The sequence below is a fragment of the Bradyrhizobium australafricanum genome, from assembly GCF_020329495.1.
GTDB classification, from domain to species: domain Bacteria; phylum Pseudomonadota; class Alphaproteobacteria; order Rhizobiales; family Xanthobacteraceae; genus Bradyrhizobium; species Bradyrhizobium australafricanum.
In genome coordinates, this window is record NZ_JAGKJL010000047.1 from 1 (window position 1) to 56,062 (window position 56,062).

Genomic DNA, 56,062 nt, shown 5'->3' on the forward strand with positions numbered 1-56,062 from the left:
AATCAACTCCTCGACGCGCTCTCAGACTGCGGTCCATGGACTGTCGAGATCGTCGAGCGGCCTCAAGGCGTCAAAGGCTTCCAGCTTCTGCCGAGGCGGTGGGTGGTTGAACGCACATTCGCTTGGTTCGGCAGATGCCGCCGCCTCGCCAAGGACTTCGAGGCGACGGTGGCAACCGAAGCTGCCTGGCTGCTGATTGCACACATCAGGCTCCTGACCCGCAGACTCGCGGCTGCAGCTAAGGTTGGGTGATTTATGAGTCAGACTCTGAGGAGCGCGTAGCGCGTCTCGAAGGATGCACGGCCCCACTCGGGCCGTCGTGCTTCGAGACGGCCGCTTCGCGGCCTCCTCAGCATGACGGTGTTAGACACAGCGCGCTGATCAAGAAGCAACATCGCGTACGCCTCTATTCCCTCACGCATACTCCGGCAGCTTCGCAGCCGCCTCGGGCGCCTTGCCGCGGATCATGTCGGAGGCCTTGTCGGCGATCATCAGGGTCGAGGCGTTGAGATTGGCCGAGATCATCCGCGGCATGATCGAGGCGTCGATCACGCGCAGGCCCTCCATGCCATGGACCCGAAGCTGGTCGTCGACCACCGCCCACGGCGCGTCCGCCGGTCCCATCCGGCAGGTGCAGCCGGGATGGAAGGTGGTGGTGCCGCGCTCGGTCGCGGCCGCGAGCAGTTCGTCGTCGCTCGTGACCTTCGGGCCCGGAAAGTCCTCATAGGCGTAATACGGACTGAGCGGCTCGGAGGCGAGCAGCCGGCGCGCCAGCTTCATGCCGGCGACGACGACGCGGCGGTCGATCTCCTCGGCAAGGTAGTTGGTCTGGATGATCGGCGACGCGAACGGATCGGCGGAGCGGATCCGGACATAGCCGCGGCTCTCCGGCCGCTGCTGCCAGGACGCCACCGTCATGCCGGGCTCGTCCTCGAGCTGGCCCTGCACGCCTTCCTTGTAGCTCGCCGGCGTGAAGGTGAGCTGCAGATCGGAGCTCTCGGTGGTCTCGCCGGAATGCCAGAAGCAGTAGACCATGGTCGGCGACAGCGACAGTAGGCCGCGCCGCGTCGTCGCCCATTTGATCGCCTCGCCCCACAGGCTGAAGCCGCGGCGAAGCTCGTTGATGGTCCTGATGTTCTTGACCCGCGCCACCGAGCGCGGCGCGTAATGATCCTGCAAACCTTCGCCGACACCCGGCAGCGCGTGGCGCACCTCGATGCCGTGCGCCTGCAACAGCTCGGGCGCGCCGACGCCGGAGAGCTGCAACAGCTGCGGCGAGTTGTAGGCGCCGCCGGAGAGGATGACCTCCTTGGTGGCGCGGATCTCCAGGGGATCGCCGTGCTTGCCGCCGCGGTTGTAGCGCACACCGACCGCGCGCTTGCCCTCGAAGATGATGCCGGTGACATGCGCATGCGTGCGCACGTCGACATTGGGCCGCCGCCGCGCCGGATGCAGGAACGCGGTCGCGGCGCTGACCCGGCGTCCATTCAGGATGGTGCGCTGGCAGTACGACACGCCTTCCTGGATCTGGCCGTTGTAATCGGGATTGCGCGGAATGCCGAGGCTGACCGCGCCTGCCATGAAGGCCTCGCAGAGCGGATCCTGCCAGTCCATGGTGGTGACGGTCAGGTTGCCGTCGCGGCCGCGATAGGTGTCGTCGCCCTCGCCGATCCGCCTCTCCATGCGCCGGAAATAGGGCAGCACGTCGGGATAGCCCCAGCCGCGATTGCCGAGTTGCGCCCAAGTGTCGAAATCCTGTCGCTGGCCGCGATTATAGATGTGGCCGTTGATCGAGGACGAGCCGCCGAGCGTCTTGCCGCGCGGCGCATAGATGCTGCGCCCGCCGGTGTAGGGACCCACCTCCTGCTGATAGGCCCAGTTCACGCTCTTCATATGGAAGGTCTTGATGAAGCCGGCCGGCAGATGGATGTAGGGATGCCAGTCGCTCGGCCCCGCCTCGAGCACGCACACCCTGGTGCCCGCGTCTTCACTCAACCGGTTGGTCAGCACGCTCCCGGCGGAGCCTGCGCCGATGATCACATAATCGAACGTTTCCATCGTCTCGTTTCTGGCGCCGACTATCGTGTCAGCGCGGCTTTTCGTTGAGTTGATAGGTCAGATGCGCCTTCACCGTCGGCCATTCGCTGGCGATGATGCTGTAAACCACGGTGTCGCGCAACGTGCCGTTGGGCGCGATCTGATGGCTGCGCAGGATGCCGTCCTGCTTCGCACCCAGACGCTCGATGCCGCGCCGGCTCTGGTGATTGAAGAAATGCGTGCGGAACTCGACCGCGATGCAATCAAGCTTCTCGAAGGCATGGGTCAGCAGTAGCAGTTTGCACTGCGTATTGACCGCGCTGCGCTGCACACGCTTGGCGTACCAGGTCGAGCCGATCTCGACGCGACGGTTCGGCGTGTCGACGTTCATGTAGGTCGTCATGCCCGAGATCCGCCCCTCGGCGTCGAACACCGTGAACGGCAGCATCGATCCGGCCTTTTGTAGGCCGAGCCGGCGGTCGATCTCCTTGACCATGTTCTCCGGCTGCGGGATCGCGGTGTACCAGAGCTTTGACAGCTCGCCGTCCTTCACCGCTTCGACCAGCCCGTCGCGATGATCGTGTGACAACGGCTCCAGCCGCGCATGCGCGCCGCGAAGGGTGACCGGTTCAAGCCAGGGCATTCGAGATCTCTCCATCTTTGTCATTCCGGGGCGATGCGCAGCATCGAACCCGGAATCTCGAGATTCCCCGATGCGCAATTGCGCATCTGAGGTCTGGCGCTTCGCACCATCCCGGAATGACGATTGCGCTTCGCGAACCGCAATCGTCATCTATTCAGAAAGTTCAGCGGCAATCCCGGCCGCGGCCAGTCCATCGCGATCAGCTCGCCCTTGCCCGACAGCGTGATGTAGGCGGTCTTCAGCTCGGGGCCGCCGAAGGCGATGTTGGTGGTGACGCGGTCGCCGGTCGGCACCTGCTCGACCACGGTGCCGTCGGGCGCGATCACCGAGATGCAGCCCGAGACCAGCGTCGCGACGCAGACATTGCCGTTCGCTTCCACGGCGAGCGAGTCGAACATCTGGTAGCCGCCGAGGCCGGCGATCGGCTTGCCGCGCTCGCCGCGATAGATCACGTCGCGCGGCTTGACGGTGCCGGGCTCTGAAACTTCATACGCCCACAGCCGCGCGGTCGGCGTCTCCGCGATGTAGACGGTCTTCTCGTCCGGCGACAGGCCGATGCCGTTGGCCGGCAGGATGCCGTGCACCGCCTCGACGATCTCGTTCATGCCGGGCTTCAGATAGTAGAACGCGCCGACATCCATGTCGCGGGCACGGCGCTTGCCGAGGTCCGAGAACCACAGGCCGCCTTGCCTGTCGAACACCAGATCGTTCGGCCCGCGCAGTTCGTGCTCGCCGCATTTCGTCACCACGGTCTCGACCTTGCCGGATTGCAGATCGACGCGCTGGATCGAGCCGCCGAGATAATCCTCCGGCTGCGGCCCCGGCATGATCATGTTGCGGGTCGGAATCCAGGAGAAGCCACCATTGTTGCAGATGTACATCTTGCCGTCCGGGCCGAGCGCCGCGCCGTTCGGGCCGCCCGGCACCTTGGCGACGATCTCCTTGCGCCCGTCGGGATAGACCCGCGTCAGCCGCTGGCCGCGGATTTCGACCAGCACGACCGAACCGTCGGGCATGACGACCGGACCTTCGGGAAACTCCAGATCGGTGGCGAGAACTCGGATATTGGCCATGGCATCCTCCCGGCTCTTTGGCTGCAGGCGGATTCCGAACGGCCCCGCACGCGCAACGTTGTTGTTTCATCCTGTTATGGCAAACGGGGTTTGGCTTGCCAAGCAATGGCCCCGCAAGGCTGCCCGGCGTTGGGGTGGGATGGGCGCGCCGCAAATGCCCCTGTCGTCCCTGCCTAGTGCGCAATTGCGCACTAGGCAGGGACGACATCGAGTAGGTGGCACGGTCAGTGAGTCAAACTTCCGCGTTCTCGCGACACTGTCCGAGCTTCGCGCTTCGGATAAAGCGAAATATTTTCGCGCGCGAGGATTGACAGGTTTTGCTGAGTTGCCCGTCGGGTTGTTTTGTCGCACCCCTCTCCGTCGTCATTCCCCAGTGCGCAATTGCGCGCCTGAGGGCGCGCCTCCTGGCGCGAGCCTCGGAATGACGGAGAGAGAATGGGCGCGCGCTAGCTCAGCGTGCCCGCATGCACCCACCAGCCGGGGTGATCGGCGCGGAGTTGTTCGCCGGCCGCCTCGGCGTCGGCGTCGGTTCCGAACATGGCAAAGCAGGTCGCGCCCGAGCCCGACATGCGCACCAGACGAACGCCCCGGGTCTCACGCAGCGCGGACAGCACGTCACTGATGACGGGCTGGATGCGCGCCGCGGGGGCTTCGAGATCGTTGGTGCCGCGCTCCAGCGCCGCGATCCAATCGTCGATCGCGCGGCCGGCTTCCGGCCATGACGGCGCCTGCATCACGACGTCGGTGGCGCCGATCAGGAGCTCGCCATTGCGCAGGCCGAGCGCATTGAAGACGTCCCTGGTCGCAACCGGCACGCGCGGATTGACCAGCACGCACGGCATTTTCGGCAGGTCGAGCGGCAGCAGGCCTTCGCCGACGCCGGTCATGTCGCAGGCCCGCGAGGCGACGCACACCGGCACGTCGGCGCCGGTCTGCAGCGCGACCTCCATGATCCGGCTATCGTCGAGCGAGAGCTCATTGAGCCGCGCCAACAGCCGCAGCGCCGCCGCGGCGTCCGCCGAGCCGCCGCCGATGCCGGCCGCAACCGGCAGCACCTTCTCCAACGTGAAGTGGCCGACCTCGAGGTCCGCGACGCGCTCGCCGAGCAGCCGCGCGGCCTTCAGCACCAGATTGTCAGAGGTGTCGCCGCAGGCATCGGCCAGCGGCCCCGCCATCGAAAGCGACAGCTCGGGTCCCGGCTCGAGCATCAGGCGATCGGCGCAATCGGCAAACGCGACGACGCTCTCCAAGTCGTGAAACCCGTCGACGCGCCGCCCGACAACCTTCAGCGTCAGGTTGACCTTGGCACGCCCTTCTTCAATCAGCGCCGGCACGGCGATAAACCCCTAAAAAACAAACATCGTGATGCGATTAGCGTAAATCGCCGTACGATCCTATCCCTTTGTTTGGATGGAAATTCCGCCATGACTCGTCATGCCCGGGCATAGCCGTCTGAAGGACGGCGTCGCTTCCGCTCGCCCATGACCCGGGCATCTATCAACCAAGAACGAATTTCTCGAAGGGATGGATGGCCGGGTCAAGCCCGGCCATGACGGGCAAACGTCAATGCCCGGGACATCTTGCGCGAAGACGCGCTTCGCGCTTTTGCCCGGGCATCACGGTATTTTATGAAGATGCAGCGCGACGACCGCCGCTCAGCCGCCCTTGCCGTCGTCGTCCTTCTTCTTCTCGGCGGCGGCGGCGTTGGAGGTGTCATCCGGCAGGCCGTTGTCGATCTTGGCCTGGATCTTCGGCAGCTCTTCCGGCTCGGGCTTAAGGTCGCGGGCATGCGCCCACTGGAACTTGGCTTCCAGGGTGCGGCCGACGCGCCAGTAAGCGTCGCCGAGATGGTCGTTGATGGTCGGATCTTCCGGCTTCAGATCGATCGCGCGCTCGAGGTTCTTGACCGCCTCCTCGTAATTGCCGATCCGGTAATAGGCCCAGCCGAGCGAGTCCACGATGTAGCCGTCGTCGGGGCGCTGATCGACGGCACGCTTGATCATCTTCATGCCTTCGTCGAGGTTGATGCCCTGGTCGATCCAGGAATAACCGAGATAGTTCAGCACATGCGGCTGCTCGGGCTGCAGCTCGAGCGCCTTGCGCATGTCGGCCTCGGCCTTGTTCCACTGCTTGGAGCGCTCCTCGCAGATGCCGCGATAGTAATAGGTGACCCAGGCGTTCTTGTCGCCGCCGGCCGGCAGTGCGTCGATCGCCTGCGAATAGGTGGTGGCGCAGTCGGCGAACTTCTTGCGGCCGCGCTCGATATTGCCGAGCGCCAGGATCGCCTCGATGTCCTTCGGCTGATCCGATGTGACTTCCTTGAGGATCTTGATCGCCTCGTCGCTGCGGTCGGCGGCGTCGAGATTGGTCGCGAGCTGGATCTGCGCGTTGCGCTTCAGCGGCGAGGACGCCGGCATCCGCTCATAGACCTTGATCGCCATCTGCGGCTTCTTCACCGATTCATAGAGATCGGCGAGCGACAGCAGCGCCAGCGGATGGTTGGGCTGCAGATAGAGCGCGAGTTGCAGATAGACCAGCGCGAGGTCCTCGCCGCCGCGGCGGGTCAGCGTCGCGCCGATGCCGTACAGCGCCTCGGCCGCGCCGGCCTGCGGTGACTCGACCAGCGGCGGCAGCTTCTTGCCGGCCTTGGTCTCCTTGATGCCTTCCAGCACCAGCGGGTGACGCGGCAGCTTCTTGTCGAAGGCCTCGTACATCGCGGTCGCGGCGGCCGCGTCCTTGTTGCGCGAGGTCCAACGCGCATATTCGTCGACCGTGCGCAGCATCGAATCGTCGAGCTTGTAGACGCGCTCGAAGCGGGCGCCGGCATCCTTCTCCTTGCCGGACAGCTCGTAGATCATGCCGGCATGGAGGTCCTTGAAGATCGGGTACCACTCGGGGCCGGTCAGCTTGTCGATCGAGGCGACCGCGGCCTTGCTGTCGCCGGCGCCATAGGCGGCCCAGGCCGACAGCAGCGTCGCGACGAGATCGGTGATCGGGCCGCGCACCGACTGGTTGATGTTGGACTGCGCGGCGGCATATTTCTTCAGCTTGAGATCGCGCACGCCGACGACCAGGCGCGCGACGCGGTTGGCCTTGTCCTGGGTCAGGATGCGGTCGGCAAGCTTGACCGCCTCCTCGATGTCGCCGTCGGCGAGCGAGGAGATGAAGGCGCGGTCGAGCAGCTCGGAATTCTTCGGGTCGGTGCGCAGCGCCGAGCGGTAGAACGTCGCGGCCGAGGTCGCATCGCGCTCGACGCTGGCGTGGCGGGCGGCGAGATAGCTACCGGCGGTGGTCAGCGACTTCAGGTCGTTCTTGGACGGGAATTGCGCGGTATTGTCGGTCGGATGGTCCGGCGTTTGCGCTGCAAGCTGCGCAGGCACGGCAAGCGCCGCGGCAGCGAGAACGGCAGTCGTCAGGCGGTGGAATCGGGTGGACAGCATCACGGTCGCCTTGCTCCAGGGATTTACGCCAAGATGGATTTTATGGCCAAGATCTTGCGATCAGTCTCAAAATGCGAACCCAAGCGGCGGCATCACGGCGGGGGACAATGCCGCTTTTGGCGCTCATCCGCAAGGATCGCCCAAAGGCAACCCATGACGAATCAATTGGCAGATTAGGCCTTTAGGCCCGCCGATCCAGCCAACCCCCGCAAGACGCTTCCACTATGGCGGTATCGTGACCGGGCCGGGCATATTCGCGCGCGGACGCAAAAAGGCGCGAGATAAGGGCGCCACGGCACCCCTTTTCGCGCCTTCTGTTGTAACCGGGGGTGCAATCCGGCCGCTCCACGCGCGGAGAGGCCAAGCGGAGGTTGCGGCAACTCGCGCAGCCGCCTCACGCAAATGTGGTCGGCCGCCTTGAGCTCACCCTGGCCTTACATCGCCTCGTAGTTCGGACCGCCGCCGCCCTCCGGCGGAACCCAGGTGATGTTGCCGTTGGGGTCCTTCACGTCGCAGGTTTTGCAGTGGACGCAGTTCTGGGCGTTGATCTGAAAGCGCGGACCCGTCGATTCCTCGACCCATTCATAAACGCCGGCCGGGCAATAGCGGTTGGAAGGACCGGCGAACACGTCGTGTTCCGAGGTCTTCTGCAGATTGAGATCGGCGACCTTGAGATGGACCGGCTGGTCCTCCTCATGGTTGGTGTTGGACAGGAACACCGACGACAGCTTGTCGAACGAGATCTTGCCGTCCGGCTTCGGATAGGCGATCGGCTGGTGCTGCTTGGACGGATCGAGCGTCTTGCGGTCCGGCTTGGCGTGCGACTGGGTGCCGAACAACGAGAAGCCGAGCGTGTTGCACCACATGTCGAAGCCGGAGAGCGCCATGCCGAGCAGGTTGCCGAACTTCGACAGCAACGGCTTGGCATTGCGGACCTTGAACAGGTCCTTGCCGATCGCCGACGAGCGCCAGGCGTTCTCGTACTCGACGAGCTCGTCATTGGCGCGGCCGGCGCCGAGCGCGGCCGCGACATGCTCGGCGGCGAGCATGCCGGAGCCCATCGCATTGTGGACGCCCTTGATGCGCGGCACGTTGACGAAGCCCGCCGCGCAGCCGATCAGCGCGCCGCCCGGGAACGAGAGCCGCGGCACCGACTGGTAGCCGCCCTCGGTGATTGCGCGCGCTCCATAGGCGAGCCGCTTGCCGCCCTCGAACAGCTCGCGGACATCGGGATGGGTCTTGAAGCGCTGGAATTCGTCGAACGGCGACAGATAGGGGTCGTTGTAGTTCAAATGCACCACGAAGCCGACCGCGACGCGGTTGTCGTCGTAATGATAGAGGAACGAGCCGCCGCCGGTCTTGTCGTTCAGCGGCCATCCGAGCGTGTGCTGAACCCGACCCTTCTTGTGCTTCGCCGGGTCGATCTGCCAGACCTCCTTGAGGCCGATGCCGAACTTCGGCGGCTCGGAGCTGGCATCGAGATTGAACTTCGCGATCAGCTGCTTGGACAGCGAGCCGCGTGCACCTTCGGCGAACAGCGTGTACTTGCCGAGCAGCTCCATGCCGCGAGTGTAGGAATCCTTGTGGCTGCCGTCCCTGGCGATGCCCATGTCGCCGGTGGCGATGCCGCGCACCGCGCCCTTGTCGTCATAAAGCACTTCGGCCGCGGCAAAGCCCGGATAGATCTCGACGCCGAGCGCTTCCGCCTTCGGTGCCAGCCAGCGGCAGACATTGCCGAGCGAGCCGATGTAGCAGTGATGATTGTTCATCAGCGGCGGCATGATGAAGTTCGGCAGACGGAACCAGCCTTGCGACGTCGTCCAGTAGAAGCGGTCGTCCTTGACCTGCGTCTTCAGCGGGCAATCGGCGTCGTCGCGCCAGTCGGGCACGAGCTTGTCGAGCCCGGCCGGATCGATCACCGCACCCGAGAGGATGTGCGCGCCGACCTCGGAGCCCTTCTCCACCACGACGATCGAGAGCTCCGGATTGAGCTGCTTCAGCCGGATCGCGGCCGACAGGCCCGACGGGCCGGCGCCGACGATGACGACGTCGAATTCCATAGACTCGCGCGGAGGAAGGTCTTCAGCACTCATGATCTTTGATCTCAGCCCATTGAGAACGCTTCTAAGCTTTTCACGGGTCGTTGTTTCCGATTTTTGGCGGAAGGACAACCATGGAATTGCGCTTCCATGGGTTTGCACGGCCCGGGTACCGCAAGAGAATAATCTTTTCCGAAAACCGCCCTCCACTTTTCTGGTCGATGCTCTAGATTGCGCCGATGATGGTCCTGCCGCCCGAGCCCACCCCTACACTGCAGCAATTGCTGGCCTTTTACCTCGAGGCCGGGGTCGACTGTGCGCTTGGCGATGCGCCGATCAACCGGCTCGAGGAGCCGGAGCCAGTTCCCGCCCCTGCCGCACCGCGTCCATCAGTTGCGCTCAATCCGCTGCGTCCGCCGCCGATGCCGTCAGTTCCGCGCGGCGAAATCACCGTGGCGCCGGATGCCGCGATCGCTTCCGCGCGCGAGGCTGCGCGGACCGCGCCGACGCTTGAAGCCCTGCGCATGCTGATGGAGAATTTCGACGGCTGCGCGCTGAAGCACACCGCGACCAGGCTGGTGTTCGCCGACGGCAATCCGCAGGCGCGCGTGATGTTCGTCGGCGAGGCACCGGGCCGCGACGAGGACATCGAGGGCCTGCCGTTCGTCGGCCGGTCCGGCAAGCTGCTCGACCGCATGATCGCCGCGATTGGGCTCGACCGCAGCAAAGCCTATATCGCCAACGTGATCCCGTGGCGGCCGCCCGGCAACCGTACGCCGACGCCGCAGGAGACGCAGGTGTGCCTGCCCTTCATCCAGCGCCATATCGAACTCGTGAATCCCGACGTGCTGGTGACGCTCGGCAATCCCTCGACGCAGGCGCTGCTCGGAACGCGCGAGGGCATCATGCGCACGCGCGGCAAATGGATCGACTACGACACCGGCACCCGCACGATCCGCGCCGTCGCCACCTTCCATCCGGCCTATCTGCTGCGCTCGCCGTCTTACAAGCGGCTGTCGTGGCAGGATCTGCGCGCGATCGCGAAGGTGCTGCAGGCGGCGTAGCTTCGTAGCCCGGATGGAGCCAACGGGTCGCGCGGACGCGCGCCCGATGACAGGCTCCGCGCAATCCGGGTGGATCAGGTAGCGTGAAAGAGCGGCCCCGGATTTCGCTCCACTTCATCCGGGCTACGGCTCCACGTCAAATCACGTCCCCTTCGGCCGCACGATCGCCCAGCCGATCCGCAGCACCGGCTGCCGTCCGTTGACCAGCCGGTCGAACGAACGCGGCACTTCCGGCACGAGGCCGGGGAAGCGCTGCGCGATGTCGGGCGGCGGCGTGCCGGCGGTGTCCTGTGCGCGCCACACCACGACGCCGCCGGTCTCGTTGAATTTTGCGACCGACAGCCACGGCGTCCGCTGCGGCGTGGCGTCGAGCAAAAGATGCGGGCGGCGGCGGTTCATCGCGATCAGGCTGGCAAGTTCGGGATCGCCGGCCACCGCGCGCAGGCGCTGGTTGGTGCGGCGCTCATAGCTGTCATTGAAGAAGCGGCCCATCGCGGCTGCCGGCAACGAGGTAGACGCCTCCGTGGTGCTGGTCCAGGGCAGGAACAGCGCCGCCGCCAGCGCGAGCGCCGCAGGCGCCGCGACCGCCAGGGCCCAGACCGAACGCAGCAGCCGCTGCCGCCTGAGCGGGATCAGTTCGCCGGTCGCGACCACGACGGCGAGCCCGGACATCAACAGCGCCACGCCGGCGCCGCCGAAGGCGCGATCGAGATTGAACAGCCCGGAGACGAAGCTGCTGGCGATCGCCGGCGCGAACGCGAAGAAATACACGAATTGCCGCGCCAGCGGACTGACCGGCGGACGGTAGATGATCGGGGCATCCTCCGTATCGCGGGCGAACCAGCGCGAATTGAGGATCGCCAGCAGCGCGATCGCGGCGGTCGCCACGATCAGCCCGCCGAGCACCACGCCCCAGCGCAGCGCGTGCGCCTTGAGATCGGCGAGTGCCGGCAGGACCGGCAGCGCCAGCACGTCGGCGCGGAGCAGCCAGATCAGGTAGGGCAGCGCCAGCACGATGATGACGAGCAGCGCGTAGATCGGATCGACCGATTTGAGCATGCGCCGCCCGCGCTCGGTTGCGAGCGCAAAGCCGATCACGAGCAGGATCATGCCGATCGCCGCCGGCGTCGTCAGCAGCAGGAGGCCGCAATCGATCGACCAGGCGAACCAGGCGCTGCGCCGGTTCTGCCCGATCAGTTGCCAGGAATGCAGCAGCAGCAGCGCCCAGAGCGGGCGCGCCAGGATCAGCGGGCCGAACTCGACGCTTGGCGAGGAGAACACCACGACCGTCATCGACAGCAGCACTGCCAGCACGCCCTGCGGGCCGCCGACGATGGAGCGCGCCAAGGCGTAAAAGGCGATGAAGGTGACGATTTCGCAGACCTGCGCCAGGAGATAGACGCCGAACACGTGATTGCCGACGGCGCGGAAGGCGATGTCGGCGAGCCAGAACGCGAGCGGCGGCCCCATGTCGGTGCCGACCTGATATTCGCGACCGAAGGCGAGGATGGTGGCGAGGTTGCCGGGCGGACTGCCGTAGAAGACGGCCGGCAGGAACAGCCAGATCGCGGCCTGCGCAAGCACCACGATCCAGACCACGAGGCGCGGCCGGGCGCGGATCAGTTCGACAACCAGGGAGGTAAACCGCATGAAACGCCTGAAATGCCCCAGCCACCCGTATCAAGCGGCGCCATCTGATCCCGAGCGTTTTTGATAAACGGCGGCGGCGATGGAGGCAACCGGGCTGGATGTGTCCACGGTGCAAAGTCAAACATCGCTGTCATGCCCCGCGAAGGCGGGGCATCCAGTACGCCGCGGCGGCCAGGCTTGAGCACAACGGTCTCTGGAATACTGGATCGCCCGGTCCCGTCTTCGCCAAGGCTTCGACGAGGCCACGGCCCCCTGGCGCGCCAAAGCTTTAGCGGAGGCGGCGAGCCGGGCGATGACAGCCGAGAGTGCGGCGCCGCCGCGCTTTACGCCGCTTCGGATGCCGCGGCTTCGCTTTCGGCGTCCAACGTGAACAGGTCCGGCTCCGCCGGGACCGGGAAATGCTTCAACCGCGCCGCGACGACGGGGGCGAAGAAGCTGCGGTGATGGCTGCTGGGGCCGAGCCGGTCGAGCGCCTCGAGGTGCTCGGGGACGGCATAGCCCTTGTGCTGCTCGAAGCCGTAGCCGGGACAATCCAGCGCCAGCGCGCACATCAGGCGGTCGCGCGTCACCTTGGCGATGATCGAGGCCGCCGCGATCGAGGCCACGATGCCGTCGCCGCCGATCACGGCATCGCAGTCGCAGGACGTGGCAAGCTTGTCGCGGCCGTCGACGAAGACGTGCTTCGGCATTTCCGGCAGCGCATGCACCGCGCGCGCCAGCGCCCACAGCGAGGCGCGCAGGATGTTGTCGCGGTCGATCCGCGCCCGTGACGCCACCGCGACCGAGAACGCTGCTGTCGCGCAGATTTCCTCGAACAGTTCCTCGCGGCGCTCGACGGTCAGCCGCTTCGAATCATCGAGGCCCTTGGGTATCCGATTTGGGTCCAGCACCACGGCGGCGGCGACCACCGGACCCGCCAGCGGCCCGCGCCCGGCCTCGTCGCAGCCGGCAACCGGCCAGACACCGCGCTTGATCAGCGCGCGCTCGCGCCGAAAGCTCGGCCGCGTCACCACGATGACGCGCTTGTCCGGCTTGGCCGGCTCGGCCGGTTTCTTCTTCGACGCAGTCTTTGACGTGCTGTTGGACTTGTCCCGAATCATGCGGGGATCGTGATCAAGCCCGGCCCGCGGCGCAACCTGGAACCTGGCGCCCTTCCCCGTTATTCAATTCGCCGCCCTAATCGGGAATTGACACCCGGCGGTCGTCGCGAACCTCAAAGCCCGGCGCGCGCACCACTTCCCAAGCGTGGCCGTCGGGATCGCCGAAATAGCCGCAATATCCCCCATAGCTGGTGGGCTGCGCGGGCTTCAGCAGCCTGGCGCCTTTCGACAACGCGAACGCCATCACACGATCGACCTCGGCGTCGTCGTTGCAGTTCCAGGCGATCGCGACGCCGCGGAACGCTGACGGCCGTGGTTGATCCGGCAGCCCGGCATCGGCGGCGAGCAGATGCCACGGGAACAGGCCGAGCACGGTGCCGCCGGTCTCGAAGAAGGCGACCTCCTCGCCGGTCGCGCGCATCTTCCTGGTGAAGCCGAGCGATTCATAAAAGCCGATGCTGGCGCGCATGTCGCTGACGCCCAGCGTGAGGACGGTGAAGCGTGCGGTCGGGGTGTTACTCATTGTTGCACTCACTGTTTGACGTCTTCGTAGCCCGGATGGAGCGAAGCGCAATCCGGGAAGTCTTCGGCCACGGGTCGAACAGACCCGGATTTCGCTGCGCTCCATCCGGGCTACGGGTCCGCCTAGAATAGACTGAGTTGCTGCCCGTTACGCTTCGGCTTGGCGAAGTGATCGGTGGTCAGCTTGGTCCGCCGCTTGTTGAAGCCGAGCTTTTCGCAGGCGATCTCGAAGCGGCGGCCGATCATCCAGGCCATCGGGCCGGTGCCCTTCATCCTGGTACCCCATTGCGAGTCGTAGTCGCGGCCGCCGCGCATGTCGCGGATCAGCGTGAAGACGTGACGGTAGCGGTCGGGATAGTTCGCCATCAGCCATTCGCGGAACAGATCGCGCACCTCGAGCGGCAGGCGCAGCAGTACGTAGCTCGCCTCCCTGGCGCCGGCATGTGCGGCGGCATCGAGGATTCGCTCGATCTCGGAGTCGTTCAGCGCCGGGATCACGGGTGCGACCATCACCGTGGTCGGGATGCCGGCGTCGGCGAGCCGCTTGATCGCCTCGAGCCGCTTCGGCGGGGTCGAGGCGCGCGGCTCCATGGTGCGGGCGAGTTTCGGGTCGAGCGTCGTCACCGAGAGCGCGACCTTGGCGAGATTGCGCTTGGCCATCCGTGCCAGGATGTCGATGTCGCGGGTGACCAGCGCCGACTTGGTGACGATGCCGACCGGATGGCCGGCGCGCTCCAGCACCTCGAGAATGCCGCGCATGATCTTCCGGTCGCGTTCGATCGGCTGATAGGGATCGGTGTTGGTGCCGATCGCGATCATCCGGGCCTCGTAGTCCGGCGCCGCCAGTTCCTTCTCGAGCAGCGCGGGTGCGTCCGGCTTGGCGAACAGCTTCGATTCGAAGTCCAGCCCCGGCGACAGGCCGAGATAGGCGTGGGTCGGCCGCGCGAAGCAATAGACGCAGCCATGCTCACAGCCACGATAGGGATTGATCGAACGGTCGAAGCCGATGTCGGGCGAGTCGTTGCGGGTGATCACCTTGCGCGAGGTGTCGAGCGCCACGCTGGTCGCAAATGGCGGCAGGTCCTCGAGGCTCTGCCAGCCGTCGTCGAAGGCAACGCGCGCCTCGGCCTCGTAGCGGCCGCTGGCGTTGGACTGCGCGCCGCGGCCGCGCCGCCGCTCGCGCTCGATCGCGACCGCAAGCTCGGGAAAAGGGGAAGGTGCACCCGCCGGGTTATCGGAGGGCGCCGTTACCGGCGGGTGCTTGAGGGCATGAGAGGATGCTCGGCTCATGCTTTGAAGCTAACACAGCACTAGAACAAATCAAGAACAAGAACGGAGAAATTCCACAGAACCTTGCTACAAAATTCTGCAGGCGAACAGGCTGCTTTGAATATGACAAGGTGATAACACGGCCGGAGTTTCTCCACCGTTTGAGCCATCGAAGCCTCAAAATCATGCTGAGCGTGATCATTCCAACCGACGGCGTCGAGCGCACCGCGGTCGCAACATTGGCGGCGCTGGTGCCGGGCGCGGCCGCGGGCGTCATCCGCGAAGTGCTGCTGGTCGACCGCGGCAACAGCGATGTGATGGAGCGCGTCGCCGACGTCGCCGGCTGCCGCTTCCTGCGCTTCGAGGGCACGCGCGCCGCCGCGCTTGCGGCAGGCGCGCGGCAGGCGCGGTCGCCCTGGCTGATGTTCCTGCATCCGGGCGCGGTGCTCGATGCCGGCTGGATCGAGGAAACCACCCAGTTCATCCAGATGGTGGCGGCGAGCGGCAAGGACCGCGCCGGCATCTTCCGCTACGCCCGCGCACCCTACACCGATCCCGGCCTGCGCGACGGCCTCAAATTCGTTGCCCGGATGATCACCGGGCCCTCGGCTGAACAGGGCCTTTTGATCGCGCGCGAGCATTACGAGCGGATCGGCGGCTACCGGCCCGACGCCCGCCGCTCCGAGGCGCGCCTGCTGCGCCGGCTCGGCCGCTCCTCGCGCACCATGCTGCGCAGCCGGATCATGGTGGCCTGAACAAAGCGCTTGCGGATTATTTGATTCCGTCAAATAATATGCTTGATGAAATCAAATTCCCATACCCTCGAGAGCCAGGTCGCCGCGGTCCGCGGCTTCAGCCGGTTCTATACCCGCAAGCTCGGCATCATCGAGCCGAAGCTGCTGCACTCGACATTCACGCTGCAGGAAGCGCGGATCATCTACGAGCTCGCACATCGCGAAAATTGCACCGCGACCGACCTGGTGCGCGATCTCGACCTCGATGCCGGCTTCGTCAGCCGCACGCTGGCGGCGTTGCAAAGGCGCCAGATCGTGACCCGCAAGCCGTCGAAGGCCGACAAACGCGTCAACGAGGTGGCCCTCACCGCCAAGGGCCGCACCGCAGCCGCCGACCTCGACCGCCGCTCGCGCAGCGAGGTCGGGGCGCTACTGAAGCAGATGGACGGCGACCGTCGCGCCGCGGTGGTGCGCGCCATGAGCACGATCGAGCAATCGCTGGAGCCGCCCGCCGGGAAACCGGTCGGCTTCCTGCTGCGCAGCCATCGCGTCGGCGACATGGGCTGGGTCGTCTCGCGGCAGGGACAAGCCTACGCGGAGGAATATGGCTGGGACATCAGCTACGAGGCGTTGGTGGCCGAGATCTGCGCGCAGTTTCTGCGATCGTTCGATCCGGCCCGCGAGCATTGCTGGATCGCTGAGGTCGACGGCGAGCCGGTCGGCTCGGTCTTCCTGGTCGACGGCGGCGACGGGGTCGCCAAGCTGCGGCTGCTGCTGGTGGAAGAAAAGGCGCGCGGGCTCGGCGTCGGCCGCGCCCTGGTTGAGCAATGCATCCGCGCCGCGCGCGAGAAGGGCTACACGAAGATGACGCTGTGGACCCAGAGCATCCTGGTCGCCGCGCGCGGCATCTACGCCCGCGCCGGCTTCCAGCGGGTCAAGGAAGAAAAGCACCACAACTTCGGCGTCGACCTGGTCGGCGAGACCTGGGAGCTGGAGTTGTGAAGCCGCAGCGCCGAGACGTCTGGACTGCGTAGCCCGGATAGAGCGAAGCGCAATCCGGGAGCGGTGCTGCCGCGGAAGAGACTGCCCCGGATTTCGCTTCGCTCCATCCGGGCCACGGAAGCTCATCCTTGAGATTCCGGGCTCGTGCTTCGCACGCCCTGAGAAGCGCAATTGCGCATCGGGGAATGACGTGGATAGAGGGTGCCTACGCGCTCGCGCCTTTCGCCTTCGGGCGGCGAAGATGTTCATCCAGCCGCGGCATGATCTCCACGAAATTGCAGGGCCGCGTGCGGTAGTCGAGCTGGGCGGCCAAAATGCCGTCCCAGCCGTCGCGGCAGGCGCCGGGCGAGCCGGGCAGGCAGAAGATGAAGGTCGCGCCCGCAACGCCGGCGGTGGCGCGGCTCTGGATCGTCGACGCCCCGATCTTGGCGTGGCTCAGCATGTGGAAGGCGATCGAAAAGCCGTCCATCCGCTTCTCGAACAGCGGCTCGACCGCCTCCGGCGTCACGTCGCGACCGGTAAAGCCGGTGCCGCCGGTGGTGATGACGGCATCGACGGCAGGATCGGCGATCCAGCGCCGGATCACGCCTCTGATCGCCTCGACATCGTCGGTGACGATCTCGCGCGCCGCGAGCTTGTGGCCGGCCGCGGTGAGACGATCGGCGAGCGTGGTGCCCGACTTGTCATCCGCCAGCGAGCGGGTGTCGGAAATCGTCAGCACCGCGATGTTGAGTGGGATGAATGATTTGGATTCGTCGAGTGAGGACATTTACACCTCTTTCCCATCCCGCTGACGTCATCCTGAGGTGCTCGCCTTGCGGTGCACTTGCACCGCTGGGCGAGCCCTCGAAGGATGGGCCACAGGCGCTTCATCCTTCGAGGCTCGCCGAAGAGGCGAGCACCTCCCGAGTGAGCCCTAATGCGCTCATCCGGGGATGACGCTACCGGCACACGGCTACAAGCTACCGCCGAACGTGTTGCAGGCTTGCACGGTGCCCTGTTGGTAGCCCCTCATGAACCACTCCTTACGCTGCGCGGCGGAGCCGTGGGTGAAGGAATCGGGCACCACCCTGCCCGTCGCCTGCCGCTGCAGCGTGTCGTCGCCGATCGCGTTCGCGGTGGTCAGCGCGGCATCGATGTCGCCGGCCTCGAGGAAGCCCGGCCGCTTCTTCTCCTCGCGGTTGACCCAGACGCCGGAAAGGCAATCGGCCTGCAACTCGACCTTGACCTGCAGCGCGTTGGCCTCGGCCTTGCTGCCGGCCTGCTGCTGCAGCCGGTTCACGCGCGGAATGATGCCGAGCAGGTTCTGGATGTGATGGCCGGCCTCATGCGCGATGATATAGGCCGCGGTGAACTTGCAGGCGTTGCCAGAGCAGCCGCGGAAGCGCGTCTCGACCTCGCGGAAGAAGCCGGTGTCGAGGAAGATGGTCTTGTCCGGCGGACAGTAGAACGGTCCCATCGCCGACTGCGCCATGCCGCAACGGCCGCCATTGGTGGCATTGCGGAACAGCACGATCTTCGGACCGGTGTAGGTCTGCCCGCTGGCCTTGAAGATATCGCTCCAGCGATCGTCGATCTCGCCGAGGATGCCGGCGATCATGCTGCCCATCTCGTCGGTCGGCGCGCCGCGCTTGGCCTGCCCGCCCGACGACTGCCGGTCGGTCTGGTAGGTCGGCGCCTGGCCGCCGCCGGTGAGAATCTCGGCGCCGCCGATCAGGATGCGCGGGTCGATGCCGAAGGCGTAGCCGAGCAGGCCGAGGACGATGATGGTGCCGATGCCGAGGCCGCCACCACCCATCGGAATGCCGAAGCCGCCACCGCCCCCTCCGCCCATCCCGCCTTCATCGCGACGGTCTTCGATGTCGTCGCTGCGGCGGAAATCATCATAGCGCATGGTGGTTTCCCTTCATTCCAGTCGGCGACCCAACGCGGGACACTCCAACTTAAAATTTCCATTCTGTTAATCAATATCCTGCCCGGCAATAATTGCCTAGTCCGGAAGAGGCGCATCCCTTGCGGTGCAAACGGCTGCGAATGAGGGCGAATCTACCGCGCGAATCGTGCCGGTTTGATGATCCGCATTTTTTTCGCCGAACGCGCTGATGTTGCAGCACAACGCCGACGGCACTGCGCCATGCCGCGCAAAAGATGCTGCAATCTTTTGCATGAAGATTTCCAATTAAGTCGATTTTTACTTTGCCGGGTCAATGTGACGCCAGTCGGTTGTTTAGTCCCGCGTCGCCGACAGCGTCGCCTGAGTCAGAGTTCTTGAGTCATGGTAGTGTCGCGTCGCGGGGCGTCTGCAAGGGCGCCCCGCACTAAATTTGAGAGTGCCCCATCGAGCCACATCGTCATTGGCGATTGCGTGGCCGAATTGTCGAAGCTTCAGGCCGGCTCGGTCGACCTGGTCTTCGCGGATCCTCCCTACAATCTGCAGCTCAAGGGCGACCTCAAGCGCCCCGATGAGTCGCATGTCGATGCCGTCAACGACGACTGGGACAAGTTCTCGTCGTTCGCTGCCTATGACGATTTCACCCGCGCCTGGCTGCTGGCCTGCCGCCGCGTGATGAAGCCGTCGGCAACGCTGTGGGTGATCGGCTCCTATCACAACATCTTCCGCGTCGGCGCGATCATGCAGGACCTCGGCTTCTGGCTCCTGAACGACATCGTGTGGCGCAAGTCCAATCCGATGCCGAACTTCCGCGGCCGCCGCTTCACCAATGCGCACGAGACCATGATCTGGGCCGCGCGCGACGAGAAGGCCAAGGGCTACACCTTCAATTACGAAGCGCTGAAGGCGTCCAATGAGGACGTGCAGGCACGCTCCGACTGGCTGATCCCGCTGTGCACCGGCGAGGAGCGCCTCAAGGATGGCGACGGCAAGAAGGTGCATCCGACGCAGAAGCCTGAGCAGCTGCTCGCCCGCGTGTTGCTGTCGTCCTCGAAGCCTGGCGATCTCGTGATCGATCCGTTCAACGGCACCGGCACCACCGGCGCCGTCGCCAAGCGCCTCGGCCGCAGCTATATCGGCTTCGAGCGCGACAAGGCCTATGCCGCCGCCGCCGAGGCGCGCATCGCCGCGATCGAGCCGCTGCCGGAAGCAACGCTGGCGCCGTTCATGACCGCGCGCGAGGCGCCGCGGGTGGCGTTCTCCGAATTGATCGAGCGCGGCATGATCGTGCCGGGCGCCAGGCTGGTCGACGCCAAGAAGCGCCACGGCGCCCTGGTGCGCGCCGACGGCGCCATCATGCTCGGCGACAAGGTCGGCTCGATCCACCGCATCGGCGCGGTCGCGCAGGGCTCCGGCGCCTGCAACGGCTGGACCTTCTGGCACGTCGAGACCAAGAGCGGCCTGCGGCTGATCGACGAACTGCGCGCCGAGATCCGCTCCGAGATGGCGGCGGGCTGAGCGGCCCGCCGGCCGAGTTACTTGATGCGTCACGCCAACGTGGCGCGCGGTGTCAGCGCGACGGGCAGCCTGCGCTCTTCTCGCCGGTATCCTCGACCATCACGCAGGAATGTCCGGGATCGCCATCGGGATATGGCGTGCCTTTCACCACCAGGAAGGTGACCGAATGGGCCCCGCGGAGGCCGGACGGGAACCGGATCTTCTTGCGAACAACGAATTCGCCGGCGCCGTTCTGGGTGACACTGCCGTTCGCGAGCAGCTGAACCAGCCCGGCCTGCGCGGGGAGCACCTCATAGGGTGTGACGGGACCACTCGCGACGACGGAAGCGGGATCGATGTCCACCACCCCGCCGGGCCAGTAACGTTGCAGATCATCGTGCGCACGGCTCAGACCTGTCTCGATGACCACGTTGCCGGGATTGCCCACAATGTTGAGTGTGCCTTCGCTCTTGCGGATTACGAGGCCCTGGCCGGACCGCCCCTTGAGCGTGTCGATCCCGCCGGAGGGAACGTTGAAGGTGGAGACTGCATATTTGGCGGCGACGACTTCAGGCGCCCTGCCCGTCGCGTCGCGGACAGCGCCAACGGCTTGCAGCGAGCCGCTCGACGGTAACTCGTGAAAGTAGGTCAGGCAGTTGGCGCGGCCGAGAAAGCTGACGCGGTCGCGTGCGACACCTGTCGCGCCGGTTAGCGGCCCCTGCGTCGGATCGCCCCTCTTGCCGCCGGTGCTCAAACTCGTCACGACCACGCGCTCGATCCGCTCTACCGCGCCGCCGAATTGCCAGATGGTCGGGCTGAAGCTTGCGATCACCACATAGAGCGGATCGCTACCCGGCTCGACATTGATCCGCCCGGCGTGCACTACCGCGTCCTGCGAGCCTATGGTCACGCTCGACAGCGACTCAGTCTGATACGCACTGAGCAACACGACCCGGGCCTTCTCGGAGACGGCCGGCATCGCGCAGACCGCACGTTCGGCGTCGATCGCCAGCTGCCGCTTGCGGGCGAGTTCGGCCTGTTCGTGCTGGCGCTTCTGCGCCGCATCCGGATCGCTCGAAGGAGGCGCGGGAGTGCGCCTGAATTCCATGAGCTCCTGTTGCGAGACCTTGCCGTCACTGTCGGAATCGACCTTACGGAACAGCGCCTCTCCCGTGGCCTCGTAGGCGGCACGGGATAGCTCGCCGGCCGTCGCCGTTTCGAGCGCCAATGCAAGACGGGTCTTTGCCGCATAGCCGCTCAAGGAAGCGACCCGCTGGTTTGCCTCGTTGAACTTCGCTGCCTCGGCAAGGCTGACCTTGCCGTCCTTGTTGACATCGAGCGCCATGATTGTCGTGACCATGCGCTCGGTCGACTCCGCGCTGCCGCCGAGTGGGGACTTGCCGATTACCGACTGGGCGCGCGCCCAACGCGACTCGTAGGCTGCGCTTCTGCGAACCTCGTCCTCGGTCACGAAGCCGTCGCCATCGAGATCGTAGCGCAGCACGCTCATCCAGGCGACGCTCCTGACCTGGACTGCTTCCATGGCGGCGTGCAACTCCACGTCGCGCTGCGTGAGCTTGCCGTCGCCGTCGGCATCGAGGTTAAAGAACTCGCCGCGAAGCTGCTCGAGGTAGCGATCAAGGGACTGCCCTGCAGGTAGCCGCAGTAGCAGCTGCTCCTCGGCAGCCTTTGCGGGGGAAGGCGGCGATCCGGCCGGCGCGACTGGCGCTTGCGCGACAGCGGGCTGTCCGACGCAGGCGACGACGAGACCGGCCAGGCCGGCATGACGGAGGGATGATACCATGAGCATTCGCGTTCTCCCGATCCTCAGGCATTAGGCCGTGCGTGCGTACCGCACAAGCCGCTACCTTTTGTTGAATCCGGGAACGGTAAATGTCGGCTTGAGGCCGTATCCGACCCTCCGCCGATGTCCATGCGGCGACGTTAAGTATCGTTCGTCGCGGTTCGCGGCCGATTGTCACGGTGCGCCGAATGACGGGGTATTGAATGCCTTCGCCTTGATGCACTGGCGAAGCGGGCCTACGCTGTCCCGTCACTTGCCCGTTTCGATTGGTCGCCGATGCGAAGACAATCCGAGACATTGCTGCTGGTGCCGCTGCTGCCGGTCTTCCTGCTCGGCATGTTTCCGATGCTGCTGATCGGCCTGCTCGGATTCTTCGGCCTGATCATTTTCGGCATCCTGCTCGTCTGCGTCGGGCTGACGCTCGCCCTCGAGGCGCATGGCGAGTTCAATGAAGAGATCATCGTCCATGGCTACGCGCGGGGATCAGAACGCGCGGCGCAGGTCTCGCATTTGCGTGCTGCGACCCGCTCCGCCGCCGCGCTGGACGCCGCGGGCATCGCGCTGGTCGTCGCGGGTATCCTGGGCTTCTTCTGGGCCGGCTGACCAGCGCGCCACGCGACCCTGATTCACAAACTCGTCGCTTGCGCCGCGGCGTGAAATTTGCGCAAGAGGAGCCGGTCTGCGGCCTTCCCCGCCGCGTCGCGATCTCGCCGGCTACAAGAACCAAGGGAGTCCCTTCATGATCAAATTCTATTTCAATGGTGCGCCGAACCCGAACAAGGTCGCGCTGTTCCTCGAAGAGTCCGGCCTGCCGTTCGAGGCGATCCCGGTCGATACCCGCAAGGGCGAGCAGTTCGCGCCGGAATTCCTCAAGGTCAACCCGAACGGCAAGGTGCCGGCGATCGACGATGACGGCGTGCTGGTGTTCGATTCGAACGCGATCCTGCTCTACCTCGCCGAGGAGCACGGCAAGTTCCTGCCCGCCAATACGCCGGCCAATCGCGCCGCGACGCTGTCCTGGCTGATGTTCATCGCGACCGGCCTCGGCCCCTATTCCGGCCAGGCCGTGCACTTCAAGCACTTCGCGCCGAAGGATCTCGACTACGCCAACAACCGCTACCAGTACGAGGCGCACCGCCACTACAAGATCCTCGACGATCACCTGGCGAGACAGCGCTACATGGTCGGCGACAGCTACACGATCGTCGACATGGCGTTCTGGGGCTGGGCGCGGATGGCGGCGTTCATCCTCGGCGAGGAAGGCTACGCCAAATATCCGAACGTCAAGCGGCTGGTCGACGAGATCTCGGCGCGGCCGGCGGCGGCGCGCGCGATCGCGCTGAAGGACAGGCACACCTTCAAGGCCGAGATGGACGACGCGGCCCGCGACATCATGTTCGGCCACCTCAAGTCCAAGGTGGCGTAAGCCAATCCACACAACGGCAAGACGACGGCGCCCGGATGGGCGCCGTCTTCGTTTGTGCCGCCCGTTGGCGGCGGACTGCTACGCCGGAAACGCGCCGAGCGCCTTCTCGGTCAGGACCGAGTCGCAATATTCCCGCACCTCCTTGATCCGACCACCGTCGAAACGGAACACCAGGCAATAGTCGTTGTCGTAGCGCTGACCTTGCTTGGTGAGGTTGTCGCCCTTGGCCTCGATCACGACGATGTCGCCGTCGGCGATGATGCGATGGGCGACGGTGCGGCCGCGCTCGACCAGTTTCGAGCGGACATGGCCGTGCAGATCGTTGATGATCGACTGCTTGCCGGTGAAGGTACGCGACCAGGAATATTGCCCGGTCACGGTCCAGATCGCGTCGTCGGCAAGCGTTGCCATGAACAGCGAGTTCTCGCGCACCGCAGGATCGGGACTGCCTGCGATCACGAACATCTCCTGCACCAGTTTCTTGTTGTCGGCTGCGCTCATGGCGCGTCTCCTTGCGATTGATAGACCCTGATTTCAGGCGTTTCCTCACGCGATGCGGTCTTCGGCTCTCGTGAAAAACGCCTTGCCCGCAATCCTGCGGCGCCTGCGCGCATTCTTCCAATCGATAGGTGGTATGATATATATTCACTCGATGAATTTGAATTCGCTTGACCTCAATCTGCTGGTCGCGCTCGACGCCCTGCTGCGCGAAGCCAATGTCAGCCGCGCCGCGATGCGGCTCAATCTGTCGCAGCCGGCGACCAGCCACGCGCTGCAGCGGCTGCGCGACCTGATCGGCGATCCGCTTTTGGTGCGCACCGGCGCGCGGATGGAGCTGACGCCGCGGGCGCAGGCGTTGCGCTCGCCGCTGGCCCATGCGCTCGACCAGGTGCGCGGGCTGTTTGTTTCCGACGATTTCGACGCCGCGCGCAGCGACCGGCACTTTCGCCTGATGATGCCCGACCTCGCGGTCGAGCTCCTGATGCCGCCGCTGATGGAGAAGGTGACGCTGATCGCGCCGAACGTCACCATCGACGTGGTGCCGTGGCGGGGACCTGCGATCTTCACGCCCGAATTCGCCCGCACCATCGATCTCGTGATCTCGATCGGCGACTCCTTCAAGGGCTTTCACCGCCAGCGGCTCTACACCGACAGCGATGCACTCGCGGTGCGGCGCGACCACGGCGTCGGCACGAAGCTGAAGAAGCGCGAGGCCTTCCTCGCCGCGCGCCATGTCGCCGTGATCATCCGCGGCCAGAACGAGGACCTGATCGACAGCTGGCTGCGCGCCAAGGGCATCGAGCGGCGGATCGCGCTGGTGGTGCCGGGTTATATCGAGGCGCTGCACGTCACCGCGCGCACCGACCTCGTCGCCTTTGTGCCGCGCCGGCTGATCTCGGCGCTGTCGAAGCAATTGTCGCTGATGACGGTGACGCCGCCGCTCGATCCAGGGATCGACGAGCAGCACATGTTCTATCCGACGCGTGCCCAGATGGACCCGGGCTCGCTGTGGCTGCGCAAGCTGATGCTGGAGACCGGACGCGAGCTGGGGACGCGGAAGGTGTAGCGGCGCGCTCTATCCCCGCGTCGTCCCGGCGAAAGCCGGGACCCATAACCGCCAACCTTCGTGTGGCGCGACGCTGGAGCCACAGCCCTGTCAGACGACCAGCAGCGGTGGTTATGGGTCCCGGCTTTCGCCGGGACGACACCGAATTTTTTTGGGCCTTACGCCCTCTGCTCCGCCAGCACCTTCTGCACCGCCGGGCGGCTCTCCATCGCCGCGCGATGCGCCTTCACCTTGGGCAGCGTTGCGATGTCGACGCCGTCGCCGTCGAGCCAGAGGGTCAGCGTGTACAGATAGGCGTCGCCGACGGTGTAATTCTCGCCCATCACCCACGGGCCCTTCAGCATGTCGCGCTCGATCAGGTTGAAGCAGGCGCCCATGGTCTTCGGCACCATCGCCTTCATGTCGGCGAACGAAGTCTCCTGCGTCGCCCAGCGCGGACCGCGCATCTTGTGGGCGTGGCAGATATGCACCGTCGAGCACAGATAGGAGTTGAAGGCCTGCAGCCTGGCGAATTCGAAGGCGTCGTCGGGCGCGAGCTTCGCCTGCGGAAAGGTCTGCGCGATGTAGGCCAGCATCGCCGGCGTCTCGGTCAGCACGCCGCGATCGGTCACCAAAGTAGGCACGCGGCCCTTCGGATTGATCTTCAGGTATTCCGGGCTGTTCTGCTGGTTGGTCTTGAAGTCGATCTTCTCGGTCGTGTAGGGCGCGCCGGCCTCGGCCAGCGCGATGTGGGACGCGAGCGCGCAGGTGCCGGGAGCAAAATAGAGCTTGAGCATGTTGCTGTCCTCTCCGAGCCTTGTCGGTTCGTTGCGAACGCGGCTCTGGTTCTTGTTCTGACGGCGCGGAGGTTAGCGGTAGCCCCCTTTGCCGTCCACCCCGCGCGCCGCGGACCTTGCCCGCGCGGGTGCCGTCGTGCGATGACCATGGCCAATCGAGGGGATTTTTCATGACTGTGCTCATTGCAGGTGGCGGAATTGGCGGGCTGACGCTGGCGCTCAGCCTGCACCAGATCGGCGTGCCGGCCCGCGTCTTCGAGAGCGTGCCCGAGCTGCGGCCGCTCGGCGTCGGCATCAACGTGCTGCCGCATGCGGTGCGCGAACTGATCGAGCTCGGCCTGCACGATGTGCTCGACGCTTCAGCGGTGCGCACCCGCGAGCTCGCCTATTTCTCCAAGCACGGCAAGCCGATCTGGAGCGAGCCGCGCGGGCTCGAGGCCGGCTACAAATGGCCGCAATTCTCGATCCATCGCGGCCGGCTGCAACAGCTGCTGCTCGATGCCGCGACCGAACGGCTGGGAGCTGCGAACATCCTCACCAGCCATCACCTCACCGGCTGGACCGAGACCGCCGACGGCGTCCGCGCCGATTTCATCGACCGCGCGACCGGCAAGCCCGCCGGCAGCTATGACGGCGCGGTGCTGATCGCCGCCGACGGCATCCATTCGGCGGTGCGCGAGAAGCTCTATCCGCAGGAGGGGCCGCCAATCTGGAACGGCCGCATCCTGTGGCGCGGCATCACCCGCGGCGATGCCTTCCTGACCGGCCGCACCATGATCATGGCCGGCCACGAGATCCTGAAATTCGTCTGCTACCCGATCTCGAAGGAGGCCGGCCCCGACGGCAAGTTCGACATCAACTGGATCGCCGAGCGACACATGCCGCCGACCTATCAATGGCGCCGCGAGGACTACAACCGGACCGCCAAGCTCGACGAGTTCCTGCCTTGGTTCGAGAGCTGGAATTTCGACTGGCTCGATGTCCCCGGCCTGATCCGGAACTGCCCGCATGCCTACGAATATCCACTGGTCGATCGCGATCCGATCCCGCAATGGACGTTCGGCCGCGTCACGCTGATGGGCGACGCCGCGCATCCGATGTATCCGATCGGCTCCAACGGCGCCTCGCAGGCGATCCTGGATGCGCGCGTGCTGACGCGCGAGATTTTGGCGCATGGCCCGACGCAGGCGGCGCTCGCGGCCTATGAGGCCGAGCGGAGGCCCGCGACCACGGACCTCGTGATGCTGAACCGCCGCAACGGCCCGGAGCAGGTGATGCAGCTGGTCGAGGAGCGCGCGCCTGACGGCTTCAAGGTCGTCACCGACGTGCTGTCGCAGCAGGAGCTGGAAGACATCGCCGCCAACTACAAGCGCGTCGCCGGTTTCCAGGTCGAGGGACTGAACGCCAAGCCGCCGATCGTGCAGCGGGCAGGCTGAGGCAACTCTCGACCCGTCATCCTGAGGAGCCGCGAAGCGGCGTCTCGAAGGATGAACGGCCCGGCTGGTCGCCGGCATGCTTCGAGGCTCGCTCCGCTCGCACCTCAGCATGTCGGACTTACCAATGCGGGCGCGGCTTCACCGCAGCGCGCGCGCCGCCTCCACCAGGCGGATGCTGCTGCTCGCGGTCGCGAGCAGTGTGCCGTCGGCGGCGCTCAGCTTTCCCTCGACGAAGGCGATGGTCTTACCGAGTTGCGTCACCGTCGCCTCGCCGGTGATCGGTCCGGGCTTTGCCGGCGCCAGGAAATTCACGGTCATCGTGATGGTCGTGGTGAAGAGCCGGCCCTCGGTCATCACGAACACCGCCGGCCCCATCGTGTCGTCGAGCATCGCCGAGAGCATGCCGCCCTGGATAAAGCCGGCCGGATTGCAAAACTCCGGCTTGCCGTCGAACACGATCCTGATCCAGCCCTCCTGCGGACGGGCGTCGACCACGTGCCAACCCAGTAGCTTTGCGACGGGCGGCATCGGAATGCGGTCGAGTGCGGTTGCGATCATGGCGGCCTCCGGTTTTCCGGAGGTGATAGCGAAGCCCTGCTGCCAACATGGTGTCAGCAGGTCAGTGCATGATCCGGAAAAGTGGGAACCGGTTTTCCGAAAAGATCATGCTCAAAAAATGAGCCGGTGATGTGATTCATCGCATCGTCAGAGATCGAGCCCATGCGCGACAACCTTGCGCATCACGTTCGGAAACGCCTCGCCGTCCAGCGTCGTCACCGGCACCCAGCGCATGCCATCCGGCGCGCGGCTCCGCGGCGGGACGCTGGCGGTGTAGACGACGAGCTCGAGCGGGAAGTGCGTGAACACGTGGGTGACGACGCCCGCCTTGCGATGCCAGCGCGTGACGCCTTTCAGTTCCGGCGCCTGCGCCAGTGCCGCCGCGTCCTCCTGCCCGGCCAGCCATTGCGACCCCGGCACCTCGGTCATGCCGCCGAGCAGGCCTTTTTCCAGGCGCGAGCGCACCAGGAGCTCGGCGCCACGTGTCACCACGAAGGCCGCGCCGCGGCGCAAGTTGCCGCTCTTCTTCGGTGCCTTGCGCGGGAAGGTTTCCTGATCGCCGCGCGTGCGCGCCGCGCAGTCGTCGTTCAGCGGACACAATGCGCAGGCCGGCTTCTTCGGCGTGCAGATCGTGGCGCCCAAATCCATCAGCGCCTGAGCACTGTCGCCGGCGCGGGACGGGCCGAGCAATGTCGCCGCCATCTCCTTGATCAGCGGCTTGGCCTGCGGCAGCGCCTCCTCGATGACGTAGAGCCGACTGACCACGCGCTCGATGTTGCCGTCCACCGGCATGGTGCGGCGGTCGAACGCGATGGCAGCGATCGCGGCCGCGGTGTACGGCCCGATGCCGGGCAGTGCGCGCAGGCCGTCCTCGGTGTCCGGAAACACCCCGCCGTGGTCGCCCATCACCGTAACCGCGCAGGCGTGCAAATTGCGCGCCCGCGAATAATAGCCGAGCCCGGCCCACATCCTTAAGACGTCGTCGAGCGAGGCACGCCCAAGCGCGGTCACATCGGGCCAGCGCGACACGAATTTCTCGAAATACGGTCCGACTGCCCGCACCGTGGTCTGCTGCAGCATGATCTCGGACAGCCAGACGCGATACGGATCGGCGCGCTCCCCCGCCACCGCGCGCCACGGCAGCGTCCGGCGATGCCGGTCATACCAGGCGAGCAGACGCGCCGGGCGGTCGGCCTGCTGATCGGTCGATTTGATTTTGACGGCCGCGCGCGAGCTCATGAACGTATCTTAAGCCACATCTCGCCATGTCATGCCCGGGCTTGACCCGGGCATCCACGTCTTTCTTGGCCCGGCACGGAAAACGCCGCCACAATGATGAACACGGTTTCAGCCACATCACCACCACTGCTATAACCCTCCCATGTCCAGACCCGGCCCGATCAGCGCAAAGCCCCTGTCGATCCTGCTCAGCGACGTCTTCACCGACGCCTATGCCAAGCAGGGCTTTGCCGCGCGCGAATTGGTGACGCGCTGGACCGAGATCGCGGGCGAGCGAATTGCCGCCTATTGCGAGCCGCTGAAGATGCAGTGGCCGCGGCCGGTGGAGGGACAGCCGCAGGAGCCGGCGACGCTGGTGCTGCGGGTCGAAGGGCCGATGGCGCTGGAGATCCAGCACTCCTCCGACGTCATCCTGGAACGGGTGAACCGCTTCTTCGGCTGGCATGCGGTCGGCCGCCTGACCATCCGACAGGCGCCGCTCTCGCGCCGCAGCCGCCCGGTACGGCCGCGCCCGCCGGACGCCAAAACCGTGGCCCGGGAGGCGGCCAACCTTGCGGCCGTCGAGGACGACGATCTGCGCGCGGCGCTGGCCCGTTTGGGTGCCTCGATCAAGCGAAATTGACGCTTTTCGGCAGGCCCGCCGCAAGACCGCGGCATTGCCACAATGGCCGTTTCAAGCTAGCGAAGGCTTCTTTTTCGGGACCCCTTCATTGTGGCGTGAATGCGCCAATCCGGGAGCTGACCTTGATCATCACGCGCCGCGCTTTCACCACCGCTCTCTCGCTGACCGGGCTTGCCGCCCTCGCCGGCCTGTCGCCGCTGCGCCTGATCACCGACGCGTTCGCGCAGACCGCCGCCGAGGTCGCCAAGCCGCAGTCGCTGCCGGACATGGGGCTCGGCCCGCAGGACGCCAAGGTGACGATCGTCGAATACGCCTCGATGACCTGCCCGCACTGCGCCAATTTCAACGAGACCGTGTTCCCGAAGATCAAGTCGACCTACATCGACCCCGGCAAGGTCCGCTACGTGTTCCGCGAATTCCCGCTCGACATCAAGGCCGCCGCCGGCTCGATGCTGGCGCGCTGTATCGCCAAGGACGACGCGCCGAAGTATTTTGCCGTGATCGACCTGTTGTTCCGCCAGCAGAACGACTGGGTGGTGAAGAACACCACCGAGACACTGACCCGGATCGGCAAGCAGGCCGGCCTCACCCAGCAGCAGGTCGAGGACTGCCTGAAGGATCAGAAGCTGCTCGACAAGATCGCGGCCGACCAGAAATACGCCAACGAGGTGCTGAAGGTGAACTCGACGCCGACCTTCTTCGTCAACGGCGAGATGCTGAAGGGCGAGACCTCGTTTGAGGAATTCAGCAAGCACATCGACCCGCTGCTGAAGAGCTGATCGGAAGCCCGCGAACCTGACGTCTTCGTGCCTCGCTTTCGAGTCGAGGTACGATAATTGTGGATGATTTGCGATCATGGCACGCCGCCGTCGCATCATTTGGTTGTTGAAAACCTGATTCGCACGATGCGAATCATCGAGGACATGCAAGGGCCATAAAACCCTGCAAATCCCTTGGGAAAAGCTTGCTCAAGCGGTTGCCCTGACGCGCTCGCATCGCCATTGTCGCCGCTCATGAGAGCTGCACGCAGCAACTCACCCACACACCGACATTGCCTTCCATGGTATTGTCACGGCAGGGAGATTCGCGCCCGGCCAAACGAGATTTGTGTACATGAAGCTCACGCGCCTCCGCCTGCACGGTTTCAAGTCGTTCGTTGAACCCACCGATTTCATGATCGAGCCGGGCCTGACCGGCGTCGTCGGACCGAACGGCTGCGGCAAATCCAATCTCGTCGAAGCGCTGCGCTGGGCGATGGGCGAGACCTCGCACAAGTCGCTGCGCGCCGCCGACATGGACGCGGTGATCTTCGCCGGTTCCGGCAACCGTCCGGCACGCAACCACGCCGAAGTCGTGATGACGATCGACAATTCCGATCGCTCGGCGCCGGCCGCGGTGAACGACAGCCAGCTCTTGGAAATCTCCCGCCGCATCGAGCGCGAGGCGGGCTCGGTCTACCGCATCAACGGCCGCGACGTGCGCGCCCGCGACGTCCAGATCCTGTTTGCCGACGCCGCCACAGGCGCGCGCTCGCCGGCGCTGGTCCACCAGGGCAAGATCGGCGAGATCATCCAGGCCAAGCCCGAGCAGCGCCGCCGCGTGCTGGAAGACGCCGCCGGCGTGGCCGGCCTGCATGCCCGCCGTCACGAGGCGGAACTTCGGCTCAAGGCGGCCGAGACCAACCTCACCCGCGTCGAGGACGTGATCGGCCAGCTCACCGGCCAGATGGAAGGCCTGAAGAAGCAGGCGCGCCAGGCGATCCGCTACCGTGAGGTCGCGGCCAAGGTGCGCAAGTCCGAGGCGATGCTGTTCCATCTGCGCTGGATCGAAGCCAATGCCGACGTCAACGACGCCGCGCAGACCCATGATATCTCCGTGCGCGAGATGGCCGAGCGCACCCGCGAGCAGGCCGAATCCGCCCGCATCCAGGCGATCCGCGCCGCCGAATTGCCGGCGCTGCGCGATGCCGAAGCGCGCGCCGCCGCCGGCCTGCAGCGCCTGACCAACACGCGCGAGATGCTCGACCGCGAGGAGCAGCGCGCCAAGGAGCGCGTCGGCGAGCTCGATCGCCGTCTCACCCAATTCGCCCAGGACATCGCGCGCGAGCAGCAGCAGACCTCCGATGCCGACATCGCGCTGCAGCGGCTCGACACCGAAGACGCAGAGCTGAAGGAAGAGATCAAGTCGCGCGTCGAGAAGCGCTCCGGCGTCGACGAGCGCGTCGCTGAGGCCGAGGAGATCCTGGCCGCGACCGAGCGCCAGTTCTCCGAGCTGACCACGCAGCTCGCCGATCTTACCGCCAAGCGCAATCAGCTCGAAGCCGGCGTGCGTACGCATCGCGAGCGGCTGGCCCGGCTCGATCAGGAGATCGCCAACGTCCAGGCCGAGGAAACCAGGCTCGCGCAGGAGACCGGCAATCTCGGCGACATCGACGCGCTGGCCGCCGCCATGGAGATGGCGCAGCAGACGCTCGCCGAGTCCGAGGCCGCCGTGCAGACCAGCGAGGCGCATCACGCCGCCGCGCGGCAGACGCTGGAAGCCTCCCGCAACCCGCTCACCGAAGCGGAGAAGCGCGTGCAGCGGCTTGAGACGGAAGCCCGCACCATCTCCAAGCTCGTCACCAGCGAGACCAAGAATCTTTGGCCGCCGATCATCGACGGCATCACGGTCGCCAAGGGCTATGAGAAGGCGATCGGCGCCGTGCTCGGCGACGACCTCGATGCGCCGGTGGATTCCTCGGCGCCGATGCGCTGGACCAATATCGGCGTGGCCGGCGAAGATCCGGCACTGCCCGATGGCGTCGAGCGGCTGGCCGACCATGTCCAGGCGCCGCCGGAACTGGCGCGCCGTCTCGCCCAGATCGGCGTCGTCGCCAAGGAACGCGGTGCCGCGCTGGTGTCGCAGCTGAAGACCGGCCAGCGGCTGGTGTCGCTCGAAGGCGACGTCTGGCGCTGGGACGGCTTCGTCGCCGACGCGCATGCCCCGACCGGCGCCGCCCGCCGTCTTGCCGAGCGCGCCCGTCTGGTCGACATCGAGCACGAGCTGGAACAGGCCCGCATCGATGCCACCGCCAAGCGCCAGGCGCTGGAGACGGCTGAAGAGGAATTGCGCTCGGCGTCCGCTGCCGAGGGCGCCTCGCGCGAAGCCGTCCGCGCCGCCCGCCGCGAGGCCGACGCCGCGCGCGAACGCCATGCCGCCACTGAGCGCGAGATCAACCGCCACGCCGCCCGCAAATCGGCGCTGACCGAGGCGCACAGCCGCGTCGCCGCCGACCGCGCCGAGGCCGAAGCCGCGCATGAGAGCGCGGCTGCCGCGCTCGCCGAACTGCCGCCGGGTGTCGAGACCGAGGCCCAGCTCGCCGCGGTTCGCGCCGAGATCGACAACCAGCGCCGGGCCGCGGCGCAAGTCCGCGCCGAGGCGCAGGCGCTCGCCCGCGAGGCCGAGCTCGCTGACCGCCGCGTGCAGGCGATCGTTGCCGAGCGCAATGAGTGGCAGAACCGCAAGACCAGCGCCGCCTCGCAGGTCGAGACCGTCGAGGCGCGCATCGCGGAGGTGTCGGCCGAGCGCGAGGAACTCGCCAATGCGCCGGAAGTGTTCGCCGAGAAGCGCAGCGCGCTGATCACGGAGATCGAGCACGCCGAGGGCGATCGCCGCATCGCCGCCGACGCGCTGGCGACCGCGGAAGCCGCGATGGCGGAAACCGATCGCCTCGCCAAGGCCTCGCTCGAAGCGCTGTCCTCATCCCGCGAAGCTACCGCGCGCGCCGAGGAGCGCATGGAAGGCACCCGCCGCCGCCTCGCCGACATCGAGCGCGAGATCCACGACATGCTCGAGGTCGAGCCCAGCGCGGTCGTCGGCATGGCCGAGATCGAACCCGGCCAGGAGCTGCCGCCGGTCGCGCAGGTCGAGGAAGAGCTCGAAAAGCTGCGCCGTGATCGCGAGCGGCTCGGCGCCGTCAATTTGCGCGCCGAGGAAGAGCTCAAGGAAGTCGAGACCCAGCACACCGCGCTGACCACCGAACGCGACGATCTCGTCGAAGCAATCAAGCGGCTGCGCCAGGGCATCCAGAGCCTCAACCGCGAGGCGCGCGAGCGCCTGCTGACCTCGTTCGAGACCGTCAACAACCACTTCAAGCGGCTGTTCACCGAGCTGTTCGGCGGCGGCGAAGCCGCGCTGCATCTGATCGAGAGCGACGATCCGCTCGAGGCCGGCCTCGAGATCATCGCCAAGCCGCCCGGCAAGAAGCCGCAGACGCTCTCGCTGCTCTCGGGCGGTGAGCAGGCGCTGACGGCGCTCGCGCTGATCTTCGCGGTGTTCCTGACCAACCCGTCGCCGATCTGCGTGCTGGACGAGGTCGACGCGCCGCTCGACGACCACAACGTCGAACGGTTCTGCACCCTGCTGAACGAGATGACCGGCTCGACCGAGACGCGCTTCATAATCATCACGCACAATCCGATCACGATGGCGCGGATGAACCGGCTGTTCGGCGTCACCATGGCCGAGCGCGGCGTGTCGCAGTTGGTGTCGGTCGACCTGCAGGGCGCGGTGGACATCCTCGACCAGAACGTGGCTTAGGCGTAGCACCTACGCGTCGACGTCATTTTCTTGATACCCGCGCCTCCGCATCGTCATTGCGAGGAGCGATAGCGACGAAGCAATCCATGCCTCAGCACGCGGCGCTATGGATTGCTTCGCTCCGCTCGCAATGACGTGGGATAGTCCGTCACATGACCTCACCCGATCTCCCCGCCGAACTGCGCGCAGCCCTCAACGCCAGGCTCGAAGGCCTGTCGCGCAGCGACGCCGCCGGCCGCGCGGCGGTGATCTCGCAGACCTATCGCGAGGGCGGCGGCTCCTCGACCATCAGGACCGAGACCGATGCGCTGGCCTATGCGCTGGCGCGGATGCCGGCGACCTATGCCGCCGTCGCAGCGAGCCTCAACGCCCTGACGGAGATCAGGCCGGACTTCGCGCCGGCGCGCCTGCTCGATGTCGGTGCCGGTCCGGGGACCGCGACGTGGGCCGCCGCGGAGGCGTTCACGTCGCTGCAGTGCTTCACCCTGCTTGACGCCAACGGCGCGTTGCGGACGCTTGCCGAGGGGCTGTTTCACGGCAGCCTTCGCCTGCATGACATCAGCTACGAACTAGGCCAGGCGCGCGCGCTACTCGACAAGGCCGAAGCTGCCGACCTCGTCGTCGCCAGCTACATAATCGGCGAACTCGGCGATGCGGAGCGCGAGGCGCTGGCCGATGCGCTGTGGTCGAAAACCAGCGACACGCTGCTGGTCGTCGAGCCAGGTACGCCCGCCGGCTATGCGCGGATCATCGCACTCCGCGCACGCCTGATCGCCGCCGGCGCGCATGTCGTGGCACCCTGCCCGCATGACGGTGGCTGTCCGCTGGTCGCGCCCGATTGGTGCCACTTCTCGCAGCGCCTGCAACGCTCGCGCGCGCACAAGCAGGTCAAGGGCGCGGAGCTACCCTTCGAGGACGAGCGCTTCGCCTATGTCGCGCTGAGCCGCACGCGCGTTGAGAACAGGCCATCGCGCGTGCTGGCGCAGCCGGACGTCGGCAAGGTCGAGATCGCGGCGAAACTGTGCACGCCCGAGGGCGTATCGGTTGCGCGGATCCCGCGCCGCGCCAGAGCCGAATACGCAAGCGCCCGGCGCTGGCGCTGGGGCGATGCGGTATCTCGTCGTCCCGGCGAAAGCCGGGACCCATAACCACCGAAGTTTGTTGTGAGTGAAGCCGTCGCCGCTTGTGCCCCTTCCGCGGGCCGCGGCGTATGGGTCCCGGCCTTCGCCGGGACGACGGAATATGTTGAACCGATGTCGGCCAACCTTCGACTAACGCTTGCCCACCTTTCCGCGGCGGGCTGCCCTGCGCCCCGATCTTGGGCTACGGTGCCGCCGTCTCGTCCATCAGGAGCTGCCCCGTCATGTCGACCAGCTGGATCGTTATCGGCGTCATCGTGCTTCTCGTGCTGTTTGCATTCGGCGCCTACAACCGCCTCGTGGCGCTCAGCCAGCGGGTCGGACAGGCCTTTGCCGACATCGACGTGCAGCTCAAGCAGCGCCACGACCTGATCCCGAATCTGGTCGAGACGGTGAAGGGCTATGCCGCGCATGAGCGCGGCACGCTCGACGACGTCATCAAGGCGCGCAATTCGGCGATGTCGGCGCAGGGTCCGGCCCAGGTCTCGGCGGCGGAGAATCAGCTCTCCGGCGCGCTCGGCCGGCTGATCGCGCTCTCGGAGGCCTATCCGGACCTCAAGGCCAACGCCAACTTCCAGCAGCTCGCCTCCGAGCTTTCCGATCTCGAGAACAAGATCGCCGCCAGCCGCCGCTTCTTCAACAATGCGGTCCAGGAATACAACACCGGCATCCAGCAGATGCCGGCCGCGCTGTTCGCCGGCATGTTCGGCTTCACCCGCAAGGATTTCTTCGACCTCGGCGCCAGCCGCACGGAAGTCGAGGCGGCGCCCAGCGTGAAGTTCTGATTACTTCCTTCGAGATGACGCCCCTTCGGTCATTCCGGGGCGATGCAACGCATCGAACCCGGAATCTCATCTCACTCACTAATCTCGAGATTCCACAAAGCGCAATTGCGCATTGGGGTTCGCGCGTGCCGCGCGCCCCGGAATGACGGTGAGAGCGGACGCGCACCATGGCCGCCTATGGTCTCTACACGCATATCGCATCGAACAAGTTTCGTTCGATGCTGCTGCTTGCCGGCCTGTTCCTGCTGATCTACGTGCTGGTCTATGCTGGCGCGCTGGTCGCGGAGGTGATGATCGATAGCGGCCGCACCGTCGACTATTACCTGACGCAGGCCTCGCGCGACCTGGTCTCGGCCTTGCCGTGGGCGACGATCGCGGCGGTAGCCTGGATCGTGATCGCCTATTTCTTCCACCAGAAGATGATCGACGCCGTCACCGGTGGCGAGAGCGTGACTCGGCAGCAAGAGCCGCGGCTCTACAATCTCTTGGAAAATCTCTGCATCTCGCGCGGCATCCCGATGCCGAAGCTGAAGGTGATGGACAGCCCGGCGCTGAATGCGTTCGCGACCGGACTGAACCGGAGTCAATACGCTATCACCGTCACCACCGGCCTGTTGAAGGCGCTGAACGATAAGGAGATCGAGGCCGTGCTCGGCCACGAGCTCACCCATATCAAGAACGGCGACGTGCAGCTGATGGTGATCGCCGTGATCATCGCCGGCGTGGTCGGCTTCTTCGGCGAGCTGTTCTTCCGCCTGTTCACGAACCTGTCGTGGAATTCGAGCGGCGGCGGTGGCGGCTGGTCGTCATCCTCACGATCGTCGTCATCCTCCTCGGACCGCGAAAGCAAAGGCTCGGGCGGCGGCGCGATCATCGTGATCATCATCGCGGTCGCGTTGATCGTGCTGGCCTGGCTGCTGTCGCAGGTGGTCAAGCTCGCACTGTCGCGCTCGCGCGAATTTCTCGCCGATGCCGGATCGGTGGAGCTGACCAAGAACCCCGATGCGATGATCTCGGCGCTGCGCAAGATCGAGAACCGCGGCGAGCTGCCGGATGCCACCTCGGCCGTGATGGAACTCTGCGTCGACAATCCGCGCGAGGGGTTTGCCGACCTGTTCGCCACCCATCCCTCGGTCAAGTCCCGGGTCGATGCCCTGGTGAAATATGCCGGTGGCCACGATCCCGGACCGCTGGCGCTGCCGGACGAGACGGAGCCGCAGGATGAACCGTCCGCGGCGGGCGACCAGCCCCCGCCGGCGACCCACGGCCCATGGGGCGATGTGCCGCCGACACAGAAGAGCAATCCGCCAGCGCTGCCGGGCAACAACCCCACGCAGGGACCATTGGGTCCTCTCCAGGGCCCTTGGGGACGACACCGCTAATCGCGCCCTAGCCTACTCAGTCCATTAAGGAAATTCCCACCAAACCCATCGTGGGCGCCTTAAGGAATTGAATTCTCCCTCGTTTCTGCCATGTTCGCGCCCAAAGCAGTGTGGGGACTTGCCGATCGCCATCGCGATCGGGAGCGCGCTTTAAGGGACTTCCATGGCAAAGCCGGTTGTGATCGTGGTGGGCGCCGACAAGGGCGGGGTCGGCAAGACCACCGTCTCGCGGACGCTCCTGGACTATTTCAGTGCCAACAATGTGCAGACCCGGGCGTTCGACACCGAATCGCCGCGCGGCACGCTGAAGCGCTTCCATCCTGACATCACCGAGATCGTCGACATGACGACGACCGCGGACCAGATGAAGATCTTCGACACGCTGAACTCGGGGCCCTCGGTTACCGTGATCGACGTCCGCGCCGGCCTGTTGTCGCCCGCGCTGGCCTCGCTGCGCGATATCGGCTTCCTCGACGCGGCGCGCTCCGGCCAGATCACCTTCGCCGTGTTCCATATCCTCGGCCCGTCGATTGCCTCGCTGGACGAGATCGCCGAAACCGCCAACTTCATGAGCGGCGCGAAGTATTTCCTGGTGAAGAACTTCATCAACGACACCCAATTCTTCCAGTGGGACCAGGCGACCTACAATTCCTACTTCCATCGCATCAAGGACGCGACCGACCTCACGATCCCCAAGCTCAACGAAATGGCCTATGAGCAGGTCGAGGTCTCCTCGGTTCCGTTCCTGAAATTCGTCGCCAACAAGGGCATCAACGACGACGCCGCCAACTACTCCTTCGTGCTGCGCGGCTATGTCCGGCACTGGCTCGCCAATGTCTGGAGCGAGTTCGACCGGATCAAGCTGACCGACCTGGTCGGCGCCAAGTCGGCCAAAGGCGAAAAATAGTCGGACCTTCGACCTTGATGGGGCTGGATTAGGCGAAAATTTGGCCTGATATAGCGGGCGATGTCATCCACGCCCGTTTACATCATCTGCTCGCCCCGCCCGCAGGTCGGCAAGACGCTGATCGCGCGGCTGCTCGGCGAATTCCTGCTGCTCAAGAACGGCGATGTGGTCTGCTACGACATCAATCTGAAGGAGCCGTCGCTGCTCGACTACCTGCCGCGGATCACCGAAACGGCGGACGTGATCGACACCTACGGCAAGATGCAGCTGATGGACCGCGTCATCGTCAATGACGGCATCGGCAAGGTGATCGACCTCGGCTACCACGCCTTCGACGAATTCTTCAAAATGTGCGACGAGATCGGGCTGATGAAGGAAGCGCTGCGCCGTCGCGTCGCGCCGGTCATCCTGTACGTCGCCGATACCGACCGCGCCTCGGTGCGTGGCTACCAGACGCTGCTCGGCACGATCCCGCCGAATGCGCTGATCGTCATCGACAACGAGTTCGTGGTGCGCGGCGAGCTGCCGCCGGTCATGACCGCCAGCCGGGTGCTGCGCTTCCGCGCGCTGCCGGTGTTCCTGAAGACCTATATCGACCGGCTGAACTTCTCCTTCACCGGCTATCTGCGCCAGGAAAAGGATTCATCTACCGAGCTGCATCAATGGATCCGGCGGAATTACACGACGTTCCGCGATCTCGAATTGAGCATGCTGCTGCAGCGGGGATGACTCTGCTCCCTCGCCCCGCTCTTGCGGGGAGAGGGTCGGGGTGAGGGGCTGGTTCCGCAAATTCGACCGAGATTGGAGTGCGCGGAGAGTCCCCTCACCCGGATCGCATCTTCGATGCGATCCGGCCTCTCCCCGCACGCGGGGCGAGGCTAAGAGATCAATGCCCCTCGAACGCCATCAGCGTGCGCACCGGAACGTCCATCGCGCGCAGCTTGGCCGCGCCGCCGAGGTCGGGCAGGTCGACGATGAAGCAGGCGGCGACCACATTGGCGCCGATCTGGCGCAGCAGCTTCACCGCGCCCTCCGCGGTGCCGCCGGTCGCGATCAGATCGTCGACCAGGATCACGCGCTCGCCCGGCTGCACGGCGTCGGCATGCATCTCCATCTCGTCGATGCCGTATTCAAGCGAGTAGGCAATCCGCACCGTGGTGTGCGGCAGCTTGCCCTTCTTGCGGATCGGCACGAAGCCGGCGGAGAGCTGATGCGCCACCGCGCCGCCGAGGATGAAGCCGCGGGCCTCGATGCCCGCGACCTTGTCGACCTTCGCCCCCGCCCAGGGATGCACCAGCTCGTCGACCGCCCGGCGGAAGGCCCTCGCATCCGCCAGCAGCGTCGTGATGTCGCGAAACAGGATGCCCTTCTTCGGGTAGTCCGGGATGGTGCGAACGGTCGCCTTGATGTCGTGGTCGAAGGTCATTGGTCTCGCTCTGAGGGTCATTCCGGGGCGATGCGAAGCATCGAACCTGGAATCTCGTCATTCCGGGTCTGGTGCTAACGCGCCATCCCGGAATGACGATGGTTAAACTTAGCCTTCACTTGCTACTCACATTAAGCCGGAATGCATTCTCGACAATGCGCAGGCCGACCTCGTTGCCGAGCGACATCAGCGATTCCGGGTGGAATTGCACGCCGCCGACCGGCAGGGTCTTGTGCTCGATCACCATCGCGACGCCGTCTTCGGTGGTCGCGGTCACCGCCAGCACCTCGGGCACGCTGTCGCGCTCGACATAGAGCGAGTGGTAGCGGCCGATCACGATCTCATTGGGCAGGTTCCGCATCAGCCGGCCGCCGCGCACCTGGACGCGCGAGGGACGGCCGTGCGCGGGCTGGCCGAGCTGGCCGAGCTGGCCGCCGAAATATTCACCGATCGCCTGCACCCCGAGGCAGACGCCGAAGATCGGCAGCTGCTTCTCGAGCGCGGTATCGATGGTTTTCGCGATGCCGAAATCCTCCGGCCGACCCGGCCCGGGCGACAGCACCAAGAGGTCCCAGCCCTTCTTCTTGAGCATGTCCTGGGCATGGATATGCCTGACCACGGTGACGTTGGCACCGACCTGGCGGAAGTAATCGGCCAGCATGTGCACGAAGCTGTCGTCGTGATCGATCAAGAGCACGTTCTTGCTGGAGCCGGTGGCGTCGGGCGCGAAATCCGACAGCGGCTTCGGCGGATCGCCGCGCAGCGCCTGGAACAGCGCCGCCGCCTTGACCTGGCACTCACGATCCTCGGCGGCGGGATCTGAATCGAACAGGCAGGTCGCGCCGACGCGCACCTCGGCAAGTCCATCCTTCATGCGGATGGTGCGGATGGTGAGCCCGGTGTTGATGCTGCCGTCGAAATTGACGCAGCCGATCGCGCCGGCATACCAGCGCCGCGGCGACCGCTCGTGATCCTCGACGAACTGCATCGCCCACAGTTTCGGCGCGCCGGTCACGGTCACCGCCCAGGCATGGGTCAGGAAGGCGTCGAGCGAATCGAAGCCCGGCCGCAGCATGCCCTCGACGTGATCGACGGTGTGGAACAGCTTTGAGTAGGTCTCGATCTGACGCCGCGCCAGCACCTTGATGGTGCCGGGCACGCAGACGCGCGCCTTGTCGTTGCGGTCGACGTCGGTGCACATGTTGAGCTCGAACTCGTCCTTCTCCGAGTTCAGGAGCTTGCGGATCTGCTCGGCATCGCCGATCGAATCCGAACCTCGCGCGATGGTGCCCGAGATCGGGCAGGTCTCGACCCGGCGGCCATCGGAACGGACGAACATCTCCGGCGACGCCGACACCAGGAATTCGCCGTCGCCGAGATTCATCAGCGCGCCGTAGGGCGACGGATTGATGCGGCAGAGCCGCTGGAACACTTCCGCCGGCGAGCGCTCGCAGGGCTCGGCAAACAGCTGCCCGGGCACCGCCTCGAACAGATCGCCGCGGGCGAACGCCGCGCGCGCGACCTCGACGGTCGCCTGGTACTCGCCCGGGGCGTGATCGGCAAAGCCCTGCCGGCCGTTCCTGGCATAGAGGCTCGGCGCGGTCTCCTGCGACAGGCCGGCGGTGGATTTGCCCTTCCACGCGAACTCGTAACTGAGCGCCACGCCGCGGCCGGTGGCGCGGTCATAGGCCAAGAGACGGTCCGGCACGTAGAGCACGATGTCGCGCTGGTCGGCCTCGCGGGCGCGCTTCTGCACCAGGTCCTCGATCTGGAACACGAGGTCGTAGGCGAAGGCGCCGAACAGGCCGAGCAGCGGATCGGCATTGGAGGTGAACGCCGCCACCATGTCGCGCACCAGCGACATCACGCTGGCGCGACGCGTGCGCTGGTCTTCCTCGACCGGCGCGGCGCCGCGGATGATATGGCCGGCGAGCCGCGTTGGGGTCCGCTCCGAGATCACGACGCAGGGCTCGCGCAGCACGTCGCCGAGGAAGGCGATCAAGACCTCGCCGCGCGGGTTCAGCGCCTGCAACGAGAAGTTGGTGCCCGACGTCTCCAGCACCAGCGGCGGATCGGCAAAGCCGAGGTCAAAGCTCTCGTAGCGGCCCGGCACCGTCGTGCCCGAGGACAGCACCACGCCGCGGCGGCGGTCCAGCAGCGCGATCAGGTCGTCGAGACGGTTGGCGCCGCCGGTGAATTGCTCGACCACGCGCGCGACCGCAAGGCCGCCATTGGTCAGGTATTCGCTTCGAGCCGGCAGGGAGAAGACTGTCCTGTTCATGTGATCCTCTTACGAGACTTGCCGAGAGAGCGCCACACAGGACAAACGAAGGGCAAATAAACTAACCATCGGTCGCACTGCGATGGCGACCTTCGACGTTTGTGAAAAAAGAAAACGCACCGGCCACCTATGAGAAGGTGGGCCACCAACGACGGGATGGACTGGCAACGGTGCTCATGCCCGTTACTCACCACCCGGCGCGGGCCGTGTCAAGAGATGGCCCGGCACCCCTGCCCCAATCCTGGACGCCCTTTCGGGCGGCATTTTCGGGTTTGAAGGGGCGGGAATCCGCGTAGGATTTGCTGAAATGGCGGCCGGTCGGCCGCCCAAAAAACAGACAGATGGCGGAGGCGCAGATGGCGATTTTGGGTCTCGGATATGCCGGCTTCGGCTCCGACGCGCTCGACGACTGGCGGCAGTTCGGCACCGGCCTCGTCGGGCTGCAGGCGGTCGAACGCGGCAACTCGTTGCTCGCGTTCCGGATGGACGACCGCAAGCAGCGCATCGTGATCGACCGCGCCCAGGGCGAAGGCACCCGGTTCTTCGGCTGGGAGGTGGCTGACCGTGCGGCCCTCGACGCGCTGGCGGCACGGCTGGAGCGCGCCGGCGTCGCCGTGACCGCTGAGCCGCAGGCGCTCGCTGACGCGAGGCGAGTGCGCGGCCTGATCTCATTTCGCGACCCCGCCGGCAACCGTCTCGAGGCGTTTCATGGCGCCGAGATCGACGACACGCCGTTCAGGCCGGGGCGCTCGATCTCCGGCTTCCGCACCGGGCCGCTCGGCCTCGGCCACGCGGTGCTGACCGTCGAGCACATCGCCCCGGTGATGAGCTTCTATGTCGACGTGCTCGGTTTCGGCTTAAGCGACTACATCGAAAAACCGTTCCGCGCCTATTTCTTCCACGTCAATGCCCGCCATCACTCGCTGGCGCTGATCGAGACCGGCACGAACGGCATGCATCATCTGATGGTCGAGCTGTTCTCGCTCGACGATGTCGGCCAAGCCTACGACGTCGCCCAGCAGGAAGATCGCGTCAACGTCACGCTCGGCCGTCACACCAACGACCTGATGACGTCGTTCTACGCGAGGTCGCCGTCCGCCTTCATGGTCGAGTGCGGCTGGGGCGGCCGCGAGATCGATCCGGCGAACTGGACACCGTTCGAGATGCATGACGGCCCGAGCCTGTGGGGCCACGAGCGGGTCTGGCTGTCGCCGGAGGACCGCGCCGTCGCGCGCGAGATGCGGATGCGCGCCGCCGCCGAGGGCAAGCGCGCACCGGTGCAGGTGATGGAAGGCAATTTCAGGCTGATGTCGGGGACCTGCCCGTGGTGGGACGGGGTGAAGGAAAGTTAACTCTCGCCGTCGTCCCTGCCTAGTGCGCAATTGCGCACGGGAGCAGGGACCCATAACCACAGGGCGTAGTTATTTGGCGAGATGACTGCCAGCGTGCCCATTGCAAAAGCCACGGCGTATGGGTCCCGGCCTTGGCCGGGACGACGCCGGTGGTTTTGCAATCGCCTTACCCCAGGTGCTTCTTGAAGAAGTCTGTGGCGCGGCCCCAGGCGAGTTCGGCGGCCTCGCGGTCGTGCACCGACTGGCGCTGCTCGTTGACGAAGGCGTGCTCCGCATCGTAGCGGAACAGCTCGAGCGACTTGCCGGCGGCCTTCATCGCCTTCTCGAAATTGCTGACGAGCTCCGGCGTGCACCAGTCGTCCTTGTTGGCGAAATGCGCCTGCAGCGGAATCCTGACGTCGGCGGGCTTGGCGGCCTGCTCCGGCGGAATGCCGTAGAACACGACGCCCGCAGTTAGTTCCGGCACATGCACCGAGCCGATGATGGTCACCGCGCCGCCGAGACAGAAGCCGGTCAGGCCGACCTTGGCGCCGTTCTTGGCGAGATACTGCGCGGCGCCGCGCACCGTCTGCGTGGTGGCGTCCATGAAGTCGAGCGAGTTCATCTCTTTGCCGGCGGCGTCGGTGTCGTGATACGGCACCACCTTGCCCTTGTAGAGATCGGGCGCCAGCGCATCGAAGCCAGCCACCGCGAAGCGGTCGCACAGGCCCTTGATCTGGTCCGACAGGCCCCACCATTCCTGAATCACGACGACGCCGGGTGCGTTGCCGCGCGCCGCATTGGCGAGATAGCCCGACGCTTCCTTGCCGTCCGGACGCTTGAAGCTGATGCTGGTACCCATGAGTTCCTCCGCAATGTTTGCCGGCTGATTGGCCGGCATCTTGTCCGCACTCGGCGGCCGACGCAATTGACGACACTGTCATTCCGGGTTCGATGCTACCGCGTCACCCCGGAATGACGGAGAGATTGCAAACAAAAAAAGCCCCCGAAGGGGCTTTTTCAAACTCGCTATACCGTACCCGAGATCAGTGGGCGTTGGCCCAGACCTTGCGCTTGGTGAAGTACATCAGGAAGGCGAAGACGACCAGGAAGAAGAACACCTGCATGCCGATCCGCTTGCGCTCCTCCATGTGCGGCTCGGCCGCCCACATCAGGAACGTGGTGACGTCATGCGCGTACTGCTTGACCGTCGCGGGCGAGCCGTCGTCGAAGGTCACCTGACCATCGGACAGCGGCTTCGGCATCTTGATGGCGTGGCCGGGGAAGTACTTGTTGTAGTACGAGCCCTCCGGGATCGTGACGCCCGCCGGAGCCTTGTCCTCGAAGCCCTGCAGGATGGCGTCGACGTAGTCGGGTCCCTGCTCCTGGTACTGGGTGAAGAAGTCGATCGCGAACTGCGGGAAGCCGCGCTTGTAGGACCGCGCCTTGGTGATCAGCGAGAGGTCGGGCGGCGCCGCGCCGCCATTGGCCGCGCGCGCGGCCTGCTCGTTCGGGAACGGCGACGGGAAGTAATCCGCCGGGCGGCCCGGACGCTCGAACATCTCGCCCTGGTCGTTCGGGCCGTCCTTGATCTTGTACTCGGACGCGAACGCCGCCGCCTGCGCCGGCGAATAGCCGGGGCCGCCGGGATCGGCGAGGTTGCGGAACGCGACATAGGACAGGCCGTGACAGGCGGCACAGACTTCCTTGTAGACCTTCAAGCCGCGCTGCAGCGAGCCACGGTCATAGGTGCCGAAAGGACCGGAGAACGACCACTTCTGGGCCGGCGGCGCGTTGCCACCCTCCTCGGCCTTGGCGTTCTGGGTGCCGCCGACGAGCAGGCTGCCGGCCACGACCATCGCGAGCATCACAGAGGCCGCGGTCGCGGCCCTGCCCTTGCTCTTCGCCAGCACGTCGTCGGCGATCGAGTTCGGCACCGGACGCGGCGTCTCGATGCGGGCGAGCAGCGGCAGCACAATCAGGAAGTAGGCGAAGTAGCAGACCGTCAGGATGCGGCCGGCGATCACATAGATGCCTTCCGGCGGCTGCGAGCCGAGGTAGCCGAGCAGGATGCAGACCACCACGAAGATCCAGAAGAACTGCTTGGCCAGCGGGCGATACTTCGACGAACGGGTCCGTGCGCTGTCGAGCCAGGGCAGGAAGCACAGGATGATGATCGCCGAGAACATCGCCACGACGCCGGCAAGCTTGTTCGGGATCGAACGCAGGATCGCGTAGAACGGCAGGTAGTACCATTCAGGCACGATGTGCGCCGGCGTCACGCCCGGGTTCGCCGGGATGTAGTTGTCGGCGTCGCCGAGATAGTTCGGCATGTAGAAGATGAACCAGGCGAAGAAGATCAGGAAGCAGGACACGCCGAACATGTCCTTGATCGTCGCATACGGCGTGAACGCAACGGTGTCCTTCTCGGTCTTGGCCTCGACGCCGGCCGGGTTGTTCTGACCCGCGACGTGCAGCGCCCAGACGTGCAGCACGACCACGCCGGCGATCACGAACGGGAGCAGATAGTGCAGCGAGAAGAAGCGGTTCAGCGTCGGGTTGCCGACCGAATAGCCGCCCCACAGCAGGGTCACGATGCTCTCGCCGAAATAGGGCACGGCCGAGAACAGATTGGTGATGACGGTGGCGCCCCAGAAGCTCATCTGCCCCCACGGCAGCACGTAGCCCATGAAGCCCGTCGCCATCATCAGGAGGTAGATGATGACGCCGAGGATCCACAGCACCTCACGCGGCTCCTTGTACGACCCGTAATAGAGGCCGCGGAACATATGGATGTAGACGGCGAAGAAGAACATCGACGCGCCGCACGCATGCATGTTGCGCAGCAGCCAGCCGTAATTGACGTCGCGGACGATCAGTTCGACCGACTTGAAGGCGAGGTCGGCGTGCGGCGTGTAGTGCATCGCCAGGATCACGCCGGTCAGGATCTGCAGCGCCAGCATCATCGAAAGGATGGCGCCGAAGGTCCACCAGTAGTTCAGGTTGCGCGGCGTCGGATAGGCCACGAACGAGGAGTGGATCAGGCCGAAGATCGGAAGGCGCCGTTCGATCCACTTCAAGGCGGGGTTGCTCGGTTGGAAATCAGATGGTCCGCTCATTGATGCGATCCTGAAGAAGAAAAACGACGCGATGGGTCCAAGTGGAAGCTGAAATCCCGGAGGGGCCGGGACTTAGCCGATCTGGATTTTGGTGTCGGAAAGGAAGGCGTAAGGCGGCACCGCCAGGTTGGCGGGCGCCGGCCCCTGGCGGATACGACCGGAGGAGTCGTACTGCGAGCCGTGGCAGGGGCAGAAGAAGCCGTCGTAATTGCCTTCATGGGCGATCGGGATGCAGCCGAGATGGGTGCAGATGCCAATCACAACCAGCCACTGGTCGTGGCCGGCCTTGACGCGGGCCGAGTCGGGCTGCGGATCGGGCAGGCTCGAGAGCGCCACGCTCTGGGCCTCCTGGATCTGCTTTTTGGTGCGATGGCTGATGTAGATCGGCTTGCCGCGCCAGAAGACCTTGATGTCCTGGCCCTCTGCGATCGGCGTCAGATCGACCTCGATCGGCGCGCCGGCCGCGATCGTCGCGGCATCCGGGTTCATCTGCGCAACCAGCGGCCAGACGGTGGCGGCTGCGCCGACCGCGGCGGCAGCTCCGGTTGCAACAAAGAGAAAATCACGGCGTGTCGGATGGTCCGCCGAAGACGCTGTCGTCACGATTCCTAGCCCTTTCTTTTCTGCAGCCGGTGGAACCGCCCTGGAGACGCAGGACGCGCCCCAAGAAAGGCTGCCGGCGCCCGCGGCCCCCGCGGCGGCAGAAAACCGCTATTCCCCACCCCAAATGGCGGAACAGCAGTCCAGAATCGTTCTATTGGCACCCTTGCCGGACGAGCGCAAGCCCGCTATCGGCTCGCACACGTGCAATGCACGAAATCCGCGCCGAGCGATGTTTTATTGAGACAATTTCATCCGGACTTCACAGGCCGCCCGCACCATGCAGATCGCGCTGTTCCAGCCCGACATCCCCCAGAATACAGGGACGATTCTGCGCCTCTGCGCCTGCCTGGACGTGGCAGCCCATATCATCGAACCGGCGGGCTTCGACACCTCGGACAGGAATTTCCGCCGGGCGGGTATGGACTATCTCGACCATGTGCGGTTGAAGCGTCACGACTCATGGTCGAAATTCGAGGAATGGCGGGCCGAGGCCGGATGCCGGCTGGTGCTGTTCACGACAAGGGCGGCGAAATCCTATCTTGATTTCGCCTATACGGCCTCCGATGTCCTGCTGTTCGGGCGCGAGACGGCCGGGGTGACCGACGCGGTGGTGGCCGCCGCAGATGCGCGGCTGGTGATTCCGATCCGGCCGACCATGCGTTCGCTCAATGTGGCTGTCACGGCGGCCATGGCCGTCGGCGAGGCGCTGCGGCAGACCGGTTCGGGAATTGCCGGTTCGGCAACTTAAGGGATTTTTGGTGAGCTACGCGGTCAAGGAGATCTTTCTCACCCTGCAGGGCGAAGGCGCCCATGCGGGCCGCGCCTCCGTGTTCTGCCGCTTCGCCGGCTGCAACCTCTGGAGCGGCCGCGAGCAGGACCGCGCCGGCGCGGTCTGCAAGTTCTGCGACACCGATTTCGTCGGCACCGACGGCACGCTGGGCGGCCGCTATGCGACCGCCGAAGAGCTGGCCGGCACCATTGCCGCGCAGTGGACGGGAGGCGAGGCCGACCGCTACGTGGTCCTGACCGGCGGTGAGCCGCTGCTGCAGGTCGACGCGGCCTTGATCGATGCCCTGCACGGCCACGGCTTTGCGATCGCGATCGAGACCAACGGCACCATCGCCCCGCCCGACGGGCTCGACTGGATCTGCGTCAGTCCCAAGGCCGCGGCCGAGCTCGTGGTGCGCAAGGGGCACGAGCTCAAACTGGTCTATCCGCAGGTGGAGAACGCACCGGAGGATTTCGCCGGCCTCGCCTTCGAGCGCTTCTCGCTGCAGCCGATGGACGGCCCCGACGTGATCGAGAATACCGAGCGGGCGATCGCCTATTGCCTGAAGCACCCGCAATGGCGCCTTAGCGTGCAGACGCACAAGTCGCTCGGCATTAGATGAACTAACAGAATCGGATTGTTGAACGAGATGTGGGAATTGACGAAAGCGTTTCGGTTCGAGGCTGCGCACGCGCTGTCCGGAACGACCTTTGGCACCGCCAGCGAGGAGATTCACGGCCACTCGTTTCGAGCCGAAGTTACCGTCCGCGGCACGCCCGACCCCGCGACCGGTATGGTGGTCGATCTCGGCCTGCTCGAACGCGCCATGGCCGAGGTGCAGAAGACGCTCGACCATAAGTTCCTCAACAAGATCGAGGCGATCGGCGTGCCGACGCTGGAGAATCTGTCGCGCTTCATCTGGGAGCGGCTGCAACACGCAGGCAAGCTGAGCCGCGTCAGCGTCCATCGCGACAGCTGCAACGAGAGCTGCACATACTTCGGCCCGCAAGGTTAGTCATGCTGCCAACAGACCCCGCCATCATCGAGGACCGCAAGGCGCGTGCGCGCGGCTGGTTCGAGGCGCTGCGCAACGACATCTGCGCGGCCTTCGAGAAGCTCGAGGACGAAGCCCCGTCCACGCTTTATCCCGGCGCCGCCGGCCGGTTCGCGCGGACCCCCTGGGACCGCACCGACCACACCGGCAAGCCGGGCGGCGGCGGCGTGATGTCGATCATGAAGGGCCGGCTGTTCGAGAAAGTCGGCGTGCACTGCTCGACCGTGCACGGCGAGTTCGCCCCCGAATTCCGCGCGCAAATTCCAGGTGCCGCCGACGATCCGCGATTTTGGGCGTCGGGCATTTCGCTGATCGCGCATCTGCGCAATCCGAATGTGCCCGCCGTGCACATGAACACCCGCTTCGTCGTCACCACCAAGGCGTGGTTCGGCGGCGGCGCCGACCTGACGCCGGTGCTGAACCGCCGGCGCACCCAGGAGGACCCCGATACGGTCGCCTTCCATGCCGCGATGAAGGAAGCGTGCAGCGGGCCGAACGGCGTTGCCGACTACGACAAGTACAAGAAATGGTGCGACGAGTATTTCTATCTGCCACACCGCAAGGAAGCCCGCGGCATCGGCGGCATCTTCTATGACTGGCACGACAGCGGCGACTGGGAGGCCGATCTTGCCTTCACCCAGGACGTCGGGCGCAGCTTCCTGAAGATCTATCCCGACCTGGTGCGGCGCAATTTCGCGGCCGCCTGGAGCGCGGAGGATCGTGACGAGCAGCTGGTCCGCCGCGGACGCTATGTCGAGTTCAACCTGCTCTATGACCGCGGCACCATCTTCGGCCTGAAGACCGGCGGCAATGTGGATTCGATCCTGTCGTCGCTGCCGCCGGAGGTGAAATGGCCGTGATGAACCTGCCGCGCGCGATGCTGATCGACATGGATGACACCATCCTGTCGGCCTATGGACGCCCCGAGATCGCCTGGAACACGATCACCACCGAGTTCGCCGCGGAGCTGGCGCCCCTGCCCCCGGATCAGGTCGCGACGGCGCTATTGGCCTATGCGCGGCAATTCTGGTCGACCGCCGAGCCGATCTGGCGGATCAAGCTTGGCGAGGCGCGGCGGCTCACCGTGAAGGGCGGCTTCGCGGCGCTTGCGGCGGCCGGTCACCGCGCGCTGCCGGACGATCTTGCGGACCGCATCGCCGATCGCTTCACCGCCTATCGCGAGGAAGAGATGTTCGTCTTCCCCGGCGCGCATGAAGCGATCGATGCGTTGAAGGCGCTCGGCATCAAGCTCGCGCTGGTCACCAACGGCGCCGCCGACATGCAGCGCGCCAAGGTCGAGCGCTTCGCGCTCGGCCATCGCTTCGATCACATCCAGATCGAGGGCGAGCACGGCTTCGGCAAGCCGGAGGAGCGCGCCTACCTGCACGCGATGGAAGCACTCGGCGTCACCGCATCCGACACCTGGATGATCGGCGACAATCTCGAGTGGGAAGTCGTGGCGCCGCAGCGGCTTGGCATCTATGCGATCTGGATGGACGTGCACGGTGTCGGGCTGCCGCCGGGATCGACCATCAAGCCCGACCGCATCATCCGCTCGCTGAGCGAACTGGTTCCTGCCGCGCGCAAATAGCGCATCGCGGCCGTTTTCCACGTCAATTCCATTGAAGCTGGCGCCGGCCGTGATTTGACTGTCATCACCGGTCGCTAGCCTGCCGTCCGCGTCATCCAGCGCGGAGGAAAATCATGGAACTGAAACCAGGCGATGTTGTCATGCTGAAGTCCGGCGGCCATCCGATCACGGTCGTCGAAATCGACGAGGACAAGGTCGCGTGCCTGTGGATGGGTACGGACGGCGATCTGTTTCGCGAAACCTTGCCGCTTGTCGCACTCGAATCGACCGAGCTCGATCCGGAGGACGATGAAGAGGAAGACGACGAAGACGAGGACGACGCGGAAGAAGAAGACGACGAGGACGAAGACGACGACGGCGACCGCAAGAAGAAGCGCAAGGCGGCGTGAGATCCGTTGGCGCGATGCTGACTGGCAGATGCCGGCAGCATCGCCTCCATGCGACGTTCGACCGATCGTCGTTCAGCCAATCGTCACCGTGCCGCCGCTGACCACGGCGGCATCGAGACGTCGGCAAGAAAACTCAGAGAAAACTCAGAGAAAATTCAAAGCCGATGGTCGCGGGTGAAACGGGCCGCAGTCTGGTCGGCGATATCAGACAGCATCTTCGGCTCCAGCGGAAAGTTCGCGGCCAACCAGGCATCCTCCGCCAGGGTCAGGACATGTCCGAGTGCCGGTCCCTCGGCAATGCCGCGCGCGATGAAATCCGACGCCCGCAACGGAAAGTGCGGCGCGCGCCAGCGCTCCGGCAGCGTGGCGAGCGCGCGCCATTGATCGACATCCTGGTCCGCGCCGGTTCGCGCCCAGGCCAATAGCACCCGGTCGCGATACGGCTCCTCGTCGAGCCGGTAGAGCCTGCGCCTGGCATGCGCCTCGTCCATGCCGGGCAAGCGCCACCAGCGATGGCCCATCGAATCGAGCGCCTTGGCCTCGGCGTTGGAGAGCCGCAGCCGGCCGGCGATGCGCCGCGCGTCCTCGGTCACGGCGACCGTCAGCGCGGCGAGCCTTCGCATCGCGCTCGGCGCGAGCTTCATCAGCCGCTCGATCTCGATCATCGCCGCAAGCGGGCCGGTATAGGCGACGCCGCCGAACAGCGGCTGCAGCAAGCCACCGTCACCCATCGCGACCACTGCACTTGCGGCGCCGTTCGCGACCACGAGCTTGAGCATCTCCATGCGGATCCGCTCGGCGGAGAGGCCGGCCAATCCGGCGCGCCCGCCGATGCAGGCGAGATAGCCGGCGCGATCGACCTCGCCCGCGCCATAGGCGGCATGGAAACGGAAGAAGCGCAGGATGCGCAGATAGTCCTCGGCAATCCGCTGCGCGGGATCGCCGATGAAGCGCACGCGCCTCGCCTCGATGTCGGCGAGGCCGCCGACGTGATCGTGCACGACGCCCGAGGCGTCGACCGACAGGCCGTTGATGGTAAAGTCGCGCCGCTCGGCGTCACGCACCCAGTCGCGACCGAACGCCACCCTGGCCTTGCGGCCATAGGTCTCGGTATCCTCGCGCAGCGTCGTCACCTCGAAGGGCTGGCTGTCGACGACCAGGGTCACCGTGCCGTGCTCGATGCCGGTCGGCACGCTCTTGATGCCCGCCCGCTTGGCGCGGCGGATCACCTCCTCCGGCAGCGCCGTGGTGGCGATGTCGATGTCGGCGAGCGGAATCTGCATCAAGGCGTTGCGCACGGCCCCACCGATCACCCGCGCTTCCTCGCCGTCGGCGTTGAGCAGGTCGAGCACGCGCGCCGCAGGCCCCGAAGCGAGCCATGGCGCGTCGGACAACAGGCGCACCTCGCTCATTTCTCAACTCCCGGCACCAGCTTGCCGTTTTCGATATGGGCTGGAACGTAGGTCGAATTCGGCGGCGCGCCAGTCAATTCGGCCAGCAGCACGAAGCTCACGATGACCATCACCAGCGCCACCAGCGTCAGCTTTGCGATCATGTCGAGCGGCCATGACGCCGGCAGCGTCACGCCGGACCGCGTCGCGATGAGGAAGATGGCATAGACCGCGAAGGGGACCAGAAAGATTCCGATCTCGGTCAATACCGTGCGGATCATGACAGATAGATCCGCTCATACAGCACGCGCAGAATGCCCGCGGTCGCGCCCCAGATGTAGCGCTCGGCGAACGGCATCGCGTAATAGGACCGGTCCATGCCGCGGAATTCCTTGGTGTGGATCTGATGATTCTCGGGATTCATCAGGAAGGCGAGCGGCACCTCGAACGCATCGACCACCTCCGCCTCGTTGATCGCAAGCGTGAAGCCCGGCTTCACCTTGGCGACCGTCGGCAGGATGCGGAAGCCGAACGCGGTGCCATAAAGGTCGAGATAGCCGACCGGGTCGATGAATTCCCGCTTCAGCCCGACTTCCTCGCAGGCCTCGCGCAGCGCGGCATCGAGCGGCGAGGCGTCGGTGGCGTCGATCTTGCCGCCGGGAAACGAGATCTGGCCGGCATGGCTCGACAGATTGGGTGAGCGCTGCGTCAACAGCACGGTCGGCTCGGGGTGATCGACCACCGGGATCAGCACCGCGGCCGGCCGCACCGGCTGCTCCTGCGCCACGATCTCGAGCATGCGGTCGTTGCCGGAATCTCCGGTGCGCGGAATGATATGCGGATCGACCAGGCCCGGCGGCACATCGAAAGTGAGCCGCGTGCGGGCCCGCGCGAAGAATTCCGTCGAGCTGATCGTCGCCGGCTCCACCTTCAGCAACGGCTCGTTCAAAGTGCGTCCCTCACCTGACTGGCATCGGCCATCGCGAAGAATTCGCCGCCGGACTCGATGCCGAACATCTCCTGACCATCGACCATCCGCTGCTCGCCCATGTCAACCAGATCGTAGTAGAGCGCACGGGTGACCTTGGCCCACAAATCGGCGCGGACGTGCAGATAGGGCGTCAATCCGCCGTCCTCGGCCGCCTCGAATCTGAGGCCGTGGCCTTTTTCGCAATCGACCCAATCGTCGACATTGGTGCGGAACCTGAGCAGGCGGCCGCGCGCGTCTTCCCCGGCCTGCATTTCCACCGCAAGGAACGGCGCGTCATCGACACGGATGCCGACCTTCTCCACCGGTGTCACGAGAAAGTGCTTGCCGTCCTCGCGCTTCAGAATCGTGGAGAACAGCCGCACCAGCGCGGGGCGGCCGATCGGCGTTCCCATGTAGAACCAGGTGCCGTCAGGCGCGATTCGCATGTCGAGATCGCCGCAGAATGGCGGATTCCACAGGTGAACCGGCGGCAGGCCCTTGCGTCCGGCCGGACCCGATGTCGCAGCTTGATTGGCGGCCGTGGTGAGCCCTTCGAGACCCTTGCTCCCGAGGCCCGTAGTTTCCCTGCCGGAATCGCTCTGCCCTTGCTTCGCCATTGTTTGCCTTAAGGTTTCCTACCTTCAATCTGGCACGTTTGGTGCACATATCCTGAGATGTGGTCGGGATGTCATTCTCGCCACATCGTGATGCCGTTCATACCCTGAAACACCGATAAGGTGGGGATAGTTTAATTCAACGAATACATGGCCTTCGCTCAGGTTTAGCATGAGGGCCGAGATGACGACAGATGATGACGTCGCGCCGATGTGCGCGCATCGTCAAAAAGGAGCGGATCGAATGGCTGGTGCAGACAGCGTCGAGAAACTGGAGGATGTGATCGTCCGTTCGGCCGAGCAGGTCGCGGGCCAGATCAAGGCCGCCAAGGAAGCGGTCTCCACCGTCATCTTCGGCCAGGAGCAGGTGATCGAAAACACCCTGGTGACGATTCTGTCGGGCGGCCACGCGCTGTTGATCGGCGTGCCCGGCCTCGCCAAGACCAAGCTGGTCGAGACCCTCGGCGTCACGCTCGGCCTCGATGCCAAGCGCATTCAGTTCACCCCCGACCTGATGCCGTCGGACATTCTCGGCGCCGAAGTGCTCGACGAGAGCTCGGCGGGCAAGCGTTCGTTCCGCTTCATCGCAGGTCCCGTGTTCGCGCAGTTGCTGATGGCCGACGAGATCAACCGCGCCAGCCCGCGCACCCAGTCGGCGCTGCTGCAAGCCATGCAGGAGCAGCACATCACCATTGCCGGCGCGCGGCATGATTTGCCAAAGCCGTTCCACGTGCTCGCGACACAGAACCCGCTGGAGCAGGAAGGCACCTATCCGCTGCCCGAGGCGCAGCTCGACCGCTTCCTGATGGAAATCGACGTCGACTATCCCGACCGCGACGCCGAGCGGCGCATCCTGTTCGAAACCACCGGCGCAGAAGAGGCAGCGGCCAAGCCGTCGATGGACGCCGAGACGTTGCTCACCGCGCAACGCCTGGTGCGGCGGCTGCCGGTCGGTGATTCCGTGGTCGAGGCGATCCTGACGCTGGTCCGCGCCGCGCGTCCCGGCACCGAGGGCGGCGGGGCCGGCAAGCTGATCGCATGGGGCCCGGGTCCGCGCGCCAGCCAGGCCTTGATGCTCGCGGTGCGCGCCCGTGCATTGCTCGACGGGAGACTCGCGCCGTCGATCGACGACGTGCTCGATCTCGCCGAGCCCGTGCTCAAGCACCGCATGGCGCTGACCTTCTCGGCGCGCGCCGAGGGTCGCACCATTCCCGACGTGATCAAGCAACTGAAGACCCGGATCGGTTGATGGCCGCAGACAACAGGCACCAGAACGAGGAGATCCTTGCGGTTCGACGTGCCGATGGCGAAAGCCGAACGCTCGCCGCATCGCTGCCGCGTCTGGTGCTTGAGGCCCGCCGTGTCGCCGCCAACGTCATCCATGGCCTGCACGGCCGCCGCCGCGCCGGGTCGGGCGAGAATTTCTGGCAATACCGCCGCTTCGTCTCCGGCGAGCCGTCGCAGCGCGTCGACTGGCGCCGCTCGGCACGCGACGACCATCTCTATGTCCGCGAGCAGGAGTGGGAAGCCGCGCACACGGTGTGGATCTGGCCCGACCGCTCGCCGTCGATGGCCTTTGCCTCGCGCGAGGCGCGCGACAGCAAGCTGGAGCGCGGACTGATCGTAGCCTTCGCGCTCGCAGAGTTGCTCGTTGCGGGCGGAGAACGCGTCGGCATTCCCGGCCTGCTGAATCCGACGGCAAGCCTCAACGTGATCGACAAGATGGCGGAAGCGATGTTGCACGACGAGAAGACGCGCGCGAGCCTGCCGCCGTCCTTCGTGCCGTCGTCGCTGGCCGAAGTCGTCGTGTTGTCGGATTTCTGGTCGCCGATCACGGAGATCACGGCGATGCTGGCCGGGCTTTCCTCCTCCGGCGCGCACGGCACCCTGATCCAGGTCGTCGATCCCGCCGAAGAGACCTTTCCCTATTCCGGCCGCGTCGAATTCGTCGAGCCGGAGATCGGCAGCGTCATCACCGCGGGCCGCGCCGAGAGCTGGGCGAGCGACTATGTCGCCCGGGTCGCACTGCATCGCGACCAGATCCGCGGCGAGACCAACCGGCTCGACTGGCTGTTCTCGACCCACACCACCAGCCGCTCCGCGGCCGAGCTGCTGTTGTTCCTGCATGCCGGCATGATGGTGAGCAAGGGCGGCGGCCGCTCAACCGTCAAGGCGGGACGCAGCGCATGATCGCAGGCCTCCCCCTCTCCTTTGCCGAACCGCTGCTGCTGCTGGGGCTGGTCAGCCTGCCGGTGCTGTGGTGGCTGTTGCGCGTGATGCCGCCGCGGCCGCGCCGGATCGAGTTTCCGCCGACGCGGCTGTTGTTCGACATCGCGCCCAAGGA

The 56,062-nt window shown here is 65.7% G+C and carries 54 protein-coding genes (1 of these 54 cut by a window edge); 27 read left to right on the forward strand and 27 right to left on the reverse strand.

Annotated features, from left to right (window positions below; genetic code table 11):
- Positions 1–252, forward strand: a 252-nt coding sequence (locus J6525_RS32360) for a transposase (protein ID WP_225646470.1), incomplete at its 5' end; no start/stop codon positions are given.
- A 162-nt stretch (positions 253–414) separates the two neighbouring features.
- On the opposite strand, the gene J6525_RS32365 is transcribed toward J6525_RS32360, so the two are convergent.
- The 6 genes from J6525_RS32365 to J6525_RS32390 form a co-directional block, all read right to left on the reverse strand.
- Positions 415–2,058, reverse strand: a complete 1,644-nt coding sequence (locus J6525_RS32365) for a GMC family oxidoreductase (RefSeq protein WP_225647762.1) — start codon at positions 2,056–2,058, stop codon at positions 415–417.
- 28 nt (positions 2,059–2,086) lie between these two features.
- Positions 2,087–2,680 carry a GNAT family N-acetyltransferase gene (locus tag J6525_RS32370; protein WP_092087340.1) on the reverse strand — a complete coding sequence of 198 codons (594 nt, stop codon included), beginning with the start codon at positions 2,678–2,680 and terminating at the stop codon, positions 2,087–2,089.
- Between the two features lie 146 nt (positions 2,681–2,826).
- Positions 2,827–3,753, reverse strand: a complete 927-nt coding sequence (locus J6525_RS32375) for an SMP-30/gluconolactonase/LRE family protein (protein ID WP_038386070.1) — start codon at positions 3,751–3,753, stop codon at positions 2,827–2,829.
- A 446-nt stretch (positions 3,754–4,199) separates the two neighbouring features.
- Complete coding sequence (locus tag J6525_RS32380) at positions 4,200–5,087, reverse strand: 4-(cytidine 5'-diphospho)-2-C-methyl-D-erythritol kinase (protein ID WP_225647763.1); 888 nt, start codon at positions 5,085–5,087, stop codon at positions 4,200–4,202.
- Between the two features lie 321 nt (positions 5,088–5,408).
- Positions 5,409–7,193 (reverse strand): tetratricopeptide repeat protein, encoded by a 1,785-nt coding sequence (locus J6525_RS32385; RefSeq protein WP_092087346.1) that lies wholly within the window; start codon positions 7,191–7,193, stop codon positions 5,409–5,411.
- A 434-nt stretch (positions 7,194–7,627) separates the two neighbouring features.
- Complete coding sequence (locus J6525_RS32390) at positions 7,628–9,286, reverse strand: electron transfer flavoprotein-ubiquinone oxidoreductase (protein WP_225647764.1); 1,659 nt, start codon at positions 9,284–9,286, stop codon at positions 7,628–7,630.
- A 194-nt stretch (positions 9,287–9,480) separates the two neighbouring features.
- On the opposite strand from J6525_RS32390, the gene J6525_RS32395 reads away from it, so the two are divergent.
- Positions 9,481–10,296: a uracil-DNA glycosylase gene (locus J6525_RS32395; protein ID WP_225647789.1), complete on the forward strand. Its 816-nt coding sequence runs from the start codon at positions 9,481–9,483 to the stop codon at positions 10,294–10,296.
- A 141-nt stretch (positions 10,297–10,437) separates the two neighbouring features.
- Here the strand turns inward: J6525_RS32395 and J6525_RS32400 are convergent, their stop codons facing one another.
- From J6525_RS32400 to J6525_RS32415, 4 genes are all read right to left on the reverse strand, one after another.
- Entirely contained in the window at positions 10,438–11,946 is a 1,509-nt protein-coding gene (locus tag J6525_RS32400; RefSeq protein WP_225647765.1) for a glycosyltransferase family 39 protein, read from the reverse strand.
- Between the two features lie 323 nt (positions 11,947–12,269).
- Entirely contained in the window at positions 12,270–13,046 is a 777-nt protein-coding gene (rnhB, locus tag J6525_RS32405; RefSeq protein WP_225647766.1) for a ribonuclease HII, read from the reverse strand.
- A 76-nt stretch (positions 13,047–13,122) separates the two neighbouring features.
- Positions 13,123–13,569 carry a VOC family protein gene (locus J6525_RS32410; protein WP_018273372.1) on the reverse strand — a complete coding sequence of 149 codons (447 nt, stop codon included), beginning with the start codon at positions 13,567–13,569 and terminating at the stop codon, positions 13,123–13,125.
- Positions 13,570–13,691: 122 nt separating this feature from the next.
- Positions 13,692–14,858, reverse strand: coding sequence for a PA0069 family radical SAM protein (locus tag J6525_RS32415; protein WP_225647767.1), 1,167 nt, complete (start codon positions 14,856–14,858; stop codon positions 13,692–13,694).
- A gap of 164 nt (positions 14,859–15,022) precedes the next feature.
- On the opposite strand from J6525_RS32415, the gene J6525_RS32420 reads away from it, so the two are divergent.
- Entirely contained in the window at positions 15,023–15,592 is a 570-nt protein-coding gene (locus J6525_RS32420) for a glycosyltransferase (RefSeq protein ID WP_092087357.1), read from the forward strand.
- 45 nt (positions 15,593–15,637) lie between these two features.
- The gene (locus J6525_RS32425; RefSeq protein WP_225647768.1) at positions 15,638–16,573 is read left to right on the forward strand and encodes a bifunctional helix-turn-helix transcriptional regulator/GNAT family N-acetyltransferase; all 936 of its coding nucleotides are present in this window, start codon (positions 15,638–15,640) and stop codon (positions 16,571–16,573) included.
- A 205-nt stretch (positions 16,574–16,778) separates the two neighbouring features.
- On the opposite strand, the gene moaB is transcribed toward J6525_RS32425, so the two are convergent.
- The 3 genes from moaB to J6525_RS32440 all read right to left on the reverse strand — a co-directional run bounded on the left by moaB (position 16,779) and on the right by J6525_RS32440 (position 18,740).
- Complete coding sequence (moaB, locus tag J6525_RS32430; protein WP_225647769.1) at positions 16,779–17,342, reverse strand: molybdenum cofactor biosynthesis protein B; 564 nt, start codon at positions 17,340–17,342, stop codon at positions 16,779–16,781.
- Between the two features lie 186 nt (positions 17,343–17,528).
- Positions 17,529–18,467 carry a KPN_02809 family neutral zinc metallopeptidase gene (gene ypfJ / locus J6525_RS32435; RefSeq protein ID WP_225647770.1) on the reverse strand — a complete coding sequence of 313 codons (939 nt, stop codon included), beginning with the start codon at positions 18,465–18,467 and terminating at the stop codon, positions 17,529–17,531.
- A gap of 96 nt (positions 18,468–18,563) precedes the next feature.
- Positions 18,564–18,740: a hypothetical protein gene (locus tag J6525_RS32440; protein WP_225647771.1), complete on the reverse strand. Its 177-nt coding sequence runs from the start codon at positions 18,738–18,740 to the stop codon at positions 18,564–18,566.
- Between the two features lie 108 nt (positions 18,741–18,848).
- On the opposite strand from J6525_RS32440, the gene J6525_RS32445 reads away from it, so the two are divergent.
- Positions 18,849–19,982, forward strand: a complete 1,134-nt coding sequence (locus J6525_RS32445) for a site-specific DNA-methyltransferase (RefSeq protein ID WP_057016998.1) — start codon at positions 18,849–18,851, stop codon at positions 19,980–19,982.
- A gap of 52 nt (positions 19,983–20,034) precedes the next feature.
- Here the strand turns inward: J6525_RS32445 and J6525_RS32450 are convergent, their stop codons facing one another.
- Positions 20,035–21,471 carry an EF-hand domain-containing protein gene (locus J6525_RS32450; protein ID WP_225647772.1) on the reverse strand — a complete coding sequence of 479 codons (1,437 nt, stop codon included), beginning with the start codon at positions 21,469–21,471 and terminating at the stop codon, positions 20,035–20,037.
- Positions 21,472–22,041: 570 nt separating this feature from the next.
- On the opposite strand from J6525_RS32450, the gene J6525_RS32455 reads away from it, so the two are divergent.
- Together J6525_RS32455 and J6525_RS32460 are read left to right on the forward strand one after the other, a co-directional pair.
- The gene (locus tag J6525_RS32455; protein WP_092087367.1) at positions 22,042–22,368 is read left to right on the forward strand and encodes a hypothetical protein; all 327 of its coding nucleotides are present in this window, start codon (positions 22,042–22,044) and stop codon (positions 22,366–22,368) included.
- A gap of 136 nt (positions 22,369–22,504) precedes the next feature.
- Entirely contained in the window at positions 22,505–23,191 is a 687-nt protein-coding gene (locus J6525_RS32460) for a glutathione S-transferase family protein (RefSeq protein ID WP_225647773.1), read from the forward strand.
- A gap of 78 nt (positions 23,192–23,269) precedes the next feature.
- Here the strand turns inward: J6525_RS32460 and J6525_RS32465 are convergent, their stop codons facing one another.
- A complete protein-coding gene (locus J6525_RS32465) occupies positions 23,270–23,692 on the reverse strand; it encodes a nuclear transport factor 2 family protein (protein WP_057016996.1) in 423 nt (140 codons plus the stop codon).
- 151 nt (positions 23,693–23,843) lie between these two features.
- Here J6525_RS32465 and J6525_RS32470 point away from each other — a divergent pair, with 151 nt between their 5' ends.
- Positions 23,844–24,758, forward strand: a complete 915-nt coding sequence (locus J6525_RS32470; protein WP_225647774.1) for a LysR family transcriptional regulator — start codon at positions 23,844–23,846, stop codon at positions 24,756–24,758.
- Positions 24,759–24,916: 158 nt separating this feature from the next.
- Here the strand turns inward: J6525_RS32470 and J6525_RS32475 are convergent, their stop codons facing one another.
- Positions 24,917–25,534, reverse strand: a complete 618-nt coding sequence (locus J6525_RS32475) for a glutathione S-transferase family protein (protein WP_225647775.1) — start codon at positions 25,532–25,534, stop codon at positions 24,917–24,919.
- A gap of 170 nt (positions 25,535–25,704) precedes the next feature.
- On the opposite strand from J6525_RS32475, the gene J6525_RS32480 reads away from it, so the two are divergent.
- Entirely contained in the window at positions 25,705–26,970 is a 1,266-nt protein-coding gene (locus J6525_RS32480) for a flavin-dependent oxidoreductase (RefSeq protein ID WP_225647776.1), read from the forward strand.
- A 138-nt stretch (positions 26,971–27,108) separates the two neighbouring features.
- On the opposite strand, the gene J6525_RS32485 is transcribed toward J6525_RS32480, so the two are convergent.
- Both J6525_RS32485 and mutY read right to left on the reverse strand, forming a co-directional pair.
- The gene (locus tag J6525_RS32485) at positions 27,109–27,528 is read right to left on the reverse strand and encodes a PaaI family thioesterase (protein WP_225647777.1); all 420 of its coding nucleotides are present in this window, start codon (positions 27,526–27,528) and stop codon (positions 27,109–27,111) included.
- Positions 27,529–27,675: 147 nt separating this feature from the next.
- Complete coding sequence (mutY, locus tag J6525_RS32490; protein ID WP_225647778.1) at positions 27,676–28,767, reverse strand: A/G-specific adenine glycosylase; 1,092 nt, start codon at positions 28,765–28,767, stop codon at positions 27,676–27,678.
- A 142-nt stretch (positions 28,768–28,909) separates the two neighbouring features.
- Here mutY and J6525_RS32495 point away from each other — a divergent pair, with 142 nt between their 5' ends.
- The 8 genes from J6525_RS32495 (at position 28,910) to J6525_RS32530 (ending at position 38,909) form a co-directional block, all read left to right on the forward strand.
- Positions 28,910–29,389: a DUF721 domain-containing protein gene (locus tag J6525_RS32495; protein WP_028334785.1), complete on the forward strand. Its 480-nt coding sequence runs from the start codon at positions 28,910–28,912 to the stop codon at positions 29,387–29,389.
- Between the two features lie 122 nt (positions 29,390–29,511).
- Positions 29,512–30,168, forward strand: coding sequence for a DsbA family protein (locus tag J6525_RS32500; RefSeq protein WP_028338651.1), 657 nt, complete (start codon positions 29,512–29,514; stop codon positions 30,166–30,168).
- A 334-nt stretch (positions 30,169–30,502) separates the two neighbouring features.
- Positions 30,503–33,967, forward strand: coding sequence for a chromosome segregation protein SMC (gene smc, locus J6525_RS32505; RefSeq protein ID WP_225647779.1), 3,465 nt, complete (start codon positions 30,503–30,505; stop codon positions 33,965–33,967).
- 152 nt (positions 33,968–34,119) lie between these two features.
- Complete coding sequence (locus J6525_RS32510; protein ID WP_225647780.1) at positions 34,120–35,115, forward strand: small ribosomal subunit Rsm22 family protein; 996 nt, start codon at positions 34,120–34,122, stop codon at positions 35,113–35,115.
- Positions 35,116–35,330: 215 nt separating this feature from the next.
- On the forward strand, positions 35,331–35,891 hold the full coding sequence (locus tag J6525_RS32515; RefSeq protein ID WP_016839704.1) for a LemA family protein: 561 nt from the start codon (positions 35,331–35,333) through the stop codon (positions 35,889–35,891).
- A gap of 167 nt (positions 35,892–36,058) precedes the next feature.
- Positions 36,059–37,273: a M48 family metallopeptidase gene (locus tag J6525_RS32520; protein ID WP_225647781.1), complete on the forward strand. Its 1,215-nt coding sequence runs from the start codon at positions 36,059–36,061 to the stop codon at positions 37,271–37,273.
- A gap of 163 nt (positions 37,274–37,436) precedes the next feature.
- The gene (locus J6525_RS32525) at positions 37,437–38,180 is read left to right on the forward strand and encodes a P-loop NTPase family protein (protein WP_038386041.1); all 744 of its coding nucleotides are present in this window, start codon (positions 37,437–37,439) and stop codon (positions 38,178–38,180) included.
- Positions 38,181–38,240: 60 nt separating this feature from the next.
- Positions 38,241–38,909 carry a P-loop NTPase family protein gene (locus J6525_RS32530; RefSeq protein WP_057016987.1) on the forward strand — a complete coding sequence of 223 codons (669 nt, stop codon included), beginning with the start codon at positions 38,241–38,243 and terminating at the stop codon, positions 38,907–38,909.
- 157 nt (positions 38,910–39,066) lie between these two features.
- Here the strand turns inward: J6525_RS32530 and J6525_RS32535 are convergent, their stop codons facing one another.
- Positions 39,067–39,606 carry an adenine phosphoribosyltransferase gene (locus J6525_RS32535; protein ID WP_018273383.1) on the reverse strand — a complete coding sequence of 180 codons (540 nt, stop codon included), beginning with the start codon at positions 39,604–39,606 and terminating at the stop codon, positions 39,067–39,069.
- 115 nt (positions 39,607–39,721) lie between these two features.
- Entirely contained in the window at positions 39,722–41,887 is a 2,166-nt protein-coding gene (locus J6525_RS32540; RefSeq protein WP_225647782.1) for an anthranilate synthase component I, read from the reverse strand.
- Between the two features lie 356 nt (positions 41,888–42,243).
- On the opposite strand from J6525_RS32540, the gene J6525_RS32545 reads away from it, so the two are divergent.
- On the forward strand, positions 42,244–43,239 hold the full coding sequence (locus tag J6525_RS32545; RefSeq protein ID WP_225647783.1) for a VOC family protein: 996 nt from the start codon (positions 42,244–42,246) through the stop codon (positions 43,237–43,239).
- A gap of 166 nt (positions 43,240–43,405) precedes the next feature.
- On the opposite strand, the gene J6525_RS32550 is transcribed toward J6525_RS32545, so the two are convergent.
- The 3 genes from J6525_RS32550 to petA form a co-directional block, all read right to left on the reverse strand.
- Entirely contained in the window at positions 43,406–44,080 is a 675-nt protein-coding gene (locus J6525_RS32550; RefSeq protein ID WP_026193257.1) for a dienelactone hydrolase family protein, read from the reverse strand.
- 184 nt (positions 44,081–44,264) lie between these two features.
- Complete coding sequence (locus J6525_RS32555; RefSeq protein WP_026193258.1) at positions 44,265–46,337, reverse strand: cytochrome c1; 2,073 nt, start codon at positions 46,335–46,337, stop codon at positions 44,265–44,267.
- Positions 46,338–46,409: 72 nt separating this feature from the next.
- Positions 46,410–46,940 (reverse strand): ubiquinol-cytochrome c reductase iron-sulfur subunit, encoded by a 531-nt coding sequence (gene petA, locus J6525_RS32560; RefSeq protein WP_016839713.1) that lies wholly within the window; start codon positions 46,938–46,940, stop codon positions 46,410–46,412.
- Between the two features lie 277 nt (positions 46,941–47,217).
- On the opposite strand from petA, the gene J6525_RS32565 reads away from it, so the two are divergent.
- The 6 genes from J6525_RS32565 to J6525_RS32590 all read left to right on the forward strand — a co-directional run bounded on the left by J6525_RS32565 (position 47,218) and on the right by J6525_RS32590 (position 50,743).
- Positions 47,218–47,688: a tRNA (cytidine(34)-2'-O)-methyltransferase gene (locus J6525_RS32565; RefSeq protein ID WP_168855845.1), complete on the forward strand. Its 471-nt coding sequence runs from the start codon at positions 47,218–47,220 to the stop codon at positions 47,686–47,688.
- A 10-nt stretch (positions 47,689–47,698) separates the two neighbouring features.
- On the forward strand, positions 47,699–48,331 hold the full coding sequence (queE, locus tag J6525_RS32570) for a 7-carboxy-7-deazaguanine synthase (RefSeq protein ID WP_092085949.1): 633 nt from the start codon (positions 47,699–47,701) through the stop codon (positions 48,329–48,331).
- Between the two features lie 27 nt (positions 48,332–48,358).
- Positions 48,359–48,724, forward strand: a complete 366-nt coding sequence (locus J6525_RS32575) for a 6-pyruvoyl trahydropterin synthase family protein (protein WP_057016983.1) — start codon at positions 48,359–48,361, stop codon at positions 48,722–48,724.
- A 2-nt stretch (positions 48,725–48,726) separates the two neighbouring features.
- Positions 48,727–49,623 (forward strand): oxygen-dependent coproporphyrinogen oxidase, encoded by an 897-nt coding sequence (gene hemF / locus J6525_RS32580; RefSeq protein ID WP_225647784.1) that lies wholly within the window; start codon positions 48,727–48,729, stop codon positions 49,621–49,623.
- Positions 49,614–50,354 carry an HAD family hydrolase gene (locus tag J6525_RS32585; RefSeq protein ID WP_028338635.1) on the forward strand — a complete coding sequence of 247 codons (741 nt, stop codon included), beginning with the start codon at positions 49,614–49,616 and terminating at the stop codon, positions 50,352–50,354. Before hemF ends, J6525_RS32585 begins: the two co-directional genes overlap by 10 nt.
- A gap of 140 nt (positions 50,355–50,494) precedes the next feature.
- Positions 50,495–50,743 carry a DUF2158 domain-containing protein gene (locus J6525_RS32590; RefSeq protein WP_225647785.1) on the forward strand — a complete coding sequence of 83 codons (249 nt, stop codon included), beginning with the start codon at positions 50,495–50,497 and terminating at the stop codon, positions 50,741–50,743.
- 155 nt (positions 50,744–50,898) lie between these two features.
- On the opposite strand, the gene J6525_RS32595 is transcribed toward J6525_RS32590, so the two are convergent.
- From J6525_RS32595 to J6525_RS32610, 4 genes are read right to left on the reverse strand one after another with little or no spacing between them, the layout of a single operon-like run.
- A complete protein-coding gene (locus tag J6525_RS32595; RefSeq protein WP_092085827.1) occupies positions 50,899–52,155 on the reverse strand; it encodes a CCA tRNA nucleotidyltransferase in 1,257 nt (418 codons plus the stop codon).
- Complete coding sequence (locus J6525_RS32600) at positions 52,152–52,415, reverse strand: DUF6111 family protein (RefSeq protein WP_028333189.1); 264 nt, start codon at positions 52,413–52,415, stop codon at positions 52,152–52,154. The genes J6525_RS32595 and J6525_RS32600 overlap by 4 nt, the downstream gene beginning before the upstream one ends.
- Complete coding sequence (locus J6525_RS32605; RefSeq protein ID WP_371852161.1) at positions 52,412–53,047, reverse strand: CoA pyrophosphatase; 636 nt, start codon at positions 53,045–53,047, stop codon at positions 52,412–52,414. Before J6525_RS32605 ends, J6525_RS32600 begins: the two co-directional genes overlap by 4 nt.
- Before the next feature lie 32 nt (positions 53,048–53,079).
- A complete protein-coding gene (locus J6525_RS32610; protein WP_092085829.1) occupies positions 53,080–53,721 on the reverse strand; it encodes a DUF1285 domain-containing protein in 642 nt (213 codons plus the stop codon).
- A gap of 241 nt (positions 53,722–53,962) precedes the next feature.
- On the opposite strand from J6525_RS32610, the gene J6525_RS32615 reads away from it, so the two are divergent.
- The 3 genes in view from J6525_RS32615 to J6525_RS32625 are tightly spaced (each overlapping or abutting the next) and all read left to right on the forward strand, a layout consistent with a single transcriptional unit that may run on beyond the window.
- Entirely contained in the window at positions 53,963–54,967 is a 1,005-nt protein-coding gene (locus J6525_RS32615; protein ID WP_225647786.1) for an AAA family ATPase, read from the forward strand.
- On the forward strand, positions 54,967–55,908 hold the full coding sequence (locus J6525_RS32620) for a DUF58 domain-containing protein (protein ID WP_092085831.1): 942 nt from the start codon (positions 54,967–54,969) through the stop codon (positions 55,906–55,908). Before J6525_RS32615 ends, J6525_RS32620 begins: the two co-directional genes overlap by 1 nt.
- On the forward strand, positions 55,908–56,062 hold the start of the coding sequence (locus tag J6525_RS32625) for a DUF4159 domain-containing protein (RefSeq protein WP_092085953.1). The gene runs 2,656 nt beyond the window's last position; only the first 155 of its 2,811 coding nucleotides appear in the window; it begins with the start codon at positions 55,908–55,910; its stop codon lies off the right edge, out of view. The genes J6525_RS32620 and J6525_RS32625 overlap by 1 nt, the downstream gene beginning before the upstream one ends.

Excerpts from the sequence above, each read along its gene's own strand:
- J6525_RS32365 (WP_225647762.1), bottom strand. The coding sequence starts at position 2,058 with ATGGAAACGTTCGATTATGTGATCATCGGCGCAGGCTCCGCCGGGAGC.
- J6525_RS32370 (WP_092087340.1), bottom strand. The coding sequence starts at position 2,680 with ATGCCCTGGCTTGAACCGGTCACCCTTCGCGGCGCGCATGCGCGGCTG.
- J6525_RS32375 (WP_038386070.1), bottom strand. The coding sequence starts at position 3,753 with ATGGCCAATATCCGAGTTCTCGCCACCGATCTGGAGTTTCCCGAAGGT.
- J6525_RS32385 (WP_092087346.1), bottom strand. The coding sequence starts at position 7,193 with ATGCTGTCCACCCGATTCCACCGCCTGACGACTGCCGTTCTCGCTGCC.
- J6525_RS32390 (WP_225647764.1), bottom strand. The coding sequence starts at position 9,286 with ATGAGTGCTGAAGACCTTCCTCCGCGCGAGTCTATGGAATTCGACGTC.
- J6525_RS32400 (WP_225647765.1), bottom strand. The coding sequence starts at position 11,946 with ATGCGGTTTACCTCCCTGGTTGTCGAACTGATCCGCGCCCGGCCGCGC.
- rnhB (WP_225647766.1), bottom strand. The coding sequence starts at position 13,046 with ATGATTCGGGACAAGTCCAACAGCACGTCAAAGACTGCGTCGAAGAAG.
- J6525_RS32410 (WP_018273372.1), bottom strand. The coding sequence starts at position 13,569 with ATGAGTAACACCCCGACCGCACGCTTCACCGTCCTCACGCTGGGCGTC.
- J6525_RS32415 (WP_225647767.1), bottom strand. The coding sequence starts at position 14,858 with ATGAGCCGAGCATCCTCTCATGCCCTCAAGCACCCGCCGGTAACGGCG.
- J6525_RS32420 (WP_092087357.1), top strand. The coding sequence starts at position 15,023 with ATGCTGAGCGTGATCATTCCAACCGACGGCGTCGAGCGCACCGCGGTC.
- J6525_RS32425 (WP_225647768.1), top strand. The coding sequence starts at position 15,638 with ATGAAATCAAATTCCCATACCCTCGAGAGCCAGGTCGCCGCGGTCCGC.
- moaB (WP_225647769.1), bottom strand. The coding sequence starts at position 17,342 with ATGTCCTCACTCGACGAATCCAAATCATTCATCCCACTCAACATCGCG.
- ypfJ (WP_225647770.1), bottom strand. The coding sequence starts at position 18,467 with ATGCGCTATGATGATTTCCGCCGCAGCGACGACATCGAAGACCGTCGC.
- J6525_RS32440 (WP_225647771.1), bottom strand. The coding sequence starts at position 18,740 with ATGCAAAAGATTGCAGCATCTTTTGCGCGGCATGGCGCAGTGCCGTCG.
- J6525_RS32445 (WP_057016998.1), top strand. The coding sequence starts at position 18,849 with ATGGTAGTGTCGCGTCGCGGGGCGTCTGCAAGGGCGCCCCGCACTAAA.
- J6525_RS32450 (WP_225647772.1), bottom strand. The coding sequence starts at position 21,471 with ATGAGCGTGCTGCGCTACGATCTCGATGGCGACGGCTTCGTGACCGAG.
- J6525_RS32455 (WP_092087367.1), top strand. The coding sequence starts at position 22,042 with ATGCGAAGACAATCCGAGACATTGCTGCTGGTGCCGCTGCTGCCGGTC.
- J6525_RS32460 (WP_225647773.1), top strand. The coding sequence starts at position 22,505 with ATGATCAAATTCTATTTCAATGGTGCGCCGAACCCGAACAAGGTCGCG.
- J6525_RS32465 (WP_057016996.1), bottom strand. The coding sequence starts at position 23,692 with ATGAGCGCAGCCGACAACAAGAAACTGGTGCAGGAGATGTTCGTGATC.
- J6525_RS32470 (WP_225647774.1), top strand. The coding sequence starts at position 23,844 with ATGAATTTGAATTCGCTTGACCTCAATCTGCTGGTCGCGCTCGACGCC.
- J6525_RS32475 (WP_225647775.1), bottom strand. The coding sequence starts at position 25,534 with ATGCTCAAGCTCTATTTTGCTCCCGGCACCTGCGCGCTCGCGTCCCAC.
- J6525_RS32480 (WP_225647776.1), top strand. The coding sequence starts at position 25,705 with ATGACTGTGCTCATTGCAGGTGGCGGAATTGGCGGGCTGACGCTGGCG.
- J6525_RS32485 (WP_225647777.1), bottom strand. The coding sequence starts at position 27,528 with ATGATCGCAACCGCACTCGACCGCATTCCGATGCCGCCCGTCGCAAAG.
- mutY (WP_225647778.1), bottom strand. The coding sequence starts at position 28,767 with ATGAGCTCGCGCGCGGCCGTCAAAATCAAATCGACCGATCAGCAGGCC.
- J6525_RS32495 (WP_028334785.1), top strand. The coding sequence starts at position 28,910 with ATGTCCAGACCCGGCCCGATCAGCGCAAAGCCCCTGTCGATCCTGCTC.
- smc (WP_225647779.1), top strand. The coding sequence starts at position 30,503 with ATGAAGCTCACGCGCCTCCGCCTGCACGGTTTCAAGTCGTTCGTTGAA.
- J6525_RS32510 (WP_225647780.1), top strand. The coding sequence starts at position 34,120 with ATGACCTCACCCGATCTCCCCGCCGAACTGCGCGCAGCCCTCAACGCC.
- J6525_RS32515 (WP_016839704.1), top strand. The coding sequence starts at position 35,331 with ATGTCGACCAGCTGGATCGTTATCGGCGTCATCGTGCTTCTCGTGCTG.
- J6525_RS32520 (WP_225647781.1), top strand. The coding sequence starts at position 36,059 with ATGGCCGCCTATGGTCTCTACACGCATATCGCATCGAACAAGTTTCGT.
- J6525_RS32525 (WP_038386041.1), top strand. The coding sequence starts at position 37,437 with ATGGCAAAGCCGGTTGTGATCGTGGTGGGCGCCGACAAGGGCGGGGTC.
- J6525_RS32530 (WP_057016987.1), top strand. The coding sequence starts at position 38,241 with ATGTCATCCACGCCCGTTTACATCATCTGCTCGCCCCGCCCGCAGGTC.
- J6525_RS32535 (WP_018273383.1), bottom strand. The coding sequence starts at position 39,606 with ATGACCTTCGACCACGACATCAAGGCGACCGTTCGCACCATCCCGGAC.
- J6525_RS32540 (WP_225647782.1), bottom strand. The coding sequence starts at position 41,887 with ATGAACAGGACAGTCTTCTCCCTGCCGGCTCGAAGCGAATACCTGACC.
- J6525_RS32545 (WP_225647783.1), top strand. The coding sequence starts at position 42,244 with ATGGCGATTTTGGGTCTCGGATATGCCGGCTTCGGCTCCGACGCGCTC.
- J6525_RS32550 (WP_026193257.1), bottom strand. The coding sequence starts at position 44,080 with ATGGGTACCAGCATCAGCTTCAAGCGTCCGGACGGCAAGGAAGCGTCG.
- J6525_RS32555 (WP_026193258.1), bottom strand. The coding sequence starts at position 46,337 with ATGAGCGGACCATCTGATTTCCAACCGAGCAACCCCGCCTTGAAGTGG.
- J6525_RS32565 (WP_168855845.1), top strand. The coding sequence starts at position 47,218 with ATGCAGATCGCGCTGTTCCAGCCCGACATCCCCCAGAATACAGGGACG.
- J6525_RS32575 (WP_057016983.1), top strand. The coding sequence starts at position 48,359 with ATGTGGGAATTGACGAAAGCGTTTCGGTTCGAGGCTGCGCACGCGCTG.
- hemF (WP_225647784.1), top strand. The coding sequence starts at position 48,727 with ATGCTGCCAACAGACCCCGCCATCATCGAGGACCGCAAGGCGCGTGCG.
- J6525_RS32585 (WP_028338635.1), top strand. The coding sequence starts at position 49,614 with ATGGCCGTGATGAACCTGCCGCGCGCGATGCTGATCGACATGGATGAC.
- J6525_RS32590 (WP_225647785.1), top strand. The coding sequence starts at position 50,495 with ATGCTGAAGTCCGGCGGCCATCCGATCACGGTCGTCGAAATCGACGAG.
- J6525_RS32595 (WP_092085827.1), bottom strand. The coding sequence starts at position 52,155 with ATGAGCGAGGTGCGCCTGTTGTCCGACGCGCCATGGCTCGCTTCGGGG.
- J6525_RS32600 (WP_028333189.1), bottom strand. The coding sequence starts at position 52,415 with ATGATCCGCACGGTATTGACCGAGATCGGAATCTTTCTGGTCCCCTTC.
- J6525_RS32610 (WP_092085829.1), bottom strand. The coding sequence starts at position 53,721 with ATGGCGAAGCAAGGGCAGAGCGATTCCGGCAGGGAAACTACGGGCCTC.
- J6525_RS32615 (WP_225647786.1), top strand. The coding sequence starts at position 53,963 with ATGGCTGGTGCAGACAGCGTCGAGAAACTGGAGGATGTGATCGTCCGT.
- J6525_RS32620 (WP_092085831.1), top strand. The coding sequence starts at position 54,967 with ATGGCCGCAGACAACAGGCACCAGAACGAGGAGATCCTTGCGGTTCGA.